At 71.4% G+C, this 43,154-nt stretch carries 37 protein-coding genes, 5 pseudogenes and 1 riboswitch; of the genes and pseudogenes, 11 read left to right on the forward strand and 31 right to left on the reverse strand.

The annotated features are described in order from the left end of the window. Positions 1-192: 192 nt before the first annotated feature. The 3 genes from ACFF45_RS27540 to ACFF45_RS27550 form a co-directional block, all read right to left on the reverse strand. Entirely contained in the window at positions 193-747 is a 555-nt protein-coding gene (locus tag ACFF45_RS27540; RefSeq protein WP_381349286.1) for a hypothetical protein, read from the reverse strand. A gap of 132 nt (positions 748-879) precedes the next feature. After that, positions 880-1,572, reverse strand: coding sequence for a uracil-DNA glycosylase (locus tag ACFF45_RS27545; RefSeq protein ID WP_381349287.1), 693 nt, complete (start codon positions 1,570-1,572; stop codon positions 880-882). 81 nt (positions 1,573-1,653) lie between these two features. Next, a complete protein-coding gene (locus tag ACFF45_RS27550; protein ID WP_381349289.1) occupies positions 1,654-3,234 on the reverse strand; it encodes an ABC transporter substrate-binding protein in 1,581 nt (526 codons plus the stop codon). A 96-nt stretch (positions 3,235-3,330) separates the two neighbouring features. Here ACFF45_RS27550 and ACFF45_RS27555 point away from each other — a divergent pair, with 96 nt between their 5' ends. Beyond that, positions 3,331-3,489, forward strand: a complete 159-nt coding sequence (locus ACFF45_RS27555) for a hypothetical protein (RefSeq protein WP_381349290.1) — start codon at positions 3,331-3,333, stop codon at positions 3,487-3,489. A gap of 5 nt (positions 3,490-3,494) precedes the next feature. Here the strand turns inward: ACFF45_RS27555 and ACFF45_RS27560 are convergent, their stop codons facing one another. The 4 genes from ACFF45_RS27560 to ACFF45_RS27575 form a co-directional block, all read right to left on the reverse strand. After that, positions 3,495-4,256: an SDR family oxidoreductase gene (locus ACFF45_RS27560; protein ID WP_381349292.1), complete on the reverse strand. Its 762-nt coding sequence runs from the start codon at positions 4,254-4,256 to the stop codon at positions 3,495-3,497. An 11-nt stretch (positions 4,257-4,267) separates the two neighbouring features. Beyond that, positions 4,268-5,029, reverse strand: a complete 762-nt coding sequence (gene fabG, locus ACFF45_RS27565; RefSeq protein ID WP_381349293.1) for a 3-oxoacyl-ACP reductase FabG — start codon at positions 5,027-5,029, stop codon at positions 4,268-4,270. 135 nt (positions 5,030-5,164) lie between these two features. Beyond that, a complete protein-coding gene (locus ACFF45_RS27570) occupies positions 5,165-5,581 on the reverse strand; it encodes a DUF3037 domain-containing protein (protein WP_381349294.1) in 417 nt (138 codons plus the stop codon). Continuing rightward, positions 5,578-6,333 carry a HipA family kinase gene (locus tag ACFF45_RS27575; RefSeq protein ID WP_381349295.1) on the reverse strand — a complete coding sequence of 252 codons (756 nt, stop codon included), beginning with the start codon at positions 6,331-6,333 and terminating at the stop codon, positions 5,578-5,580. The genes ACFF45_RS27570 and ACFF45_RS27575 overlap by 4 nt, the downstream gene beginning before the upstream one ends. A 212-nt stretch (positions 6,334-6,545) precedes the next feature. Between ACFF45_RS27575 and ACFF45_RS27580 the strand changes: the two genes are divergently transcribed. Continuing rightward, positions 6,546-7,007, forward strand: a complete 462-nt coding sequence (locus tag ACFF45_RS27580; protein ID WP_381349296.1) for a Rieske (2Fe-2S) protein — start codon at positions 6,546-6,548, stop codon at positions 7,005-7,007. A 398-nt stretch (positions 7,008-7,405) separates the two neighbouring features. Then, positions 7,406-7,873: a pyridoxamine 5'-phosphate oxidase family protein gene (locus ACFF45_RS27585; protein ID WP_381349297.1), complete on the forward strand. Its 468-nt coding sequence runs from the start codon at positions 7,406-7,408 to the stop codon at positions 7,871-7,873. Between the two features lie 7 nt (positions 7,874-7,880). Here the strand turns inward: ACFF45_RS27585 and ACFF45_RS27590 are convergent, their stop codons facing one another. Continuing rightward, the gene (locus ACFF45_RS27590; RefSeq protein ID WP_381349299.1) at positions 7,881-8,783 is read right to left on the reverse strand and encodes a LysR family transcriptional regulator; all 903 of its coding nucleotides are present in this window, start codon (positions 8,781-8,783) and stop codon (positions 7,881-7,883) included. 87 nt (positions 8,784-8,870) lie between these two features. Here ACFF45_RS27590 and ACFF45_RS27595 point away from each other — a divergent pair. Then, positions 8,871-9,424, forward strand: a pseudogene (locus ACFF45_RS27595) (EamA family transporter); the annotation flags it as partial. 160 nt (positions 9,425-9,584) lie between these two features. On the opposite strand, the gene ACFF45_RS27600 reads toward ACFF45_RS27595, so the two are convergent. Further along, positions 9,585-10,907, reverse strand: coding sequence for an aminotransferase class I/II-fold pyridoxal phosphate-dependent enzyme (locus ACFF45_RS27600; RefSeq protein ID WP_381349300.1), 1,323 nt, complete (start codon positions 10,905-10,907; stop codon positions 9,585-9,587). Positions 10,908-10,942: 35 nt separating this feature from the next. Here ACFF45_RS27600 and ACFF45_RS27605 point away from each other — a divergent pair, with 35 nt between their 5' ends. Then, complete coding sequence (locus ACFF45_RS27605; protein ID WP_381349324.1) at positions 10,943-11,626, forward strand: pyridoxamine 5'-phosphate oxidase family protein; 684 nt, start codon at positions 10,943-10,945, stop codon at positions 11,624-11,626. Between the two features lie 40 nt (positions 11,627-11,666). Here the strand turns inward: ACFF45_RS27605 and ACFF45_RS27610 are convergent, their stop codons facing one another. From ACFF45_RS27610 to ACFF45_RS27645, 8 genes and pseudogenes are all read right to left on the reverse strand, one after another. After that, entirely contained in the window at positions 11,667-12,605 is a 939-nt protein-coding gene (locus tag ACFF45_RS27610; protein WP_381349301.1) for a DMT family transporter, read from the reverse strand. Between the two features lie 187 nt (positions 12,606-12,792). Continuing rightward, positions 12,793-13,813 (reverse strand): annotated as a pseudogene (locus ACFF45_RS27615) (EamA family transporter). A gap of 82 nt (positions 13,814-13,895) precedes the next feature. After that, the gene (locus ACFF45_RS27620) at positions 13,896-14,432 is read right to left on the reverse strand and encodes a Clp protease N-terminal domain-containing protein (protein WP_381349302.1); all 537 of its coding nucleotides are present in this window, start codon (positions 14,430-14,432) and stop codon (positions 13,896-13,898) included. A gap of 230 nt (positions 14,433-14,662) precedes the next feature. Next, positions 14,663-15,301: a PadR family transcriptional regulator gene (locus ACFF45_RS27625; protein WP_381349304.1), complete on the reverse strand. Its 639-nt coding sequence runs from the start codon at positions 15,299-15,301 to the stop codon at positions 14,663-14,665. A gap of 977 nt (positions 15,302-16,278) precedes the next feature. Then, positions 16,279-17,298: an AAA family ATPase gene (locus ACFF45_RS27630; protein WP_381349305.1), complete on the reverse strand. Its 1,020-nt coding sequence runs from the start codon at positions 17,296-17,298 to the stop codon at positions 16,279-16,281. Continuing rightward, complete coding sequence (locus ACFF45_RS27635; RefSeq protein WP_381349306.1) at positions 17,295-19,355, reverse strand: Mu transposase C-terminal domain-containing protein; 2,061 nt, start codon at positions 19,353-19,355, stop codon at positions 17,295-17,297. Before ACFF45_RS27635 ends, ACFF45_RS27630 begins: the two co-directional genes overlap by 4 nt. Then, complete coding sequence (locus ACFF45_RS27640) at positions 19,352-20,014, reverse strand: TnsA-like heteromeric transposase endonuclease subunit (RefSeq protein WP_381349307.1); 663 nt, start codon at positions 20,012-20,014, stop codon at positions 19,352-19,354. The genes ACFF45_RS27635 and ACFF45_RS27640 overlap by 4 nt, the downstream gene beginning before the upstream one ends. A gap of 374 nt (positions 20,015-20,388) precedes the next feature. After that, a complete protein-coding gene (locus ACFF45_RS27645; protein ID WP_381349308.1) occupies positions 20,389-21,141 on the reverse strand; it encodes a GNAT family N-acetyltransferase in 753 nt (250 codons plus the stop codon). Between the two features lie 385 nt (positions 21,142-21,526). On the opposite strand from ACFF45_RS27645, the gene ACFF45_RS27650 reads away from it, so the two are divergent. Beyond that, positions 21,527-22,339, forward strand: a complete 813-nt coding sequence (locus tag ACFF45_RS27650; RefSeq protein ID WP_381349309.1) for a PhzF family protein — start codon at positions 21,527-21,529, stop codon at positions 22,337-22,339. 9 nt (positions 22,340-22,348) lie between these two features. Here the strand turns inward: ACFF45_RS27650 and ACFF45_RS27655 are convergent, their stop codons facing one another. Together ACFF45_RS27655 and ACFF45_RS27660 are read right to left on the reverse strand one after the other, a co-directional pair. Further along, positions 22,349-23,146: a CPBP family intramembrane glutamic endopeptidase gene (locus tag ACFF45_RS27655; protein ID WP_381349325.1), complete on the reverse strand. Its 798-nt coding sequence runs from the start codon at positions 23,144-23,146 to the stop codon at positions 22,349-22,351. Positions 23,147-23,363: 217 nt separating this feature from the next. Then, positions 23,364-24,884, reverse strand: coding sequence for a glutamate-cysteine ligase family protein (locus tag ACFF45_RS27660; protein ID WP_381349311.1), 1,521 nt, complete (start codon positions 24,882-24,884; stop codon positions 23,364-23,366). Between the two features lie 565 nt (positions 24,885-25,449). Between ACFF45_RS27660 and ACFF45_RS27665 the strand changes: the two genes are divergently transcribed. Together ACFF45_RS27665 and ACFF45_RS27670 are read left to right on the forward strand one after the other, a co-directional pair. Then, positions 25,450-26,043, forward strand: coding sequence for a hypothetical protein (locus tag ACFF45_RS27665; RefSeq protein WP_381349312.1), 594 nt, complete (start codon positions 25,450-25,452; stop codon positions 26,041-26,043). 483 nt (positions 26,044-26,526) lie between these two features. After that, positions 26,527-26,733 carry a DUF5999 family protein gene (locus ACFF45_RS27670; RefSeq protein ID WP_381349313.1) on the forward strand — a complete coding sequence of 69 codons (207 nt, stop codon included), beginning with the start codon at positions 26,527-26,529 and terminating at the stop codon, positions 26,731-26,733. 176 nt (positions 26,734-26,909) lie between these two features. Here ACFF45_RS27670 and ACFF45_RS27675 read toward each other — a convergent pair. Next, positions 26,910-27,179, reverse strand: a pseudogene (locus tag ACFF45_RS27675) (aminotransferase class III-fold pyridoxal phosphate-dependent enzyme); the annotation flags it as partial. A 58-nt stretch (positions 27,180-27,237) separates the two neighbouring features. Here ACFF45_RS27675 and ACFF45_RS27680 point away from each other — a divergent pair. Together ACFF45_RS27680 and ACFF45_RS27685 are read left to right on the forward strand one after the other, a co-directional pair. After that, on the forward strand, positions 27,238-27,633 hold the full coding sequence (locus tag ACFF45_RS27680; RefSeq protein ID WP_381349314.1) for a TOBE domain-containing protein: 396 nt from the start codon (positions 27,238-27,240) through the stop codon (positions 27,631-27,633). Positions 27,634-28,026: 393 nt separating this feature from the next. After that, a pseudogene (locus ACFF45_RS27685) lies at positions 28,027-28,516 on the forward strand (molybdate ABC transporter permease subunit); the annotation flags it as partial. A 204-nt stretch (positions 28,517-28,720) separates the two neighbouring features. On the opposite strand, the gene gcvP reads toward ACFF45_RS27685, so the two are convergent. Next, positions 28,721-31,606, reverse strand: a complete 2,886-nt coding sequence (gene gcvP / locus ACFF45_RS27690) for an aminomethyl-transferring glycine dehydrogenase (protein WP_381349315.1) — start codon at positions 31,604-31,606, stop codon at positions 28,721-28,723. Between the two features lie 174 nt (positions 31,607-31,780). Then, positions 31,781-31,878, reverse strand: a riboswitch (glycine riboswitch). A 114-nt stretch (positions 31,879-31,992) separates the two neighbouring features. On the opposite strand from gcvP, the gene ACFF45_RS27695 reads away from it, so the two are divergent. After that, entirely contained in the window at positions 31,993-32,364 is a 372-nt protein-coding gene (locus tag ACFF45_RS27695; RefSeq protein ID WP_381349316.1) for a PRC-barrel domain-containing protein, read from the forward strand. Here the strand turns inward: ACFF45_RS27695 and ACFF45_RS27700 are convergent. From ACFF45_RS27700 to clsA, 10 genes and pseudogenes are all read right to left on the reverse strand, one after another. Next, positions 32,286-33,724: pseudogene (locus ACFF45_RS27700) on the reverse strand (DNA polymerase IV). The gene ACFF45_RS27695 and the pseudogene ACFF45_RS27700 sit on opposite strands and share 79 nt — an antisense overlap. Positions 33,725-33,808: 84 nt before the next feature. Continuing rightward, positions 33,809-34,492, reverse strand: coding sequence for a MerR family transcriptional regulator (locus tag ACFF45_RS27705; RefSeq protein ID WP_381349317.1), 684 nt, complete (start codon positions 34,490-34,492; stop codon positions 33,809-33,811). A gap of 263 nt (positions 34,493-34,755) precedes the next feature. Then, on the reverse strand, positions 34,756-35,229 hold the full coding sequence (locus ACFF45_RS27710) for a bifunctional nuclease family protein (protein WP_004002801.1): 474 nt from the start codon (positions 35,227-35,229) through the stop codon (positions 34,756-34,758). 521 nt (positions 35,230-35,750) lie between these two features. After that, positions 35,751-36,494, reverse strand: a complete 744-nt coding sequence (ftsR, locus tag ACFF45_RS27715; protein ID WP_381349318.1) for a transcriptional regulator FtsR — start codon at positions 36,492-36,494, stop codon at positions 35,751-35,753. A gap of 43 nt (positions 36,495-36,537) precedes the next feature. Next, entirely contained in the window at positions 36,538-37,497 is a 960-nt protein-coding gene (locus ACFF45_RS27720) for a zinc-ribbon and FHA domain-containing protein (RefSeq protein WP_381349320.1), read from the reverse strand. A gap of 61 nt (positions 37,498-37,558) precedes the next feature. After that, the gene (locus ACFF45_RS27725; RefSeq protein ID WP_381349321.1) at positions 37,559-38,416 is read right to left on the reverse strand and encodes a DUF881 domain-containing protein; all 858 of its coding nucleotides are present in this window, start codon (positions 38,414-38,416) and stop codon (positions 37,559-37,561) included. A gap of 5 nt (positions 38,417-38,421) precedes the next feature. Beyond that, entirely contained in the window at positions 38,422-38,754 is a 333-nt protein-coding gene (locus ACFF45_RS27730) for a small basic family protein (RefSeq protein WP_003988855.1), read from the reverse strand. Then, positions 38,751-39,668, reverse strand: a complete 918-nt coding sequence (locus tag ACFF45_RS27735) for a DUF881 domain-containing protein (protein ID WP_381349322.1) — start codon at positions 39,666-39,668, stop codon at positions 38,751-38,753. Before ACFF45_RS27735 ends, ACFF45_RS27730 begins: the two co-directional genes overlap by 4 nt. 107 nt (positions 39,669-39,775) lie before the next feature. Further along, positions 39,776-42,271: a sugar phosphate nucleotidyltransferase gene (locus tag ACFF45_RS27740; protein ID WP_381349323.1), complete on the reverse strand. Its 2,496-nt coding sequence runs from the start codon at positions 42,269-42,271 to the stop codon at positions 39,776-39,778. Positions 42,272-42,382: 111 nt separating this feature from the next. Beyond that, positions 42,383-42,991 carry a cardiolipin synthase ClsA gene (gene clsA, locus ACFF45_RS27745; RefSeq protein ID WP_218518710.1) on the reverse strand — a complete coding sequence of 203 codons (609 nt, stop codon included), beginning with the start codon at positions 42,989-42,991 and terminating at the stop codon, positions 42,383-42,385. Positions 42,992-43,154: the final 163 nt, after the last annotated feature.

The raw sequence follows: 43,154 nt of genomic DNA on the forward strand, positions 1-43,154 counted from the left end.
ACGACCACGTACGACCAGGACGCCGCAGGCCGCCCGGACACGACCACGTACGACCAGGACGCCGCAGGCCGCCCGGACACGACCACGTACGACCGGGACGCCGCAGGCCGCCCGCCCCGCCCGGCCGCCCGCGAGCCGGCGGAGGTCGCCGAGCCGCGCGCCCCGGCACCCTCTCCGGTGGCCCGTCGCCCGTCAGGGCCGCTGGCGAGGTGGTCGCCACTGGCCGCCGCCCGGCCGGTCGTCCTCACCGAGCCGCAGCTCCAGCCGCCCGATGGCGGCCCGCACCCCCTCCCCGTAGGGGTCGTCGGCGAGGGCGTCCGCCGCCGTGCGGGCCCGGCGCAGATGTGTACGGGCGGCGTCCGCGTGGCCGAGTTTGACGTAGTCGGCGGCCAGGTTCAGGTGCAGGGAGGGGTACAGGGCCCGCACCGCCAGGGCGCCCGGCCCGGGCGCGTCCCCGTCCGCCGGGGCGCCCCCGTGGGCCGCGAGACGCTCGTCGGTCAGTTCCTCGGCGGCGCCCAGGGCCCGCAGGTCCCAGGCCAGTTCGTCGGAGGGGTCGTCCTGGGTGTCGGCCATGTAGTGGGCCAGCGTGCAGCGGTGCAGGGCGTCGCCGTCCTCGCCGATCTCCGTCCACAGCCGCAGGAAGCGGTGCCGGGCCTCCTCGCGGTCGCCCGCGTGGTGCAACATGACGACCTGCCCGATCCGTGTCATCACGGCATCCGGCGCCGCCTGCTCCTGTCGTTCCGCCACCGCAGTCCTCCGCGCACTCGCCGACGTCCCGTCCGTGCCGACGCTAACGGCCGCCGCCGGCATTCCGGGCGAGGCGGGGCCGACCCGCGGGGGCGGCCCGTGCCGGTCGCCGGCCGGGCGGGGCCGCCCAGGTCAGGCCGGCCGGGCCAGGTTCGGGATGGTCCAGTCCACCGGCTCGTGTCCCTGCCGCGCGATCGCCTCGTTGATCTGCGTGAACGGGCGGGAACCGAAGAACTTCTTCGCCGACAGCGGCGAGGGGTGGGCGCCCTTCACGACCACGTGCCGGGTCTCGTCGATCAGCGGCAGCTTCTTCTGCGCGTAGGCCCCCCAGAGCACGAACACCGCCGGGTCGGACCGCTCGGCCACCGCGCGGATCACCGCGTCGGTGAACTTCTCCCAGCCCTTGCCCTTGTGCGAGTTGGCCTCCCCGCCCCGCACGGTGAGCACCGCGTTGAGCAGCAGCACGCCCTGCCGGGCCCAGGGCATCAGATAGCCGTTGTCCGGGACCGGCAGCCCGAGCTCCTGCTGCATCTCCTTGTAGATGTTGCGCAGCGAGGGCGGCGTCCTGACCCCGGGGCGGACCGAGAAGCACAGGCCGTGGCCCTGCCCCTCGCCGTGGTACGGGTCCTGGCCGAGGATGAGGACCTTCACCCGCTCGTACGGCGTGGCGTCGAGCGCCGCGAAGACCTCCTCGCGCGGCGGGTAGACGGGACCCTTCGCCCGCTCCTCCTCCACGAACTCCGTCAGCTCCTTGAAGTAGGGCTTGTGCAGTTCGTCGCCCAGGACTCCGCGCCAGGACTCGGGCAGCACGGCGATGTCGGTCACGTCAACTTCCTTACGGTGTGCGGTCGGTTCCTGCTCACAGAACCTACCGGTGACCACTGACAACGGCGGCCACGGGCCGTCTCACCAGCTGGTCTTGCGGGACAGCTCCCACACCATCATGATCGTCGACGGGTCCAGGGCGCGCTCGACGCCGGAGATCTCGTCGCTGGCGGCGACGTACTGCTTGCCCTGCCACAGCGGCAGCAGCCGTGCGTCCCGGACCAGGATCTCCTGGGCCTCCTCGAAGTCGGCCTCGACCTGGCCCCGGTCGCTCTCGCGGCGGGAGCGGGGCAGCAGTTTCCCGGTGATCTCGGGTTCCGGGTAGGGCGTACCGAGGGCGTTCTGCTCGCCGACGAAGGGCGCGATGTAGTTGTCGGCGTCCGGGAAGTCGGGGAACCAGCCGCGCCCGAACACCGGGTACTCGCCCTTCTGGTAGCCGTCGACGAACGTCTTCCACGGCCTGCTCCTCAACGTGATCCGGAACAGACCGGACTCCTCCAGTTGCCGCTTGAGCTCCTGGAACAGGACGGCGGTCTCGGAGCCGTAGCGGTCGTTGGTGTACCACAGGGTGAGCGGGACCGGCTCGGTGATGCCGTCCTCGGCGAGGATCTCGCGGGCCTTGTCCGGGTCGGGGTCGCCGAAGTCGTCGAAGAAGCCGGTGGTGTGGCCGGTGATGCCCTTGGGGACCATCGAGTACAGCGGGTCCACGGTGTCCTTGTAGATCCGGTGGGCGATGGTCGCGCGGTCGACCACCTGGGCGACGGCCCGGCGCACGGCCGTCCGGCCGGCCCACTCGTCCTCGGGGTTGAACACCAGGTAGCTGATGTCGGCGCCCGCGCCCTCGACCAGTTGCAGGGTGTCGTCGGCGTCCTCGCCCTGGAGCGCGACGACGTCGTCGGCGGCGAGGCCGCGGTAGGTCACGTCGATGTCCTGGGCGCGCAGGGCCTGGACCATCGTGGCGGAGTCCTTGAAGTAGCGGATCGTGACCGCGTCGTTTCTTCGTTCGGCGAAGCCCTCGTACCGGTCGTTGCGGACCAGTTCGGCCTGCGCGCCCTCCTCGTAGGAGTCCAGCACATAGGGTCCGGATCCGGTCACCCCGCTGTCCTCGCGGAGGGCGTCGGCCGGGTAGTCGTCGGGGTCGACGACGGACAGGGCCGGGGTGGCGAGCACGAACGGGAAGGTGGCGTCGGCGGTCTTCAGGTGGAAGACGACCTCGCGGTCGCCGCGCGCCTGCACCCGGTCCAGGCTGCCCAGCAGACCGGCGGGACCGCCCGGGGCGTTGATGGCCAGGATCCGGTCGACGGAGTGCTTGACGGCCTGCGCGTCGATCGCGTCGCCGTCGGAGAACGTCAGCCCCTCGCGCAGTTCGCAGCGGTACACCCGGTTGCTCGCGTCGGTGAACTCGCAGCTCTGGGCGGCGTCGGGCTGGGGCGAGGTGGCGCCGGTGGGGTAGCTCAGCAACGTCTGGTAGATGTTGCGGAACAGCTCCCAGGAGCCGTCCCAGGAGGCGGCCGGATCCAGCGTGCTGGGGGCACTGGTGGTCCCCACGACGATCGGCCCCGCCTCGGCGGGGTCGCCGTCCGAGAACACGCTGCACCCGGACAGCAAGGATATGGAAGCGATCGCCGCCACTTGCCGCAGGCTTCGGTTCCGGTTGAACACGCGCACGCTCCTCGATCTGCCGTCCCAAGGGTCGGCAGACCTTATCGCAGGCGCAGACGGCCTGAAACGTGCGTACACGAGGAGAGTGATCACTTTATGTTTGACGACGTTGTCATCGGCCGTCACGGCGACGACATGTCGACCGGGGCGCCGTTTCCGGCGGCGGGGCCGCGTCACGCGACCACCGCCGACGGAACCGGCGCCCCGGTCCGCCAGGGCCTGACGGGGTCGGGCGCCCCGTCCGCCGAGGCCTGATCCGGTCAGGCGACCCCGGCGTTGAGGAAGATGCCGCCGTCGACGACGAGCGTCTGGCCGGTGATCCAGTCGGCCTGCTCCGAGGTGAGGAACGCGGCGGCGCCGCCGATGTCGGAGGGCACACCGAGCCGGCCCAGCGGGTAGGCCGCGGCGGCCTCCGCCTCCCGGCCCTCGTACAGGGCCTGCGCGAACCTGGTCTTCACCACCGCCGGGGCGATGGCGTTGACCCGCACCCCGGGCGCGAACTCGTGCGCCAGTTGCAGGGTCAGGTTGATCATGGCGGCCTTGCTGATGCCGTAGGCGCCGATGAAGGGCGACGCGGAGAGGCCGGCCACGGAGGCGATGTTGACGATGGCGCCGCCGTTGTCCTTCTGCCAAGCGTGCCAGGTCTTCTGGGCGAAGCCGAGCGCCGAGACGACGTTGGTCTCGAAGACCTTGCGGGCGACGTCCAGGTCCAGGTCGGCGATCGGCCCGAACACCGGGTTGGTCCCGGCGTTGTTGACGAGGTAGTCGACCCGGCCGAAGGCCTCCATCGTGCGCTCGACGGCGACGGCCTGGTGGTCGAGGTCGTGCGCCTTGCCGGCGACGCCGATGACCCGGTCGGCGCCGAGTCGTTCGACGGCCTCCTTCAGGGCGTCCTCGTTGCGGCCGGTGATGCAGACGCGGTCACCACGTGCCACCAGCGCCTCGGCGACGCCGTGGCCGATGCCGCGGCTGCCGCCCGTGACGAGGGCGGCCCTGCCGGAGAGTGCGGGCAGTTCAGTCATGTCCGTGTCCCCTAGTCGAGCGGTCCGCCGGCGACGTACAGCACCTGGCCGGAGACGAAGCCGGCCGCGTCGCCCGTGAAGAAGGCGATGGCGTTGGCGATGTCGTCGGGCTCGCCGACCCGCTGGACGGGGATCATCGAGGCGGCGGCCGCCTTGAAGTCCTCGAAGCCCATGCCGACCCGCTCCGCGGTCGCGGCGGTCATGTCGGTGGCGATGAAGCCGGGGGCGACGGCGTTGGCGGTGACGCCGAACTTGCCGAGTTCCTTGGCGAGGGTCTTGGTGAAGCCCTGCAGGCCGGCCTTGGCGGCGGAGTAGTTGACCTGGCCGCGGTTGCCGAGCGCGGAGGACGAGGAGAGGTTGACGATGCGGCCGAAACCGGCGTCCACCATGTGCTTCTGGCAGGCTTTCGACATCAGGAAGGCGCCGCGCAGGTGCACGTTCATGACGGTGTCCCAGTCGGAGACGCTCATCTTGAACAGCAGGTTGTCGCGGAGCACGCCCGCGTTGTTGACGAGGATCGTCGGCGCGCCGAGCTCCTCGGCGACCCGGGCGACGGCCGCCTCGACCTGCGCCTCGTCGGAGACGTCGCAGCCGACCGCGACGGCCTTGCCGCCGGCCGCGATGATCTTCTCCACGGTGTCCTTGCAGGCGGCCTCGTCGAGGTCGAGCACGGCGACCGCGCGGCCCTCGGCCGCCAGGCGTACGGCGGTGGCGGCGCCGATGCCGCGCGCGGCACCGGTGACGACTGCGACCCGCTGCTCAGTGGTGGACATTGCTGCTTCTCCTCGCCCTTGGGATGCGGCCCAGCGGGACGCTCTCCGATGAGCGACCGCTTAGTACCTTCCGCAGACGTGACGCTAGAAGCCCTGGCACCCGGTGTCAACGGCCCATCGGGTGCATGTGCTCCATCACCGCACCAGCAGGTCGAGCAGCCGTTCGGTCTCGGCCGCCGGATCGACGGTCAGCCCGGTGTGCACCGGCCCGGGCTGGACGACCGTGGAGCGGGGCGCGATCAGCCAGCGGAAACGCCGTCCGGCGTCGTCGTCCGCCGCCTGCCCGGCCGCCGCCCCGCCGCCGCAGACGCCCTCCACCGCGCGCAGCGCGGCCCGTACGCCGGCCACGTCCGCGTCCGGGTCGAGGGCCAGCAGTCGCGCCTCGTCCAGGTGGGTGCGGGCGCCGACGTACGCCTTGGCGCGGCAGTACACGAGCACGCCGGCGTTGATGCACTCGCCGCGTTCGACGCGCGGGACGACCCGCAGCAGCGCGTACTCGAAGACGTCCCGGCCACCGCCCTGGCCGGCCCGGGTGATGTGACGCTCGCTCATGCGGTCCCCTCGATGCGGTCGTGGATGACGGCGGCGCGCGCGAGCAGCGGCTCGGCGTAGGCGCGGCGCAGGTCGTCCGGAGTGCCGAAGCCGGGTTCGCCGGTCAGCCAGGCGTCCGGGATCTCGGCGGTGACCTCGGCCAGCAGGTCCGCGGTGACCAGCGGCGCGAGCGCGGCGGCGGCCGCGGCGACGTCCGGCCCGAAGGTGCGCAGGGCGTGGTCGCGGGCGTCGTACGGGCGGGCGGCGGAGGCGGCGGCGCCGGGCCAGTTGTGGTGCCAGATCATGGTGGCGCCGTGGTCGATGAGCCACAGCTCGCCGTGCCACATCAGCAGGTTGGGGTTGCGCCAGGAGCGGTCCACGTTGTTGATCAGGGCGTCGAACCAGACGATCCGCCCGGCCTCCGCGGGACTCACCGGGAAGGCGAGCGGGTCGAAGCCGAGCGCGCCGGAGAGGAACTCCATGCCGAGGTTGGTCCCGGCACTGGACCGGAGCAGGTCCTGCACCTGCGGGTCGGGTTCGCCGAGCCCGAGCACCGGGTCCAGGCCGAGGGCCGCCAGGCGGGGCACCCGGAAGCCGAGCCGGCGGGCGAGCTCGCCGCAGACGACCTCCGCGACGAGCGTCTTGCGCCCCTGCCCGGCACCGGTGAACTTCATCACGTACGTCCCGAAGTCGTCGGTCTCGACGAGTCCCGGCAGCGATCCGCCCTCGCGCAGCGGCGCGATGTAGCGGGTCGCGATGGCTTCCTTGAGCATCGCCCCAGGTTACTGGGGTGTTGGGAGCCGCCGGAGGGGGCCCGAGACCGCCGTGTCCGGGCCGCCGCGGGCTGCTCGCGGCCCGGGGCGGCCCGTCCCGGGCCCGATCGGGTGAAGTTCGTCGCGGCGGCTGAACTCCGGCCGTCCAACGGCCGTACTGCTGAACAGGTCAGGATGGAGATCGCTCAATGTCCGCAGAAGGGAACGTCAGCATGACCAGCGCATCACTTCACACCGAGCCGGGGCCGGCCCGTCGTACCGTCATGGCGGCGGCCGGGGCCGCCGGGCTCGCCGTCGCACTGACCGCGTGCGGGTCGGGGGACGACTCGTCCGGCGCCGGCTCCGAGGGCGGCGCGGAGGCGGGCTCCGAGGGCGGCGCGGAGGCCGCCGCCGGTACCATCCTCGGCAAGGTGTCCGACGTCCCCGAGGGCGGGGGGAAGATCTTCGGGGACGTGGTGGTCACCCAGCCGACGGCGGGCGAGTACAAGGCGTTCTCCGCCAAGTGCACCCACCAGGGCTGCGCGGTGAAGGACGTCACGGACGGGGTCATCATCTGCCCCTGTCACGACAGCCGGTTCTCCGCCACCGACGGCAGCGTCACCCAGGGTCCGGCGACCCAGCCGCTGGCCGCCGAGCGGATCACGGTGGCGGGCGACGAGATCCGCCTCGTCTGACCGCCCGGCGGCGGGCGGCCGCCGCACCTCGCCCGTGGTCGCGACCGTGGCGACCAGCGCGGGGGCGGGCCGGACCACCGCGGGGGTGCGGTCGGCGGGCACCCCCGCGGCGGCACCGGCCGGCACCGGGCCGGTGGTGCGGGAGCGAGTGAGATCGACCACCCAGGCGCCGCGCGGCGGGACGGCCCGTTCCCGGCGACGTACCGTCAGGTGCCGATCTTGCGATCTGCCGTTCTGTAACTCTGTGGATCTGTGGATCTGTGGATCTGTGGATCCGTGGATCTGCAACTCTGTGGATCTGTAACTCTGTGGATCTGTGGATCTGTGGATCTGTCGGGTTTGTCGAGTTACCGAGTCGCCGAGTTGCCGAGTTGCCGAGAGGAAGCCGAGGACCGCGTATGACAGCCACTCAGCGCCGGGGCCGGAAGATCATGATGACGCCCGGCGAGCTGGACGAGTTTCTGACCGGCCAGCGCACCTGCCGGGTCGCCACCGTGTCGGCCGACGGCGCGCCGCACGTGTCCACCCTGTGGTTCGCCTGGGACGGCACGTCGATGTGGCTGTACTCCGTGGTGCGCACCAAGCGGTGGGCCGACCTGCGCCGCGACCCGCGGGTGGCGGTCGTGGTCGACACCGGCGAGGAGTACGGCGAACTGCGCGGCGTCGAGCTGTCCGGCACCGTCGAGTTCGTGGGCGACATCCCGCGCACCGGGGAGCTGTGCGCCGAACTCGACGTGCCCGAGACGCTGTTCGCCCGCAAGAACTTCGGGCTGGAGGAGATGCCGCACGACGGGCGGCACGCCTGGATGCGGCTCACGCCGTCGAAGACGGTCTCCTGGGACTTCCGCAAGCTCGGGTCGCTGTAGCCCGCGGTCAGCCGACGCTCTCCCCCGCCGCCCGCAGCGCGGCCACCGCCGCCCGGATCGACGGGCGCCGGTCGGCGTCCGCCCGCCAGACGACGTAGACGTGCCGCCGCACCCGCTGCCTCAGCGGCACGGTGACGACTCCGGCGGGCACCGGGTGGCGGCCCAGCAGCGGGGCGACGCACACGCCCAGCCCGGCGGCGACCAGGGCGAGCTGGGTGTGCGTCTCGGCGGCGCGGTGGCCGACGATCGGCTCCACGCCGCGCGAGCGCAGGGTGAACATCAGCCACTCGTGGCAGAACTCGCCCTGTCCCCAGGTGATCCACTCGTCCTCGGCGAACTCCCCGAGGTCGACCTCGTCCCGGCCGGCCAGCGGGTGCCCGGCGGGCACCGCCACGTCGGCGGGGTCGTCCAGGATCGCCGCCTTGACCAGGCCGTCGGGCAGCGCCATCGGCTTGTTGTACCAGTCGAGCACCACCGCGAGATCGAGGTCGCCGCGCACCACGCCCTGGATGCCGCGCTCCGGCTCCAGCTCGCAGGTGCGCAGCCGCAGCCCGGGGTGGGCGGCGCGCAGCGTGGCGAGGGCGGTGGGGAACAGTCCGCGCGCGGCGGTCGGGAACGCCGACAGCCGCAGTTCGCCGGCGACCTGTCCGCGCTGCGCCTCCAGGTCGGACTGGGCTAGCGCGACCTGCGACAGGATGCGCGCCGCATGCTCGGCGAGCAGCCGGCCGGCGTCGGTGAGCCGCACGCCCCGCCCGTGCTTGGCGAGCAGCCGCTGGCCGACTTCGCGCTCCAGCTTGGCCAGTTGCTGGGAGACGGCCGAGGTCGTGATGTGCAGTCCTTCGGCGGCGCCGCTGACCGAGCCGTGCCGCGCGAGAGCATCGAGGGTGCGGAGGCGGTCCAGGCTCAACATGTAAGCGATGCTACGAAATACAGCGGGCGAGATCTCGCATGTTCTACGAGATGGTTCTCCTCCGACGTGGCTTTCGTGACCACTGCCATGACCAGAGCCACCCACACTCCTGTCCGGTCGGCCGCCCCCCGCCGCACGGTCGACTGGAGGGTCCGTTTCGCCGCCCTGTCCCTCGTCTGGGGCTTCAGCTTCCTGCTCATCAAGGTGGGCACCACGGGTACGCCCCCTTCCAGGTGACCCTCGGCCGGCTGGTGTTCGGTACGGCGGTGCTCGCGGCGGCGATGGTGCTCATGCGCCGGCGGCTGCCGCGCGGCGGGCGCACCTGGGCCCATCTGACGGTCGCGGCGCTGCTGCTCAGCGCCCTTTCGTTCTCCCTGTTCGCCCACGCCGAGCTGACGATCCCGTCCACCCTGGCCGGCATCCGCAACGCAACGTCGCCGCTGGGGGGCATGGTCCTGTCCCTGGTCGCCCTCTCCGAGGACCGCCCCACCCGGATCCGGGTCGCCGGCCTGGGCCTGGGCTTCCTCGGCGTGCTGACGGTGCTCGGCGCCTGGCAGGGCTGCACCGGCGTCGACCCCACGGGCACGGCCCTGGCCCTGCCGGCCTCGCTCAGCTATCCGATCGGCTGGACCTACGTCCGGCACGCCCGGCCCCATACCCGACCCACCGGCCGGCCCAGCGGCACGCCCACCCGTCGGCACCGGCGTGCCGCGCACCGCCCGGCGCCGTGGCGGGCCCCGCCCTGCACGCACCTACACGTACTTCCACGCACCTCCACGCACCTGAACGCACCTGCATGCCCTACACATAGCTGCGCACCGGCACCGGGCGGACGGCAGCGGCGATCGCGTCGGCCAGCGGCTCCGCCTCGGCGCCGGTGAGCGTGGCGACGGTGACCCGGATGCCGGGCGGGGCACTCATCCGGAAGCGGGCGCCGGGGGCGACGGCCCACCCGGCGTGCAGCAGGCGGGCGACGGCCGCGGTCTCGTCCGGGACCGGGATCCAGACGTTCAGGCCACTGCGCCCGCACGCCGGCACCCCCCGCCGCTCCAGTGCGCCGATCAGCGCGCCCCGGCGCCGCCCGTACGCCGCCGCCACCGTCGCCGGGTCCACCGCGCCCTCGGCCCACAGCCGTGCCACCGCCCGCTGGGTGATCCGGCTGACCCAGCCGGGCCCCAGCCGCTGCCGCCCGCGCACCCGGTCCAGCGTCACCTCGTCCCCGGTGAGCACGGCGAGCCGCAGGTCGGGGCCGTAGGCCTTGGCGGCCGAGCGGACGAAGGCCCAGTGGGGGGTGACACCGGCCAGGGGGTTCAGGGGCAGATCGACGATGCCGTGACCGTGGTCGTCCTCGATCAGCAGGGTCGCCGGATGCCGCCGGACCACCGAGCGCAGGGCACGCGCGCGTGCGGCGCTCAGCGCGGCGCCGGTCGGGTTCTGCGCGCGGTCGGTGACGACGAGGGCCCGGGCGCCCGCCGCCAGGGCGCGGTCCACCGCCTCGGGGAGCGGTCCGTCGTCGTCCAGGGCGACGGGGAGGGTGCGCAGCCCGAGTGCCGGGACCAGGTCGAGCAGGCCGCCCCACCCCGGGTCCTCCACCGCGACGGCGTCACCGGGCTTGAGATGGGCCGCCAGGACCCGCTCGACGGCGTCCAGCGAACCGGAGGTCACCGCGACGGGGCCCGCGAGCACGCCCCCGGCGTCCAGCCCGGCCCGGGCGAGCCGCGCCAGCTCCGGCTCCACCGGCTCCTCGCCGTACAGCACCGGCTCCCGCCCGGCCGCCGTCGCGAAGGCCGCCGCCACGGACGGCAGCAGCGCCGGGTCCGGATTCCCGGCGGACAGGTCCCGCACGCCCTCCGGTACGTCCACCCCGATCTCGTCGCGCCCGGTGGTGGCCGGTTTGTGCCGCACCCGGCTGCCCCGCCGCCCGTCGGTCTCGATCACCCCGCGCTCGCGCAGGATCCGGTAGGCGGCCGCCACGGTGTTCGGGTTGACGCCCAGCTGGGAGGCCAGCTCCCGCAAGGGCGGCAGCAGGTGCCCCGGCTTCAGCGCGCCCGTCGCCACCGCTCGCTCCACGCTCGCGGAAATCTCCGCCGCACCCCGGCCACTGATCGGATAGTCTCCTAGCACAAAGCCCAGTATGCACTAGTGCAATGGAGACCGTCATGCAGGGGACCCGGGAGACGACCGCGCCGCCCGCCGCCTACACCCCGACCGAGCGCACCGTCCCGACCCGCTCACCGGAGCGTGCGTCGTACGACAAGGAACTGGTGCACGCCATTCTCGACGAGGGCTACGTCTGCCACCTCGGCTTCGTCCGCGACGGCGCGCCGGTGGTCCTGCCGACGCTGTACGCCCGCGTCGGCGAGCGCCTCTACGTGCACGGCTCGACCGGTTCGCGCCCGCTGCGGATGACCGGCAAGGCCGAGCCCGGCCTCCCGGTGTGCCTGACGGTCACGCACGTCGACGCCCTGATCCTGGCCCGCTCGGCCTTCCACCACTCGATCAACTACCGCTCCGTGGTGGTGCACGGCCTCGCCCACGACGTCACCGACCCGGACGAGAAGCAACTGGCGCTGGACGCGCTGGTCGACCATGTGGTGCCGGGCCGCTCGCGCGACGCGCGGCCCGCGAACAAGAAGGAGTCGGCCGCCACCGCCGTCATCCGCCTCGACCTCGACGAGGTCTCCGCCAAGTTCCGCACCGGCGGCGTCATCGACGAGCCCGAGGACCTGGCGCTCCCCCACTGGGCGGGCGTGGTCCCGCTGCGCAAGGGGTACGAGACGCCGGTCCCGGACTCCGGCCTGGCGCCGGGCACCGAACTGCCCGGCTACCTCACCCAGCGGTGAGGCAGCCGGGGGCCGCCCCCGCGCGTCCCGCCGGGAGCGGTCAGCCGACCGCGGGCCCCACCCGCGCGCCGCGCGTCTCGGCCACCGCCAGCCCCGCGGCCGAGCCCAGCATCAGCAGGGTTCCGGCCACCGTCGCGGCCGTGAGCCGCTCGCCGAGCAGGGTGACGGCCAGGACCGCCGCGCTGACCGGCTCCAGCAGCATGATCACGGACACGGCGGCCGACCGCACGACGGCCGCGCCCGCGAAGTAGAGCGCGTAGGCGAGGGCCGTGGGCACCGCCGCGATGTAGGCGAGGAGCCACAGCAGCTGGGCGGGTTCGGCCGTGTGCGGCACCAGGCCCTGCGTCAGCGCGAAGGGCAGCAGGCACAGGGTCGTCACCGCGAACGCCCCCACGGCGGTGCCCGACGCGTCGGTGCCGCCGTGACGGCCCCAGTAGCGGGTGAAGAGGGTCATCGCGCTGTACCCGGCGGCGGACAGCAGGGCGAGCGCGACGCCCCACGGGCGTACGGCGGTGTCCCCGCCGCCGAGAACCAGCACCGCGAGGCCGGTGAGCGCACCGGCGACGGCCAGGACGCCGGCCCGGCCGAGCCGCTCCCGCAGGACCAGGCGGGCGCCGAGCGCGATGAGCACGGGCCCGGCGCCGAGGGTGACGACGGTGGCGACGGCCAGGCCGGTGGCGGACACGGCGGCGAAGTAGGCCGTCTGGAACACCGCCAGCCCCAGGCCGGTGACACCGGTCCGCAGCGCCTTGCGAGCGAGCGGCTCGGGGGCGGCGGCGGGCCGTGGACGCAGGTGACGGGCCGCCAGCAGCAGGACCAGCCCGGCCGCGCAGCGCCAGAAGGACAGGGCGACGGAGCCCATGTCACTGGCGCGGTAGACCAGTGCGGCGGCGGCGCCCGCGGTGCCCCAGGCGGCACCGGCGACGATCAGATACAGGAGGCCTCGCCCGACGGGCAGGCCGGAAGCAACAGTGGACACGCGTTTCTCCGCGGTTGCGCAGCAGCGCAGAAGAGGAAGGAGGACCGCCGCTCGGCGGGGTCCACGGACGTCTTCCGCGGGCAGCCCCGGTCCGCCCGGCGCGCGGGCGCGGGCGTGGAGGTCCGGGGGCCCGCCTCAGGCGGCCGGAGGCGGAAGAACGCGTGCGTCCGTGTGCATGATCGCCACCCTAGGCGGCCGTGCCCCGGGCGGACAACTCTCGCTCGGGCCCGCCCTGCGTGACCCGTGCCGGCGAGCCCGTCGCGGGGGTCGACGACTGCGCGACGAACGCCCCGGCCGGCACCATCACACCGCCCACGACCTGCGGCGCCGAGAGGTGCTCACCGAGCAGCACCCGGGCCAGGACGGTCGCGACGACCGCCTCCAGGCACGCCACCACCCGGCGACCTGCGGGGAGAGCCGCCCGCGGAGCACGCCGGTGACGTACGCGACGACGGTCGCGACCAGCACGATCCAGGCCACCAGCACGCCGGCGGGGACGGCGGTCCCGTCCAGGTGCGCGGAGCCGGCCGGCACCGACCAGTCCATGCCCCAGGGGCGGGCCACGACGGTCGGCACGGCGGCGCCGATCAGCAGCCCGCAGGCGATCACGCCCAGCGGGTCGGGGGCGTCGTCGCCGGAGTCGCTGCCCTGGTCGGAGAGGACGAAGTAGCCGACCTGGCAGCAGGCGGCGCCGAGGGCGAGCAGCAGCCCGAGGGCGTCGAAGCCGAGACCGGCCCACACCTCGACCACGCAGGCGAGGCCGCCGACCGCGAGGACCACGCCGAGCGCCGCGGCCCGCGCCACCGGCCGGCGCTGCGCGAACCGCACCCAGCCAGGCACCAGGGCGGGCGCGAGGTACCCCACGAGCAGCGCGACACCCACCGGGACACGGGAGAGCGCGGCGAAGCAGCAGGCCTGCACACCGGCGACGGCCGGGCAGCCCGAAGCCGGCGAGCAGTGCGGGGCGGCGGTGCGGCAGCACACGGCGAGCGGCGAGCGGCGAGCGGCGAGCGGCGAGCGGCGAGCGGCAGCATCACCAGGGCCGCGCCGGACACCCGCAGCCACACCACGCGCAGCGGGTCCAGGCCCGCCTCGATCAGCGGCTTGGCCGCGACTCCCGGTCCGCCGAAGGCGACGGCCGACCCGATCGCGAACGCGAGCCCGATGCCTTTGCCGTGGCTGCCCCGGCTGCCGGCTGACGTATGCACCCGGACATGATGACAGGCGGCGACATGACCGTCATCATCGATGACTCCTGTCTCATCATCGGCTGGACGAGGTGGGCGCCGGTCAGCAGCCTGCTTCGGCACCCCCGAGGCACTCCTGGGGGCCGTACTCGATCCGCAGGAACAGTTCGGGCACGTCCACCCCGGCGCGCTCCAGCACCTCGACGGCCCGCGACCGCGGGTCCACGACGATCCCGGCGAGCAGGTCGACGCCCCGGGCCGGTCCGTCGCCGCGGCACGACGCGCGCTCCCTGGCGTACGACATCGCGGTGGCGGCCGGCGGCGAGTGGCCCGTGACCCCGGTCACCACCGGGATCGCGCCGGAGTCCTCGACGGCGGTCTGCCAGCGCAGGCCGTAGCCGATGCTGCGCTGGACGAGGTAGCCGAGCAGCCGGGCGACCTGCGGCTCGCCGCCGTCGAAGGCGGCGCGCACCTCGGGGTCGTACTCCAGCAGCGAGTGGAGCAGATGAGCGGTGTCGACCTGCCGGTCCCCGTCCCGTACGGCACGCCTGCGGGCGCCCGCGACCACCGCTGCCAGCTCGGCGCTGAGCCTGGCATCGTCGTCCACTCCTGGGTCTTCGCCGGCCTGCTGCCGGGGCATGGGGTGGTGCACACCCTTACCCCATCAGCCCACCGCGATCCGGTCATCCCCGGCCGGAACCATTTCCGCGTCCCACACAGAGCGGACGCCGCCGGCCAGGATCTCCTCCTTACGGATGAGATCAGACCCGACCCGGCGGCCCGAACCGTCGCTTGGTGGCGCGTCCGCGGACACGGCGAGGCGCCCCGCGGACCGCTCCACGGGGCGCCGACGCCGCCGCACAGCCGGGGTCAGTCCTCGTCGGCGAGGATGAGGTACAGCTTCTTGCGGGCGTCGTTGATGACGGTCAGCGCCTTCTCGCGCTGCTCCTTGTCGCCGGTCTTCCAGACCTGGCCGAAGGCCTCCATCAGGCCGAAGCCGGCCTGGCGGATCTCACTGAGGGCCTCCCAGTCGACGCCGCGCGAGGCCTCTTCCCAGGGGGCGTCCGGGCCTTCCCCGGCCGCCGCGCGGCCCGTCTCGGTGAGCGAGAACAGCTTTTTGCCACCCTCGCTCTCACTGGCGATCAGTCCCTCGTCCTCCAGCAGTTGCAGGGTGGGGTAGACCGAGCCGGGGCTGGGCTTCCAGGCACCGCCGCTGCGTTCGGCGATCTCCTGGATCATCTCGTAGCCGTGCATCGGCCGGTCTTTCAGCAGGGCCAGGATCGACGCCCGTACGTCGCCGCGCCGCGCCCTCCCCCTGGGGCCGCCGCGCCCTCGCCCGCCCCAGGGGCCGGGACCGAAACCGCCGAAGCCGCCCCCGGGGCCGCCGGGACCGAAACCGTGCCCGCCCGGACCGAAGGGCCCGAAGGCCGCACGCCGCCCGTCGGCGTCGCCCCGGCCGTGCCGGTGGCCGCCGTGTCCGTGTCCACGCTCGAATCCGTGGTTGTGCATGATCATCACTCCATTTGTTCCGTGATCTAGCACAGATCTACCGTTGACCTGTCGCGATGCCTCAACGATATATCGGAACAGTTCGAGTGACAAGCCCCTCCGTCGTCTCCGATGGTGACCTGTCTCAGGGAAGTTCGACCGGTCTCACTGAACTTTGACCACGGGCTGTTTCGTCTCATCGGAGTTTGACCGGCGCTGGCGGTAGGCCTTCTGCCTGCAGCGTTGTGAGCACGTCCGGCGTTGTTTCTGGCAAGGCCCTGGTGGCAGCGGCCCTTCGCAGACTTCGCAGGGTCGTGATGACGGTGTGGGTGCCGGTTCGGGTGGCTTCGGCGGTGCCGCGGGCCGCGCTGTCGGCGGCGGTGGAGGAGATGGGTTCGCAGGAGGCTGCCGGAGTTGCTGGCGGTGTGCTCGCTGGCGGCATCGGTCCGAACATGTCCGGCGTGGTGTCAGCATCTGGTCGCCGCAGACGGGGCAGATGGGTGGTTCGGATGGATCTGCCGGGCCTGCTTGGGCTGACCATTTCTGCTGGTGCTTGAGGTAGTTGGCTCGTCGACAGGCGGATGAACACAGGCGGTAGCGCTGTCCGGGCTGGATCTTCATGCTCTTGCCGCACTGCCGGCAGGAGGCTCTCAGTGAGGCAGCGCGAGGATGTCGTTCCCGGTGCGCCTTCTCTCGGCAGGCCTGGGAACAGCGCAGGCTCCGGCGTCCGATGACGTCGGAGGGCGGCATCTCCGCGTCGCACTCCAGGCAGCGCCTGGTTTCCAGGGTGGTGAGAAGGATCTCCGGGTCGCGGCCGGTCGCGGCGGCCAGCCGTGTCCAGCTGGGAAGGCCCAGGTGGTCGGGCGGTTCGCAGAGGAAGGTTCGCAGGTAGCTGGGCGGGAGATGGTTGGCGTGGGCCAGGCGGACGATGAAGGACCGGACGCCTTCGCCGGCCCGGGGACGGACCTGGAAGGGCAGGACGCGGATGTTCTCCTGGGTCATCGGGAGGTCCTGGGCCCGCGGGACTGAGCCGATTCGGCGGCGACGTCCAGTGAGACGGCCTTCAGACCGGCCTTGGTGATCTTCTCGGTGCCGTTGAAGATCGCGTCGATCGCGGCTCCACGGATCTGGTGGGAGAGGGCGCCGATCATGCCGCCGGTGCGGTCGTGCAGGTAGCGGTCGAGCTTCTTCAGGGTGCCGGTCTGGTGCCGCCGCAGGGCGAGGGTCTTCTCCATGGTGGCGACCAGGCCCCGCCATTCGCTGTTGTAAGGGAAGGGGTGGGTGGGGATCAGGGTGAACCGGCCCGCGATCTGGGCTCCACGGGTGCCGGTCAGCAGACTGCCGTGCTCGATGTCGATGCCCGCGTAGATGAACGTCGCGGGGATCCGCTCGGAGAAGTACTTGAGGGTGTCGGCGACTTCGGCGCCGTGCTGGGTGGTGAGCGAGATGTTGTGGAGTTCGTCGACCAGGATCATGCCGGTGCGGGCGTCGGTGCAGACACCGACGACGGACTCGATGAGGTCGGTGATGTTCATGCGGGCCATCACCGGCAGCCCGAGGAAACGGGCGAACTCGGCCGCGATCATGCGGGGTGTCGCGGCGGGCGGGACGGTGACGTAGATGACCGGCTTGCGGTCGGTGGCGGTGGGGTGCCGGGCCCGGTCCAGCAGTTCGTGGGACAGACCGAGCTGGGTGATCGCGATGGTCTTCCCGGTGCCGGCGGGGCCGGAGACGATCAGGCCCCGGCGGGCACTGATCGCGTGCCGGTTCAGCACGACCAGGCGGCGGCCGGTGGCGACGGTGTGCCGGACGGCCGAGGTGGCGACCACCAGAAGACGGCCGTGATGATCGAGACGGGCTTCGTCGAAGGCGGCCTGGCCCGCCTCGCCGAGCGCGTCGTACTGAGCATCGTCGAGCCGGGGCGGCGGGGGCGGCGGCCCGTCGACGAAGCGGCGCCAGCCGTCGATCGTGGTCAGGTGCCGCTGGGAGTCCTGGGGCAGAGCGGGTGATGCCGTCATGAGCGTTTCCAGGGGTCTTCGAGCGGGTCGAACAGTCCGAGCGGGATCACCTCGGCCATCGAGTCCTCGCCCTGGTCGGCTTCGTCCTCGGGATCCGTCTGAGCACCGGCAACGGGTGCCGGGGTGAGAGGACCTGCGGCTTTCGTGCGGGCAGCCACCCGCCGGTCGCGCTTGCCGGGCTTCGGGTCCTGCTCGGTCTGCGGGCCGCCGTGGGCCCGGGTGAGCAGGGCGGCGACCGCGTCGGCGATCTCCGCCTCGGTGGCGCAGGGCAGTTGATGGCTGACGTGGTCCCAGGCCAGGTCACCGAAGGGGACCGGTGCCCGGTTCAGGTGTTTCCAGGTGGCCGGGACCCACTCGCCGTGACCACGGTGGTTGCGGACCCAGATCCGGGAGACGTCGTAGGGGTCATGGTGGACTTCCCAGAGGCCGCGTTTGGCCCGGACACCGGAGTCCTGCCGACGCATCGGCCCCAGTTCCGGGCTGTCGTAGGTGCGGTTCTTGATCCGGATGCCGTACTCGTTGACCACCCGCCATTCCGCGGGCAGGAGTTCGACGTAGTCGTCGCCGCTGAGCGCGATCGGAACGTAGCCGCAGGCCTCGACCAGGGTGGCGTACTTCTCGTTCGGAGTGAACAGCCGGCCCGGGTGGGACGGGTCGCGCAGACCGTCGTGCTTGCGGTTCTGCCACTTGGCGACGATCCACTCGTCCAGGAGTTCCTGCAGTTCGAGCAGGGACCACAGGCGTTCGTGCTCCAGGTGGCGCCCGCGGTGGTCGGTGTTGCGGCCGGTGTAGCCGGGCAGGAACTGCGCGAACAGCGTGGCCACCGAGCCCAGCATCTTCTCGATGTGGCCCTTCTCGAACCCCGAACCCTTGTGCGTCGGCTGGAACTCGATCTCCAGGAACCGGCAGGAGGAGCGGAAGTTCCGCGAGATGAACACGCTTCCGTGGTCGCAGACAATCATCTCCGGGACGATCACCGGCCGGGCCGCGGCGTGTTCCAGCCGTTCGTCCAGCGCCAGCAGGCGGCGGTGGGGCAGCACCGAACGGGACATGCTCAGCGCGTCCCTCCAGCCCGGCCGCATCAGCTCAGGAGTGACGGTGCGGGCCAGCAGCACGCTGGCGTCCACGGACTTCGTGGTCGGACGCAGCACCGCCGCGGTCAGGGTCCGGGTGGCGACATCGATCATGGCCGTGAGCTCGACTTTGCCCGTGACGCCGTTGTCGAGCAGGACCAGCACGTCCAGCGGGGTGGAGTCGATCTGCATGATCTCGCCCGGCGCGAAGACCGGAAGCTGACCGTGGGGAGCCTCGGCGCCGTAGGCCTTGGAACGACGGGTCGTGGCCGACCCGGTGGTGTGGGTGCCCGCGGTCAGTTTCGCCAGCAGCCGGTAGAGCGTCGCGCGGGACGGAAGCTTCACCGCCCGGCCTTCCGGGGTCTTCTGGAGGATCTCTCCGACCCTCCAGAGGAGGAAGGTCCCCGTGCGGGTCGATGCATCGACGGCCTCATCGATCGCCTGCCGCATCGCAGCGACCACCACCTCGTCGACCTCGCCGAACTGGGGTGTCTTGCGTATCGGCCGGTGGTCGGCGAGGCCGATCACCCCCTGTTCCTGGTAGCGGCGCCGGCGGTGGGCGACCGTGCTGGGTGTCACCGGGTGCCCGGCGGCCGCCAGTTCGGCGGCCTTGGACCGCTGACGTGCGGTCACCGACCGGTCCGGCCCGTATTCGGGCCGGGGCGTCGTGCCGGGCTCCGCTCCGGGCGGCAGACCGTGCAGCACCTCCAGGATGTGGCCCTCCCACCACAAGGCCTTCTCCATCACCGCTTCGGGGAAGGTCTCCAGCAGGGAAGCCGGCGGCAGCGGCATCCGCATCGGCGTGTCCACGACCTGGAAGTCGTCGGCGTCGAACAGCTTCAGCAACGGGACAGCGCGATACGGCTCTTCCTCATCGGTCAAGGTCAGGGCCACTGCCGAGACGGCAAGCACCGCGCGGATCTGTCCGTCGAACCGGACCCGGTCCCCGACCGCGATCCGAGGCGGTCGCTGCAGCTTGCTCACCGTGTTCCCCTCCCGGCGCTGACCAGGCTCTCCGTTCCCAGCAGCCCGGACTCCAGATCCGTCACGAGCCGCCCGGACCACAGCAGGTGGAACAGCACCGGCAGGACCTGCAGTCGGTCACCAACCCGCTCGGCTCCGGCCCACAACGGCAACGGCTCCGAGAACACCTCCAGCAGCCGGGCCGCGACGTCCGGCGGCCGTCCGGAGCGGTCACGCCGATAGCGGGCCAGCCACCGGACGTTCGCCATGAGCACCGGCTCCGGCGTGCCCACGTGCTGAAACTCCCAGCCCACCGCATCGCAGGCCAGGCGGGTCGCCGCGAAGGCCTGCGCGGTCCGCTCATCCATGCGGTCGCCGGCGCGGACGTCGATCACACGGCCTCGTCCGTCACCGAGCCGTACGAAGTAGTCAGGGGCGTGACGCCGTGATCTCTGCCCGTCGTGCCAGTGCAGCCAGAACGGCTGGGAGCCGATCCCGACGACCTCCGGGTCCCGGTCCAGCAAGATCAATCGATCCCGCTCGAGCCACGACTCGTAGCCCACGTGATCGCCGACCGTCACCGCGTAGTACCAGCCCGCGAAGCTCTTCTCGCCCTTCGTCCAGCGGAACGGACGTACAGGTTCCGCCTCCTCGAAGCGTGTGTTCCAGGCCCTGCCCAACGGCAGTCGAAGACGCTCTCCAGACCTCAGAAAGTCCAGCTCAAACGCCGAAAGCGCCTCATCCCCGAACGCCCGTACAGGTGTGGCCACCGTCGTCCCGCCCCCTCGCAAGCCCAACCGCCGCGAACGTAGAGCAGCAGCCGGTCAAACTTCAGCGAGAACGGTCAAAGTTCACTGAGACGAGTCAGATGGTCTGACAAGTCCCCTCCGCCGTCACCCGTTCGACAAGCCCTCTTCGCCGTCACCCGTTGTCCCGTCTCACTCAATCGAGTCGTTTTCTCGACAAACCGAGTCGTTCAGGCTGATCTCAGCGCACCCCGTCGCACGACTGCACGCGCAGGGGGGTGCCGTACGGCTGTACCGGCTGGAATGGATCAGGCAGGACCGTGCGTCGCGTTGTCGCACTGAGCCATTTCGACGCCGAGTTGGGAACCCAGTTCCTCGAAGCCCAGTGCGGCCGCAACACGCCGCGAGGCGGGAGGACGCGCGCGCCACTGCGGCAGCAGCCCGGCAGCGAGGGCATGAGCGACGGCGGCTGAGCCCGTTACTCGCGCCAGCCCTCGCCCTCGCACTTCTGGGGCCGTCAGCACGCCGATATGGGCTGTCCGCCTCGGCCAGGCCCGATATCCCGCGGCAGCAACCACCTGGCCATGCTCGCGCACCACGAACGCCGGCGACGTGATGTCGTCCAGAGCAGCCTCACCAGCGTCCTCATGACCAGCCACCTGCTCCAGGATCCGCACATCCGGGTGAGCGGCCGGCAGTTGCCGTACCGTCAACGCACCAGACGCCACCGGGCGGAAAGTGGCTGGGGACACGTACGCCAGCGCCGCCGGCCCGAGCACCCGAGTCACCGGAAGAACCTCACGGACCGCAGTGCTGTCCACGACGGCTTCAACCGGCAGTCTCCCGAGTGCGCCACGAACGATCACGGCGGCACTGTCACTCGGCGCGGTCACGACCGCTGATCCGCCCAGAGCCACCACTCCGACCCAGCCGACCGGACACAGCCCGGACCGCGGGGAGACCACCACATGCACACCGCCCGGCGGGGCGAACGACACCGGCACCCGGGCCAGGTCTTCCCAGAGCCCACGGGCCCGGACCACCAACGCATCCATCGACATGGCGCCGATCCTGTCAATCGAAGCAAGCTGCCGACCCGCGAATCAACCAGCGGCGTCGGCGGATGCGGCACGGAGACGCTCCATCGACGTCGTCTCAGGAGAACCGGACCGGTCGGTCTCGGCCCCGCGGAACGCGCCGTCATCACCGCCCTGCACGCCTACGAGGCCGCCCTGGAGCAGGCGGGCGACCAGCGTCGAAACGCGCAGCCGGGTGAGCGGGCCTGGCGCAGTCGGCGCGGCGCGGCCTGCTGAGCAGCCGCTCTCGCTTCTCATCGAGGCGCGGACGACGGACTTCGTTGAGACAGGACACCCGTCGCCAGAAACGAGCCAGTGATCACGAATTGGCCTTGGTCTGCGGCTTCGCGGGGCTCTTACCGTCATGACCATGCAGATGCGAATCGTCGACGCCTTCACCGACCGCCCCTTCGCCGGCAACCCGGCCGGCGTCCTGCTCCTCGACGCCTTCCCCGACGCCGACTGGATGCAGAACGTGGCCCTGGAGCTCAACCACCCCGAGACGGCGTTCTCCCACCCGCTGCCCGAGGGTGGCGAGGCCGACTGGGCGCTGCGCTGGTTCACCCCGGCGACCGAGGTGCCGATGTGCGGTCACGCAACGCTGGCCACCGCGCACGTCCTGCACACGACGGGCGCCCACCAGGGCCCGGTGCGGTTCGCCACGCGCAGCGGCGTCCTGGTGGCGACACCCCGCGAGGACGGCTCGATCACTCTGGACTTCCCCACCGCCCCGCTCACCCCGGTCGACCTCCCCGGGGGACTCGCCGAGGCGCTGGGCGCGCAGCCGCTGGCCGCCTTCGACACCGGCCCGAACGTCGGTGACCTGCTGGTGGAGCTCGCCGACGAGCGGACCGTCCACGCCCTGCGCCCCGACCACAGGGCCATCGGCGCGCACTCGACGCGCGGCGTCATCGCCACTGCCCGCGCCGAGAACCCCGCCCTCGGCTACGACTACGTATCCCGGTGCTTCTTCCCGAACCTCGGCATCGACGAGGACCCGGTGACCGGCAGCGCCCACACGGCGCTCGCCCCGTTCTGGTCCGGGCGCCTCGGCCGCGCCGAACTGACCGGCCTGCAGGCCTCGGCCCGCTCCGGCCGCGTCCGCACGGAGCTGCGCGGCGAGCGCACACTGCTCGGCGGCCGGGCGGTGACGGTGATCGAGGGCGAACTGCTCGCCTACTAGGGTCTGTCCTCAGGCGGTGGGCAGCCAGTCCACCTTGCCGGCCAGCAGCGCGTACCCGACGAACGCCCCGATGTCGAGCAGCGCGTGCGCGACCACCAGGGGGCCGACGCGACCCCAGCGCCGGTACAGGAGGACGAAGACGACGCCCATCACCATGTTGCCGACGAAGCCGCCGATGCCCTGGTAGAGGTGGTACGAGCCGCGCAGCACGGAGCTGGCCGCCAGGGCGGCGCCGGGCGTCCAGCCCAGCCGGCCGAGCCGGCGCAGCAGGTAACCGACGACGATGACCTCTTCGACGATCGAGTTCTGCAACGCCGAAAGGATCAGCACCGGGAACTTCCACCACACGTCGGGCAAGGCCTCGGGGACGACCGTGAGGTTGAAACCGAGGCCGCGTGCGGCGAGGTAGAAGGCGATCCCGGTGCTGCCGATCACCGCGGCGACGACGGCTCCGCGCCCCAGGTCGGGCCAGGGGCGGGTGCGGTCGAGACCCAGGGTGCGCAGGCTCTGCCCCTCACGCAGCAGGAAGTGCGCGACCAGGGCGACGGGGACCAGCGCGGTGGCGATCCCGAACAGCTGCCAGGCAAGGTCGAGCCAGGGGCGGCCGGGAGCGGCGGAGGCGTTGAGGGTGGCGGCCTGGTCCTTCAGGCCGCCGGGCCTGGTGACGGACCCGACGAAACTGATGACCGCGGACACGGCGCTGGCACCGAGCGAGACGCCGAGCACGAGCAAGGTCTCGTCCCGCAGCACCCGCCGCGACGGCCGCTCCACCGCGTCTCCCGCCCGTGACCCCACCGCACCCTGCACGCCCGCCTCCAGCCGAGTAGTCCAGTGCACCTCTTCGCCTCAACCGCGAAGATCCCACCGGACAGCCTCGCAGACGCCCCCGCACCCCGACGCCCGGCCCCACCTCACCGCCCCGCGCCCGGGCCCGGGCCCGGGCCCGATGAGCGAAGCCGCCGCCGGGCGGCAGAGCTCCCGGCACCCCGCTACAACGCCCAACCGCGCGGCTCCCGGCACCCCGCTACCCGCCCAACCGCAGAGCCTCCGGCACCCCCACCGGCCAGGCGTGCACCGGATCGCCCTGGCGCATCAGCTCCGCGTAGCGCCGCGTCGTCGCGGCCAGCGCGGCCTCCCGGGACAGGCCGCTGTCCAGGGCCCGGTGGAACGTCGCCACCTGCCAGGACGCTCCGTTCACCCGGCGCCGGCAGCGCTCGTCGATCACACCGAGGTAGAAGTCGCGGTCGGCCGGTTCGACGCCCCACGCGTCCAGCCCGGCCGCGGCGAGCGGCAGCAGTTCGTCCCGGACCAGGCCGACCGCGTCGACCTCGGCCGTACCGCCGTACCGCCCCCGCCGCGGCCAGGTGAAGCGCGCCTCGACGCCGTACCGGCACGCGGCGTCGAAGTTGGCCGCGGCGGCCTCGAAGGGCAGCCGGGTCCACACCGGCCGGGAGTCCTCGGCCAGGGCGCGCACCAGCCCGTAGTAGAAGGCCGCGTTGGCGACGACGTCGGTGATGGTCGGCCCGGCGGGCAGCACCCGGTTCTCCACCCGCAGATGCGGTACGCCGTCGGCGACGTCGTACACGGGCCGGTTCCAGCGGTACACCGTGCCGTTGTGCAGCACCAGCTCGGCGAGCTTCGGGACGCCACCGGCGTCGATCACGGCCAGCGGGTCCTCGTCGTCGCAGATCGGCAGGAGCGCGGGGTAGTAACGCAGGTTTTCCTCGAAGAGGTCGTACGCCGAGCTGATCCAGCGCTCCCCGAACCAGGTGCGCGGCCTGACCCCCTGCGCCTGGAGCTCGGGCGGGCGGGTGTCGGTCGACTGCTGGAACAGCGGCGGCCGGGACTCGCGCCACAGCTCCCGGCCGAACAGGAACGGCGAGTTCGCCCCCACGGCGATCTGCGCGGCGGCCGCCGCCTGCGCGGCGTTCCACACATCCGCGAACCGCCCCGGCGTGACCTGGAGGTGCAGCTGCACGGAGGTGCAGGCGGCCTCCGGCGCTATCGACTTCGACGTGCACGTCAGATGCTCGACTCCGTCGATGTCGAGCGTGAAGTCCTCGCCCCGCGCGGCCACGATCTGCTCGTTGAGCAGCACGTAGCGGTCCACGTCGGACAGGTTGGAGGAAACGAGGTCGTCCCGTTCGAGGGTCGGCAGAATACCGATCATCACGATTCCGGCGTCCACCTCACCCGCTTTCCGGTGGGCATATGCCAGAGACGTACGGAGTTCCTCCGCGAGCCGGTCGAATACCCGCCCACCCAGCCGATGGGGGGTGATGTTCACTTCCAGGTTGAACATGGCGAGTTCTGTTTGGAAATCTCGGCTGGCGATCCTTTCGAGGACCTCCCCATTGAGCATTTTGGGCATGCCGTCGGCACCGGCGAGATTCAGCTCGATCTCCAGCCCCATGAGGTTCTTCGGCCGATCGAACCGCTTCTCCTCCAGCAACCGCTCCAGTCCCCGCAGGCACTGCTGGAGCTTCGTGCGGTAGCGCTGCCGATCGGACAGGTCGAACGCGCCTGCCACGACCTTCTCCCCCATCGAAGTCCCTCCTCGGTGGGCGGCCGAGAGATCCGGCCGCCGGTGTCCGGGTCAGGGTGGATAATGCCCAGCCCGAGCGATCCGTAACTCCCCCGGCGATCTCCCACAGCCGCTACTCTGGTCACTTGCACCAAGGAAGACCAGCGGCACATTCACCGGGCATGAGGCAGCGCGCATTTTCCGCCGCCGGAGACCTCGTGAAAAACGCCGACGAGAATTGGCCGACCGCGGCACGGGCATTTTCCGAGGTCATCGAGGTGTCCCCCCTTCGGAATCAGGATGTTCTCCCACGTATCGCCGACTGAATGAACTCTTGTGCGAGTGCCCGGAGACGGTTAGACGAAACACTGGCTGAACAAATGTCGTATAAACTCGGTCGACAGGGCAGAAGGCTGGCACCCATGGTCGGAGGAAACTGCCGTCGCGATCACGCCCGGCAGGCCTCACACTCACACCATCGCTCGCAGACCCCGGCCCCGCCTCTCTGTCCTTCCCTGAGCTGACAGCGCTGTCTGCCCACGCCCCCCTCGCGTCACCCTGCCTGTCGAACGAGAGGCGACCCACCATGCCGCTGCATGTCCCTCCGGCTCCCGCGCCCGCACTCCGCTCCGTCCTCGCGGCCCTCGATTCCCCCACCGCGGTCCGCGAGGCCCGTACCCCCGCCCTGCGCAGCGCCCAGGGCGCCGTGACGCCCGAGCTGCCGCTGCCGGTCCACGCACTGGACCGGATCACGGCCCAGGGCGAGCCGGTGACCCGGCTGACCGGCTGGCGTTTCCTGATCCGCTCCGGCGACCACGTGGTGGCCGCGGCGGAGACGATGCTGACGCCGGACGGCTGGGCCTTCTCGCACTTCTTCGAAGGGCCGTACATCGTCTCGACCGAGCGCGCGCTGCGTCAGGCCGAGACGCTCACCCAGTCGTACCAACCGCGCCTGCTGTCCGTACCGGGCCTGTACATGCTCACGCTCTGGCTGCACGGCGACTGCACCTCGGACGGCACCGCGGGCCATCCCGCGGCGGCCGACCTGCTCGTCCCGCTGGCTCCCGCCCCGCCCGGCATCGCGGCCAACCGCCCGCACCAGGTCGCCGACCTGCTCCCGGTACTGACCCTCCGGGTGCCGCCGGCCCCGCCCACCCCCTTGCTCGGCTCACCCGCCTGACGGCCGAGCCGGACGTCACGCGGCGAACTCCGTCCCTCGTGCCCCGTCACCGGAATTCCGGTGACGGGGTGCGCTGCCGTTTCCGACGTTTTTCCTGTTTCCGCTGGTACGCCGCCGTCCTTCCGGAGTGAAATTCCGCTCCGAAGAGCGCTTTTCCACTCACCCGAGCACAATGCTCGCTCACAAGAGTGCACATTCGCTCGGACGAGCCGGAACCGCTTTCCGGTCCATCCGGACTAGCCTCATCCGGCTACCCCGAACCACCCGAAGGGACAGTGCAGTTGGGCTGAACCGTCCGCCCGGGTGACGCGTCCCAACCTGTGAAGAGGCGGTGCACCGAAATCCCTGCGGAACGACGCCCGCGGGGCAACACTGGGTCCGACCGACTTATCACAACGGGGGGCGGCCATGAACGACGCTTCACGCCGCGGGACAGACACCACGGCAGTCCCAGCCGACACGACAGAGCGAAAGATCCCTTCCATGTGCCAGCACCAGCCACCGTGCCCGACCGCCGACTCCGCCGACCGGGAATCCGCCCGTCTCGTGGCGCACCACCCGGAGCAGGGCTGGAGCCTGCTGTGCAACGGTGTCCTGTTCTTCGAGGACACCGGTGAGCTCCTGCCGGACGGCCAGATCATCGCCCCGCACCGGCTGCCGGCCGGCAGTCCCGTGATGACCGCGGCCTGATCATCTGAGAGGGCGGACCCTGGTCGTCCGCCCCCGCTCGGGGCGCGCAGTCGGACCAGTCGAACGCCGCGTGGCTTTTCGGTGACGTACATGCCGATCACCCACCCGGTGAAACCGCCGGCCACCTCGGCGGACGGACAGCGCCCGTCCAGTCCGGCCAGTCCGGTCCCATCCGACCGCAGCACCCCGAGCACCTCGCGGCGGGCGACGACCGCCGACACCGGCACGATGCCCCCGCCGAGCGCCTTGCCCAGCAGCAGCACGTCGGGGACGACGCCCTCGTGGTCCACGGCGAGCGTGCGGCCCGTGCGGCCCAGGCCCGACTGGATCTCGTCCGCGACGAACAGGCACCCCGCGCGCCGGGTCACCTCCCGCACGCCCGCCAGATAGCCGTCGTCCGGGACGATCACGCCCGCCTCGCCCTGGACCGGCTCGATCAGCACCGCCGGCCGAGAGGGCCGGCCCCGGGTCCGCCATGTCCGGTTGCCCCCTATCGTGACCGGCATGCACTCCTACACGATCGGCCAGGCCGCACGACTGCTCGGCGTGAGTCCCGACACCGCACGCCGCTGGGCGGACGCGGGCCGGGTGGCCACCCACCGCGACGAGAGCGGGCGGCGGCTCATCGACGGCCGGGACCTGGCCGCGTTCTCGGTGGAACTCGCCCGGGCGGGGGGCGGCGAGGAGGAGACGCCGTACACCTCGGCCCGCAACGCCTTCCCCGGCATCGTGACCGCGATCAAGCTCGGCGATGTCGCCGCCCAGGTCGAGATCCAGGCCGGCCCGCACCGCCTGGTCTCCCTCCTGACCCGCGAGGCCGTCGAGGAACTGGGCCTGGAGGTCGGCATGGAGGCCACGGCCCGCGTGAAGTCGACAAACGTACACATCGACCGAACTTGACGCTACGGCACCCACCACTCGCCCATCTCGCGCATACGATCATCCACGCGCCTGTTGCCTCGCGCATGCGATGACACAGCGGACTTCCACTTGGCATCTGCGTCAGCCTGATCGACGCAGGGGAAGGGCCCGGACGGCCGTTCTCCAGTGGAGCCGGACGCCGCCTCGTCGTGCGGGCCGGACGGCCGCCTCGCCGTGGAGACCGGACGGCCGCCTCGCGGAGGCCGGCGGGGCGGTTCGGCCGCCTCTCTCCGGAAGGCCGGCCGACCACCTCCCCGCCAGGCCGCCGTCCGGTCCTTCCCAAGTCGAAGGAGGCCGACGCCGCCGTCGTCCACCAGAACGACGTGCGCTCCGCCGGTGGCGAGGCGGAGGGTGAGAAGCTCCCCTGGCCGGCCGGTGGTCGGCGGTGTCGCGCTGCTCCTGGCGTTCGGCCGCAACGGGATGATCGGGCGGTGGCTGGACGCGTGGTTCGGCGTCACCGTGCCGTTCACCACGGCGGGCGTCGTGATCGCGGAGACGTTCGTGGCGATGCCGTTCCTCGTCATCGGCGTCGAGGGCCGCTGCGCGCCGCCGGCCCCCGCTACGAGGAGGCGGCGACCACCTTGGGCGCCTCCCGCTGCACCGCGTTCCGCCGCGTCGCCCTCCCGCTGATCGCGCCCTGCATCGCCGCGGGCTCGGTCCTGGCCTGGGCCGCGCGCTCGGCGAGTCCGGCGCCTCGATCACCTTCGCCGGCATCTTCCCCGGCCGCACCCGGGCCATGCCCCTGGCGGGCTACCTGGCCCCGCGGAACGACCCGGCGGCCGCGATTAACCTCAGCCTGGTCCTGCTCACGGTCTCGATCCCGGTCCTGGCAGGCCTGCGGGACCGCTGGTCGACCGCGTCGGACGCCATGGTCCTGGCCGACCGCCTGATCGTCATCGAGCACGGCGACGTCGTCCAGGAGGGCACCCCCGTCCGGGCCGCGTTTCTCAGGCCGCCCAGACCCACGCCTGCCCGGCCTGAGAACGCGGCGAGGGCCCCCGAGGGAGCCCTCGCCGACCTCATCGACCTCGCCGACCCGCGTCGGCCCGACGCGGGTCGCCGCCGCTCAGTCCTCGTAGGCGTCCAGCGGCGGGCAGGAGCACACCAGGTTACGGTCACCGAACGCCTGGTCGATCCGACGCACCGGCGGCCAGTACTTGTCGGCGACCGACACCCCGTCCGGGAAGGCGGCCTCGTCCCGCGCGTACGCGTGCTCCCACGCACCGGCCAGGGCTCCGGCGGTGTGCGGAGCGTTCCGCAGCGGGTTGTCGTCGGCCGGCCACTCCCCCGAGCCGACCTTCTCGATCTCCGCCCGAATCGCGATCATCGCCTCGCAGAACCGATCGAGTTCGGTCAGGTCCTCGGACTCGGTCGGCTCGATCATCAGCGTTCCGGCGACCGGGAACGACATCGTCGGCGCGTGGAACCCGTAGTCGATCAGCCGCTTGGCCACGTCGTCGACGCTCACCCCGGTCGCCTTGGTCAGCGGCCGCAGATCGATGATGCACTCGTGCGCCACCAGTCCGCCCGGACCGGTGTAGAGCACGGGGTAGTGCGGCTCCAGCCGCTTGGCGACGTAGTTGGCGCTCAGCACGGCCACCTGCGTGGCCCGCTTCAGTCCCTCGCCGCCCATGAGCCGGACGTAGGCCCACGAGATCGGCAGGATGCCCGCCGACCCCCACGGCGCGGCCGAGATCGGCCCGACCCCGGTCTCCGGCCCGGCCTCGGGCTGCAGGGGGTGGTTCGGCAGGTGCGGCGCCAGGTGCGACCGTACGGCCACCGGGCCGACGCCCGGGCCACCGCCGCCGTGCGGGATGCAGAACGTCTTGTGCAGGTTGAGGTGGGACACGTCGCCGCCGAAGTGGCCCGGCTTGGCGAGCCCCACGAGCGCGTTGAGGTTGGCGCCGTCGACGTACACCTGCCCGCCGGCGTCGTGCACCTGCGCGCAGATTTCGGCGACGTGCTCCTCGAACACGCCGTGCGTGGACGGGTACGTGATCATCAGCACCGACAGCTCGTCGCGGTACTGGTCGATCTTCGCCCGCAGGTCCTCGACGTCGATCTCGCCGTCCTCGGCGGTCTTCACCACGACGACCTTCATGCCGGCCATGACGGCGCTCGCGGCGTTCGTGCCGTGCGCGGACGACGGGATCAGGCACACGGTCCGCTGCTCGTCGCCGTTGGCGCGGTGGTACCCGCGCACCGCGAGCAGTCCGGCCAGCTCGCCCTGCGATCCCGCGTTGGGCTGCAACGAGACCTTGTCGTACCCGGTGACCTCGGCGAGCCGGTCCTCCAGCTCACGGATGAGCGTCAGGTACCCCTGGGCCTGCTCGGCGGGCGCGAACGGGTGCAGCTGCCCGAACTCCGGCCAGGTGACCGGCTCCATCTCGGTGGTCGCGTTGAGCTTCATGGTGCAGGAGCCCAGCGGGATCATGCCGCGGTCGAGCGCGTAGTCCCGGTCGGCGAGCCGGCGCAGGTAGCGCAGCATCGCGGTCTCGGAGCGGTGCTGGTGGAAGACCGGGTGGGTCAGGTAGTCGTCAGTGCGCAGCAGCCCGCCCGGCAGCACGTCCTCCGTGACGGCGTCCAGGGCCTCGATGTCCCCGTCGACGCCGAACGCGGCCCACACGACGGTCAGATCGGCCCGCCTGGTGGTCTCGTCGCAAGCCATCGAGACGTGGTCGGCGTCCACCAGCCGCAGGTTGACCCCGCTCGCGCGCGCGGCGGCGACGACGTCGGCCGCCCGCCCCGGCACCCGCGCGGTGACGGTGTCGAAATACGCGCCGGTGACGAGCTCGACGCCGCCGTCGCGCAGGCCCGCGGCGAGGACCGCCGCGTACCGGTGCGTGCGCAGCGCGATGCCCTTCAGCCCTTCGGGGCCGTGGTAGACGGCGTACATGCCGGCCATCACGGCGAGCAGCACCTGCGCGGTGCAGATGTTGCTGGTCGCCTTCTCCCGCCGGATGTGCTGTTCACGCGTCTGAAGTGCCAGCCGGTAGGCCTTGTTCCCGTCGGCGTCGACGGAGACGCCCACGAGCCGCCCGGGCAGGCTCCGTGCGAACTTCTCCCGCACCGCCAGGTAACCGGCGTGCGGCCCGCCGAAGCCCATGGGCACACCGAACCGCTGCGTGGTGCCGACCGCGATGTCGGCGCCCAGCTCGCCCGGCGACTTCAGCAGCGTCAGCGCCAGCAGGTCGGCGGCGACGGTGACGAGCGCGCCCAGCTCGTGCGCCTGGTCGATGACCGGCTTGATGTCGCGTACGGCTCCGGAGGCGCCCGGGTACTGGATCAGCACGCCGTTGATCTCCCGCCCGGCGACCTCGGCGGGGATGCCCCGGCGGAGGTCGGCGACGACGACCTCGACGCCGGTCGGCTCGGCGCGGGTCTCGATCACGGCGATGGTCTGCGGCAGCGCGTCCGCGTCGACCAGGAACAGGCCCTTCTTGTTCTTGCCCGTGCGCCGGGACAACGCCATCGCCTCGGCGGCGGCGGTGCCCTCGTCGAGCAGTGAGGCACCGGAGGTCGGCAGCCCGGTCAGGTCGGCGACCACGGTCTGGAAGTTCAGCAGCGCCTCCAGCCGGCCCTGCGAGATCTCCGGCTGGTACGGGGTGTACGCCGTGTACCAGGCCGGGTTCTCCATGACGTTGCGCAGGATGACGGGCGGGGTGAACGTCCCGTAGTACCCCAGGCCGATCATGGAGCTCAGGACCTGGTTGCGGTCGGCGAGCGAGCGCAGCTCGCGCACCACCTCGGCCTCGGTGCGGGCGCCCGGCAGGTCCAGGGCGTCGGCGTTCTTGATCACATCCGGGACCGCGGCGGCGGTGAGCTCGTCGAGCGAGCCGTAGCCGACCTGCGCGAGCATCTTGGCCCGCGCCTCCTGATCGGGCCCGATGTGGCGCTGCTCGAAGGGGATGCCCTGTTCGAGTTCGGAGAGCGGAATGCGCTGGGCGGTCATTGCGGAGGCCTCCTGGTCTGACGCGACCTTCGAGGGACACCACGGCACGGGTGCCCCGACGGCCTCCCCCTCTGTCATCTCGACCTGAGAGCTTCACCGGCCGTCCGGGGACGTCCGGCTTGCACCGTCGGTGAGAGCGGAAGCCGTGACACCCGCCCTGCTTTCCAGAGTGACCTCGTCCGTGCGGTACGTGGGCCTGAGAGATTCCGGGGAGGATTTGCTCCTTCGGCGCCTCCGGTGGTCTCGCCGGAGGACTCTCCCGCACGGGGTCAGCAGCCGTTTGCCAGACTACCAGCGAGGTCAACGCCCGGGCGTTCGAGTGGCCGCCTCCCGCAATGTGCTCTTTTGTTGTGCCTACGGATGAGTTGCGAGCAAGTGGAGGGCCCGTGCAGACCGACATCGATCCGCGCAACCTGATCGGCCGCAAGGCATTCGACCGCAACGGCACCAGGATCGGCACCATCGACGAGGTCTACCTCGACGACGCGACCGGTGTCCCGGAGTGGGCCGCGATAAGGACCGGCCTGTTCAGCAGGGACGCCTTCGTCCCGCTGGAGCCCAGCGAGCTGGTCGACGGCAGCCTGCACGTCCCCTTCGACCGGGCCCTGATCAAGGACGCCCCCGACTTCGGCGTGGGCCGGCACCTCTCCCCCGAACAGGAACTCCAGCTCTACCACCACTACGGCCTGGACGTGGCCGCGCCCCCCGCGTTCCCGGACCGCGACTTCGGCAAGCTGGCGGGTTCGGAGGAGACGTGACCCCGAGGGCTCAGCCCTGCGGCTCGGGTCTTCGCGCCACCAGCGGCAAGGGCTCCGCCGGCTCCAGCGCGGGATCGTCGACCCGGAAGGTCCGCACCCGCCCGGGCCCGGAGCCGGGTGTCTCGAACCGCACGGTCACCCTCCCCAGTCCACTGCCCTGCACCCACCCGTGCCCGTACCCGGCGTGCCGCACGTCGTGCCCGGCGGCCCATCGCCGCTCCGCCGGCTCGGGCTCCTCCCGCACCGGCTCGTCCGCCGGGGCGTCCTCCTCCCCCCCGCCCCGCTCCCCCGCCGCCTGCGCGAACAGATCCTCCTGCGTGTAGTCGGCCAGACCGCTGACCCCCACCCCCAGCAACCGCACACCCCCTGTGGTGTCCACGGAGTCCAGCAGCCGCGCCGCGGCCTCCCGCACCACCGCCGGATCGTCCGTGGGCCCCCGCAGCGTCTCGGACCGGGTCAGCGTCGAGAAGTCGTACCGCCGCACCTTCAGGACGATCGTCCGCCCCGACAGCCCGGCCCCGCGCAGCCGACGTACGCACCGGTCCGCGAGCCGCTGCACCTCCAGCCCGACCCGCGTGCGGTCGTGGATGTCCACGTCGTACGTGTCCTCGACCGACACCGACTTCGCCTCCCGCTCGGCGACCACCGGCCGGTCGTCGCGGGCCAGCGCCATGGCGTACAGCGCCTGCCCGTGCGCCTTCCCCAGCAGCCGCACCAGCTCGTCCTCGCCGGCCTCGGCGATCTCCCCGACCGTGGTGATCCCGGCCCGCCTCAGGTGGTCGCCCGTCGCGGGCCCCACGCCCGGCAACGTCCTTACCGGCATCGGACCGAGCAGCGCCCGTTCGGTGCCGGGTTCGATGAGCACCAGGCCGTCCGGTTTGGCCTGCTCGGAGGCGATCTTGGCGAGCATCTTCGAGGCGGCGAGCCCCACGGAACCGGTCAGGCCCGTGACGGCCCGGATGTCGGCCCTCAGCCTGACGCCCGCCAGCCGCGCCGACTCCCGGTCCCAGGCCGCCTCACCGGCCTCCAGGTCCACGAACGCCTCGTCCAGGCTCAGCGGCTCCACGAGCGGCGACAGCGCCCGCAGCAGGCCCATCACCTGGTCGCTGATCGTCCGGTAGAACCCGAAGCGCGGCACGAGGTACGCCGCGTTCGGCGCGAGCCGGCGCGCCTGGGCCATGGGCATCGCCGAGTGCACCCCGAACACCCGGGCCTCGTACGAGCAGGTCGCCACCACCCCGCGCGGCCCGAGCCCGCCCACGATCACGGCCTTTCCGCGCAGGCTCGGCTTGGACGCCTGCTCCACCGAGGCGAAGAAGGCGTCCATGTCGAGATGCAGGATCGTGGGCGCGGTTCTCACCTGTCCGATGCTGCCTCACGCCACTGACAACGCCCGCCGCGGCCCGACGACCGAACGGCCCCGGCGGCTGCTGTACGGAAGGCCTCAGACGGCCCGGTTGCGCCGCCGGGCCAGCTCGTCCGCGGGATTGTGCCCGACAAGCGTCTCACCGGTGTCGACGCGCTCCCCGTGGAGCTGCGACAGCGCGCCCTCCACGTCCCGCCACACCACCCCCACGGCGATCCCGAAGATGCCCTGCCCGCCTTGGAGCAGCGCGTGCACCTCGTCGGGCGAGGTGCACTCGTAGACCGTGGCACCGTCGCTCATCAGCGTCATCCGCTCCAGGTCCCGGAAGCCGCGCTCCCTGAGGTGCTGGACGGCGGTGCGGATGTTCTGCAGCGACACCCCGGTGTCCAGGAACCGCTTGACGATCTTCAGGACGACGACGTCCCGGAAGCTGTACAGACGCTGCGTCCCGGACCCGTACGCGGGCCGGACGCTCGGCTCGACGAGCCCGGTGCGGGCCCAGTAGTCCAGTTGCCGGTAGGTGATGCCGGCGGCCGCGCAGGCCGTCGGACCGCGGTAGCCGATCTCCTCGGACGCCATGGGCGCCGCCCCTCCGCCGCCGGGAACGGCCGTAGGTCGCTGCGGAGCGTGATCGCCCGCCCTGCCGTGCGGGGCGCACCCAGCGCTCGGGCGGAGCCGAGAGCTCGGGGGAGGGAACGGACCGCTTTCCCCGAAACCGCGTCCGGGGGCACCCCCAGCCGTACCGTCGCCGCTGCTTCTCACGCCGACCTCCGTCCTTGACCTGCCTTCTCGACGGTAGGCAGTCACCAAGGGCGCGTCAACGATCGCCACACTCGGCACGCCGAGTGATAATCACCCTAAGAGTGGTTTCCCGCACCCCGCTGCGGGGAAAGGCTAGCCGAATGCTCTGGCGGGAAGCCGTAGGACGCTCGTACTCGCCACCGGCACGTGCCGGAGCCGCAGACCGGCCACCCGGCACGCCCCGGCCCGTGGCGGACCGTACGTCCACCCGGGCCGGTCACCTCTCACTGGCTGCTGGTGCCGAAGTCCTCGGGGGAGATCTGGTCGAGGAACTCCCGGAACTTCTCCACCTCGTCCTCCTGCTCGTCGGGGATCGCGATACCGGCGTCGTCCAGCACCCCGTCACTGCCGTAGATCGGCGTTCCGGTGCGCAGGGCAAGCGCTATGGCATCGGACGGGCGGGCGCTCACCTCGACGCCGCTGGCGAAGACCAGCTCGGCGTAGAAGACGCCTTCACGCAGGTCCGTGATGCGTACTTCGGTGAGCTCCTGGCCGACGGCCTCCAGCACGTCCTTGAACAGGTCGTGGGTCAGCGGTCGCGCGGGGGCCATGCCCTGCTGGGCGAAGGCGATCGCCGTCGCCTCCCCCGGCCCGATCCAGATGGGGAGGTAGCGATCGCCTCCCACTTCGCGCAGGAGCACGATCGGTTGGTTGGAGGGCATTTCGACCCGGACACCTACGACATCGAGCTCGTTCACACAGCAACCCTAGGCCGTGCCCGGGACGTTTGGGTAGTCGGGCCACGATCGGCCCCGGGGATCCGGCCGCCCCGCGCCCGGGAGCAGGGCGGCGGGCCGGGACGCCGACCACCTGCGAACGCGGACCGGCCCCCGTACGCCGACGGCATCACGGCCTCGTGGAAACCGACAGCTTTCCGCCGGCTTTCCGTCCAGGCGCCCCTGGAGCCGCCACGGAGCTCCCCGTGGCCCGGATCCCGCGCAGTCCCCCACATCGGCGCGCCGAGCGCTCCGAGCCGGACCGAAGACCTGTGCGAGGCTCTGCGCAGAACCCTGCGCGAGGCGCTGCGGCACAAGCCTCGCCCGAAAGCCCGCCGCGCACTTGCCTCGCCCGAAAGCCCGCCGGCCGGCACACCGTCCGGCCGCCCGCTGACGCCCAGCCCGCACCCGGCACCCCAGCCCGCTCAGCGACCTCGGGAGACGCCGCACCCGTGCCTCGCATACGGGCCGACCGCCTACCTCGGCGGCGACAGCCCCGCCCCTCAGGGCAACCGCACCCCGAGCGCACTTCGCACCAGCGCCGCGTGCAGCTTCACGGTGAGCCCCGCCAGCTCCTTCGCCCGGGCCTCGGCGTGTGCCCTGGTCTGCGGATTCCGGTGCCGCTTCAGCGGGGCCACCACCTGGTCCACGAGCCCCGCCTCACGATCGGCCGCCGCTTTCATCGCCCGCAGGTGCCGCGGCTCGATCCCGAACCGCCCCAGCTCGACGACGAGCGACGCCACCGTGACGGCCTCCGCGTCGTAGACCCCGTCCCCCACCGGCGTGACCAGCCCGTACGACTCCCACTCGGCGAGCTCCTGCTCCCCGATCCCGGCCGCCGCCAGCAGGTCCGCCCGCCCGATCCGCGCCACCGTCGGCCCGTCCGGCTCCTCGGCGTCGGACACGGCCTCGCCGTCACGCTGTCGGCCCAGCGTCGGCAGCCGCACCGGCTCCCCGCGCTCCATCGCTTCGAGGTGCTCCCGGATCACCTTGAGCGGCAGGTAGTGGTCCCGCTGCATCCGCAGCACATGCCCGAGCCGCTCCACGTCCCCCGCGCTGAACTTCCGGTACCCCGAGGGCGTCCGCTGCGGCTCGATCAGCCCCTCCGACTCCAGAAAACGGATCTTGGAGATCGTGACCTCGGGGAACTCCGCGCGCAGCACGTTCAACACCGTGCCGATACTCATCAGCCCGCTGTCCGTGGCGGCGGCACCGTACCCGGCGCCGCCGCTCGGTGTGTGACGCATGGACCTTCCCTCGGTGTCCCTCCGGACGGATCCCGGAGGAGGGTCAGATGCCCTGCCGGCTCGCGTAGAAGACCAGCCGGTACTTGCCGATCTGCACCTCGTCACCGTTCGACAGGGCGACCTGGTCGATCCGCTCGCGGTTGACGTAGGTGCCGTTCAGGCTGCCGACGTCGGCCACCGTGAACGACCCGTCCGCGCCGCGCCGGAACTCCACGTGGCGGCGCGAGACCGTCACGTCGTCCAGGAAGATGTCGCTCTGCGGGTGACGCCCGGCCGTGGTCAGGTCGCTGTCCAGGAGGAAGCGGCTGCCCGAGTTCGGCCCCCGGCGCACCACCAGCAACGCCGACCCCAGCGGCAGCGCGTCCACCGCGGCCTGCGCCTCCGGGGAGAGCGTCGGCATCATCGTCTGACCGGTGGCCTCGGCGTCGTACGCCTCCAGGCCGCTGATGGAGATGGTCGAGGTGGTCTCCGACGGACGCTCGGCCGCCGCCCCCGCCCGCAGCGGAGCACCGCAATGGGAACAGAAGCGACTGCTCTCCGCGTTGCGGTTGCCGCACCTCGTACAAACCAGGGCCGACATGGACGGATCCTCCTGCCGCGGCTGCCCCGCAGGGGCGTGGGACGCGTACGGGTCGGCGGAAAACCCTCCACCCGCACTTGAGGTTGACGGTTGCCCGAAACCTATGCCTCCGGCCTGGGCAGGGTCAACCGACGGCGCGCCCTGACCACCGGAAATGTCACCACCCGGACCAGCGACCTGGTCCCGGAACAGCGGACGCTGGCCCTCCGCGTCAGGCTGTGCGCGATGACGAGCGGTCGCGTTGCCGCTGCCCTCTCGCGCGCTCTTGCCGAACAACTTCGCAAACAACTTCACGGGCGATTCCCCTTGACCGAAACAGACCCGCCCGTGGGGCAGGACGAACCCTGATTGCACACTCTGGCCGACCCGGACATCCTCACAACGTCCGTCTCCACCGGACAGTTTCCACCACGCACCACCCATTCGGTGCGTCGACCCCCCGCAACGTCATGCCCTCCCCGGACGTCCGCCATGCACCCTCGGTTCACTGGGAGGACGACCGAGCGTAGTCAGGTCGCTCTGCCGCTCGCAAGGCGTCCACGACGATCTCGTCCGACCGCTCGACAGTCACTGTGGCCTGCTCCTTCTCCAGTGTCTGCACCACGCCTCCCGGGATGTTGAGCGCCGGCTCCAGGTCTTGCGGCTTGCCGATGACCTGGAAACGAAAGGGAGCGTTGATCTTGTTCCCGTCGACGCTCACACTTTCCCCGGAGTCCGTCAGATATGTGCTCGCGACGACCCGCACACCGTTCACCTGGATCGCCTCCGCGCCGGCCGCGCGCAGTTCCTGGATCGCGTCGAGCAGCATGTCCGCCTCGACCGTCCCCTTCGTGTCGTCGATGGTCATCGTGATGCCGGGCCCCTGCGCCGCCACCGTGCCCGCCAGCACACCGAGTTGCCGTTCCTTCTCGATCGTCTGCCGCCGGGCCTCCTCGGCCTGGTTCGAGCTGTTCTCCAGCTCTTCGCGCTGCTTCTCGAGACCCTGCTTCTCATCCTCAAGACGCTGAGTACGGTCGTCCAGTTCATCGAGGATCCGCACAAGATCCTCCTGCCGGGCGCCGCGCAGGGCGCTGTCCCCGTCGCTGTTCGAGGCGACCTGCACGGCCAGGCCGAATCCGAGCCCGAACAGCAGCAGGGCGACGATGAGTTGCGCGCGGGTGACCCGCGGCGGCCACAGCCCGTTGACGAGCCGCTGCCGCCCGGTGATCTCCCGCCGGGCCCCTTCTTCGGCGCCCTGGGAGCCGCTCACCGTCTCCGCACCGGGCGCGGCGTCGACGGCCACCTCGTCGGGCAGCTCCTTGCGCAGCCGGTTCACGCCCGTCGTCTGGTCCTGGTCTCTCATCGGCCTCACGCCCGGAAGACGTGCCGGCGGATCGCCGCGGCGTTGGAGAAGATCCGGATACCGAGCACGACCACGACACCGGTGGACAGCTGGGCGCCCACGCCCAACTTGTCACCCAGGAACACGATCAGCGCGGCGACCACGACGTTCGACAGGAACGACACCACGAAGACCTTGTCGTCGAAGATGCCGTCGAGCATGGCCCGCAGCCCTCCGAAGACGGCGTCCAGGGCCGCCACCACGGCGATCGGCAGATACGGCTCGACGACCGCCGGAACCTCGGGCCGGACCAACAGGCCGGCCACGACTCCCACGACGAGGCCCAGTACGGCGATCACGATGTGCCTTTCTCGGTTGCCTGCTGTGCTGACTCGGATATCGGCCGCGCTGTGCGCACGATCACACTCGGCGCGGCCGCCAGCCGGAGCTCGCCCTCCACGGAGATGCTCGTGCGGATGCCGAAGTTCTCCTGCAGCGCATGCAGATACAGCCCGTCCGCGCTGTTCTGGAACTTCGAGCTCAGCCCCTCGCCGTCGCCCACCGCGAGCACCGTGTACGGCGGCACCAGCGGCCTGTTGTCGACCAGTATCGCGTCACCCGCGGCCCTGATCGCCGACAGCGCCGTCAGCCGCTGCCCGTTGATCGAGACGGCCTCGGCGCCCGACTCCCACAGGCCGTTCACCACGCGCTGCATGTCCCGGTCGCGCACCCGACCGGTGTCGGAGAAGCCGGTCGTTCCGCGCGGGTCGCTGTCCCCGCCCGCGGTGGCTTCCTCGGCGTCGTTGACGACCAACTTCACCCCGGGTCCGTGCACTTCCGAGGCGCCGGACAGGATACCGACCAGGTCCGTCTGGTCACTGCCGCCACTGTCTCTGAGCGCCTCCCGCTGCCGGGCGCTCACGTCGTCCCGCAGCTCGTCGACGGTGCTCTCCAGCTCGTCCGCCGCAGCGGTCTCCCGGTCGATCCGGTCGATGAGCTCCTCGCGCTCCTTCGCCACGACCGGCGCCGCCACCCGCGCCTGCGCCGCGCCCACGGTCACCACCGACGCCGCGAGCACCAGGCCGGCGGCGAGGCCGAGCTTCGCCCGGAGCGTCTTGGGCAGGCCCCCGGCCCCCGCGGCCTGTTTCCGGGCCGCCGCCTCGGCATAGCCGTCGTCCAGGCTGTGGTCCATGACGTTGGTGAGCAGCGACATGGACGCGTCCGGACGCGGGGGGCGTGCGGCCGTGCTCCGAACGGGGGGCTGCTGCGGCATGCCGCACATCGTCGCACGTCGGGGCCGTCACCTCCGAATGGCCCCACCGGCGTGCCGGACAGGCCCCCCTTGGGGACACTTGTCCGGCACGCGCGCGTGCTGCTGTTTTACCGGCCGGCGCTGTCCACGACCGCCGACCACTCGTCGAGCAGGGCCTGCGCGGAGGCGTCGTCCGGACCCTCCGCCCACAGGTGGGTGACCGCCTCCGCCGGGTCGGGCAGAACCATCACCCAGCGACCGTCTGCCTCGACCACGCGCACACCGTCCGTGGTGTCCACGTCGCGATTTCCGGCCGCCTCGACGACTCGCCGCATCACCAGCCCCTTGACCGCCCACGGGGTCGCCAGATCCCGCTTGAGGACATGCGCACGCGGGATGCGCGCGTCGATCTGGCTCAGCGTGAGCTGCGTCCGCGCCACCAGCCCGATCAGCCGTACGAAGGCCGCCGTGCCGTCGAAGACACTGCTGAACTCCGGGACGATGAAGCCGCCCTTGCCGTCCCCGCCGAAGATCGTCGACTCGTCCCGGCCGACCCGGGTGAGATCGTCCGGCGACGTGGTCGTCCACTCGACCTGGGTGCCGTGGTACGCCGCCACCTGCTCGGCGATCCGCGTGGTGGTCACCGGCAGCGCGACCCGGCCGCTGCGGCGCTCCGCCGCCACCAGGTCGAGCATCACGAGCAGCGCCCGGTCGTCCTCGACGATCCGGCCCTTCTCGTCCACCAGCGACAGCCGCTCGCCGACAGGATCGAACCGGACCCCGAACGCGGCCCGCGCGGACGCCACGATCTCGCCCAGCCGCACCAGCCCCGACCGCCGGGCGTCCGCCGACTCCGTCGGCCTGGACTCGTCCAGACCTGGGTTGATCGTCAGCGAGTCCACGCCCAGCTTGCCGAGCAGGCTGGGCAGCACCAGCCCCGCGCTTCCGTTCGACGCGTCGACGACGACCTTCAGTCCCGACTCGGCGATCCCAGTGGTGTCGACATTGCGCAGCAGCGACCCGGTGTACGAGTCGAAGACGCTGGACGGGAAGTGCAGGTCCCCGATCTCCCCGGGGAACGCCCGCCGGTACTCCTGGCGTGCGAACACCCGGTCCAGCTTCCGCTGACTCGCCTGTGACAGATCGGCACCCTGCTCGTCGAAGAACATGATGTCCACGGAGTCCGGTACCCCGGGCGTGGTCCGGATCATGATCCCGCCCGCACTGCCCCGAGCGGTCTGCTGACGCGCGACCGGCAGCGGTACGTTCTCCAGGTCGCGTACGTCGATGGCACTGGCCTGCAGCGCGGAGATCACCGCCCGCTTCAGCGCGCGGGCACCACGGGAGTGGTCACGGGCCGTCGTGACGGTGGAGCCCTTCTTCAACGTCGTCGCGTAGGCGCCGGCCAGCCGCACGGCCAGCTCCGGCGTGATCTCGACGTTCAGGATGCCGGAGACCCCACGGGCCCCGAAGAGGTGGGCCTGCCCACGCGACTCCCAGATCACCGACGTGTTGACGAAGGCGCCGGCCTCGATCGTCTTGAACGGGTAGACCCGCACATTTCCCTGCACGATCGATTCTTCACCGATCAGGCACTCGTCACCGATGACGGCGCCGTCCTCGATCCGCGCCGCGCGCATGATGTCGGTGTTCTTCCCGACGACACAGCCGCGCAGATTGCTGTGCTGCCCGACGTACACGTTGTCGTGCACGACGGCCTTGTGCAGGAACGCCCCGCTCTTGACGACGACGTTCGAGCCGACGACGGTGTGCTCCCTGATTTCCGCGCCGGCCTCGACCTTCGCGTAGTCACCGATGTACAGCGGCCCGCGCAGCTCCGCGTCGGGATGTACTTCGGCGCCTTCGGCCACCCACACACCGGGCGAGATCTCAAAGCCGTCGATCTCGACGTCGACCTTGCCCTCCAGCACGTCGGCCTGCGCCTTCACGTAGCTCTCGTGCGTGCCGACGTCCTCCCAGTAGCCCTCGGCGACATAGCCGTAGATCGGCTTGCCCTCCTTCATGAGCTGCGGGAAGACATCACCGGACCAGTCGACGGGCACGTCGGCCTCGACGTAGTCGAAGACCTCGGGCTCCATGACGTAGATACCGGTGTTCACGGTGTCCGAGAAGACCTGGCCCCACGTCGGCTTCTCCAGGAAGCGTTCGACCTTGCCCTCTTCGTCGACGATCGTGATGCCGAATTCCAAGGGGTTCGGAACACGGGTCAGACAGACGGTGACCAGCGCGCCCTTTTCCTTGTGGAAGTTGATCAGTTCGGTGAGGTCGAAGTCGGTCAGGGCATCACCGGAGATGACGAGGAACGTGTCGTCCTTCAACGCCTCTTCAGCGTTCTTGACACTTCCGGCGGTACCGAGAGGCTTCTCCTCGTTGGCATAGGTGAGCTCCATACCGAGCTCCTCGCCGTCACCGAAGTAGTTCTTGACCAGTGAGGCAAGGAACTGGACCGTTACGACGGTCTCATTGAGCCCATGCCTTTTGAGCAGCCGCAGAACATGCTCCATGATCGGCCGGTTGGCCACCGGCAGGAGCGGCTTGGGCATGCTAGAGGTCATGGGACGAAGGCGCGTGCCTTCGCCACCGGCCATCACGACGGCCTTCATGTCGGAAGCGTCCTCCTCGAAGAGACGGTCTAGCCGACTTCACCCGTCCGAATTGTCCCGCACTTTTCCCTGGCGGGCCATCGCACCCCTACGGCCGCGCATTCGGCGAGCTCAATCGGCCATGGCGTCGGCCCGAACCAGACGGCGGACCTGCACCACGTAGAGGACTCCTGCCCACCAATAGAGGGTTGTACCCCATCCGGCGAACGCCCATCCGAAAATCGCAGCCAGTGACGAGATCCATCCGCTTCCGTCACTGAGCAGGAGCAACGGGAAGGCATACATCAGGTTGAAGGTGGCGGCCTTCCCGAGGAAGTTCACCTGCGGCGGCGGATAGCCGTGCCGCCTGAGGATGCCCACCATGACCAGCAGGACCAGTTCCCGCGCCAGCAGTACGGCCGTCAACCAGATGGGCAGGATCTCGCGCCAGGTGAGCCCCACCAGGGTCGAGAGAATGTACAGCCGGTCCGCGGCCGGATCCAGCAGCCGGCCCAGGCTGCTGATCTGGTTCCAGCGTCGGGCGAGTTTGCCGTCCAGGTAGTCACTGATCCCGCTCAGAGCCAGTACCAGCAGCGCCCAGCCATCACTCTTCGGTCCCCCGAACTCGGGCCTGAGAATCAGCCACAGGAAGAGGGGTACGCCGACGAGCCGAGCCATGCTCAGGATGTTCGGGATGGTGAGGACCCGGTCCGTCTGGACGCGGGTCTCCTGGACCTCCAACCGGGGCCTCCTGTCGAGAACGAGTCAACGATGCTCCCCGACCCTACCTCAACGCAAAAAAGCTCCGGCTCCTGGGCGGTATGCCCAAGAGCCAGAGCTTTAGAAGAAGTTCGGCGGTGTCCTACTCTCCCACAGGGTCCCCCCTGCAGTACCATCGGCGCTG

This window comes from Streptomyces cinereospinus, from assembly GCF_042430725.1.
In the GTDB taxonomy this organism is placed as follows: Bacteria; Actinomycetota; Actinomycetes; order Streptomycetales; family Streptomycetaceae; genus Streptomyces; species Streptomyces cinereospinus.

What these genes read in the sequence shown, in the direction of transcription:
- ACFF45_RS27560 (WP_381349292.1), bottom strand. Translation starts at nt 4,256, where the DNA reads ATGACTGAACTGCCCGCACTCTCCGGCAGGGCCGCCCTCGTCACGGGC.
- ACFF45_RS27625 (WP_381349304.1), bottom strand. Translation starts at nt 15,301, where the DNA reads ATGCACAACCACGGATTCGAGCGTGGACACGGACACGGCGGCCACCGG.
- ACFF45_RS27665 (WP_381349312.1), top strand. Translation starts at nt 25,450, where the DNA reads ATGCCGCTGCATGTCCCTCCGGCTCCCGCGCCCGCACTCCGCTCCGTC.
- ACFF45_RS27590 (WP_381349299.1), bottom strand. Translation starts at nt 8,783, where the DNA reads ATGTTGAGCCTGGACCGCCTCCGCACCCTCGATGCTCTCGCGCGGCAC.
- gcvP (WP_381349315.1), bottom strand. Translation starts at nt 31,606, where the DNA reads ATGACCGCCCAGCGCATTCCGCTCTCCGAACTCGAACAGGGCATCCCC.
- ACFF45_RS27650 (WP_381349309.1), top strand. Translation starts at nt 21,527, where the DNA reads ATGCAGATGCGAATCGTCGACGCCTTCACCGACCGCCCCTTCGCCGGC.
- fabG (WP_381349293.1), bottom strand. Translation starts at nt 5,029, where the DNA reads ATGTCCACCACTGAGCAGCGGGTCGCAGTCGTCACCGGTGCCGCGCGC.
- ACFF45_RS27740 (WP_381349323.1), bottom strand. Translation starts at nt 42,271, where the DNA reads ATGAAGGCCGTCGTGATGGCCGGTGGCGAAGGCACGCGCCTTCGTCCC.
- ACFF45_RS27575 (WP_381349295.1), bottom strand. Translation starts at nt 6,333, where the DNA reads ATGCTCAAGGAAGCCATCGCGACCCGCTACATCGCGCCGCTGCGCGAG.
- ACFF45_RS27580 (WP_381349296.1), top strand. Translation starts at nt 6,546, where the DNA reads ATGACCAGCGCATCACTTCACACCGAGCCGGGGCCGGCCCGTCGTACC.
- ftsR (WP_381349318.1), bottom strand. Translation starts at nt 36,494, where the DNA reads ATGCGTCACACACCGAGCGGCGGCGCCGGGTACGGTGCCGCCGCCACG.
- ACFF45_RS27570 (WP_381349294.1), bottom strand. Translation starts at nt 5,581, where the DNA reads ATGAGCGAGCGTCACATCACCCGGGCCGGCCAGGGCGGTGGCCGGGAC.
- ACFF45_RS27725 (WP_381349321.1), bottom strand. Translation starts at nt 38,416, where the DNA reads ATGAGAGACCAGGACCAGACGACGGGCGTGAACCGGCTGCGCAAGGAG.
- ACFF45_RS27680 (WP_381349314.1), top strand. Translation starts at nt 27,238, where the DNA reads ATGCACTCCTACACGATCGGCCAGGCCGCACGACTGCTCGGCGTGAGT.
- ACFF45_RS27720 (WP_381349320.1), bottom strand. Translation starts at nt 37,497, where the DNA reads ATGGGTGGTGCGTGGTGGAAACTGTCCGGTGGAGACGGACGTTGTGAG.
- ACFF45_RS27660 (WP_381349311.1), bottom strand. Translation starts at nt 24,884, where the DNA reads ATGGGGGAGAAGGTCGTGGCAGGCGCGTTCGACCTGTCCGATCGGCAG.
- ACFF45_RS27585 (WP_381349297.1), top strand. Translation starts at nt 7,406, where the DNA reads ATGACAGCCACTCAGCGCCGGGGCCGGAAGATCATGATGACGCCCGGC.
- ACFF45_RS27630 (WP_381349305.1), bottom strand. Translation starts at nt 17,298, where the DNA reads ATGACGGCATCACCCGCTCTGCCCCAGGACTCCCAGCGGCACCTGACC.
- ACFF45_RS27605 (WP_381349324.1), top strand. Translation starts at nt 10,943, where the DNA reads ATGCAGGGGACCCGGGAGACGACCGCGCCGCCCGCCGCCTACACCCCG.
- ACFF45_RS27735 (WP_381349322.1), bottom strand. Translation starts at nt 39,668, where the DNA reads ATGCCGCAGCAGCCCCCCGTTCGGAGCACGGCCGCACGCCCCCCGCGT.
- ACFF45_RS27555 (WP_381349290.1), top strand. Translation starts at nt 3,331, where the DNA reads ATGTTTGACGACGTTGTCATCGGCCGTCACGGCGACGACATGTCGACC.
- ACFF45_RS27670 (WP_381349313.1), top strand. Translation starts at nt 26,527, where the DNA reads ATGTGCCAGCACCAGCCACCGTGCCCGACCGCCGACTCCGCCGACCGG.
- ACFF45_RS27645 (WP_381349308.1), bottom strand. Translation starts at nt 21,141, where the DNA reads ATGTCGATGGATGCGTTGGTGGTCCGGGCCCGTGGGCTCTGGGAAGAC.
- ACFF45_RS27620 (WP_381349302.1), bottom strand. Translation starts at nt 14,432, where the DNA reads ATGCCCCGGCAGCAGGCCGGCGAAGACCCAGGAGTGGACGACGATGCC.